The following is a 56,588-nucleotide window of genomic DNA, read 5'->3' as shown; positions in this document are numbered from 1 at the left end:
GGCCACGCCGTCCCGGCCGGGCGCCTGCCGGTCGGGCCGGGCGCCGCTGCTCGCGGGCGTTCGCCCGGGCCGGGGGAGAACCCGCCGTGACCGAGGGCGTCCTGCGCCGGTCACGCGCCGGGCGCCGCCGGGGCCGGAGTCCACGCCACGCCATGCCGTCCCCGGCTGCACCCGTGCCGTCCGGGCGGGTCGGGCCGGGCGCCGGCGGCGGGTGGCCGGCCTCGCCGGCCCGACGGCGCCTGCAGCCCAGGTCCGGCCGCTCCTGGCGCGGCGCCCGTCCGGCATCTGCGCTCGAGTCCGCCTCGAGTCCGCCTCGCGTCCGCCTCGAAGGCCGCTCGAGGCGCCGCACAGCCCGGCCGCGCAGACGGCCCCGCACCGCATGATGCAACCACAACGCACAGGGGAGGCGGCCGAGTTGAGTATGGACGCACGTGTTGTCGACGGGGGCGGCGGCCACGGCCACGCCGTGGTGATCGGCTCGAGCGTCGCCGGGCTCACCGCGGCGCGGGCCCTGGCCAACTTCATGGACCACGTCACCGTGATCGAGCGCGACCGGCTGCCCCGCGGACCCGGCCGCCGCCGAGGCGTACCCCAGGCACGTCACACCCACAGCCTCATGACCGCCGCCCACCAGGGCCTGGAGCGGCTGTTCCCCGGCATCCGCCGCGACCTCACCCGTGCCGGAGCCGTCCATGTCCGCCTCCCCGAGGACGCGCTGCTGCTCGGCCCGGCCGGCTGGCTGCCCCGCTTCGACTCGGGCCTGTCGATGCTCAGCGCCGGCCGAGACCTCCTCGACTCGGTGATACGCGACCGGCTGCGCGCCGACCCCAGGGTGACCTTCCTGCCCGGACACGAGGTCGTCGCCCTGCAGCCGGGCCCCCAGGACACCGTCACCGGCGTATGGGCACGCGGCCGGGACCGCACGGCACCCGACGGCTTCACCCCCCGGCGGCTGATCCCGGCCGAGTTCGTCGTGGACGCCTCCGGACGCGGCTCCCGCGCCCCGAAGTGGCTCGCCGAACTCGGCTACGAACCACCCGCCGAAACCGTGGCCGACACCCGCACCGCGTACGCCACCACCCTGTACGCACCGCCCCTCGGCCATGTCGCCGACTGGAAGAGCCTCATGCTCATGGCCGCGCCCGGCGACCCCCGCCAGGGCATGCTCCACCCCGTCGAAGGCGGCCGCTGGTCGGTGTCGCTCAGCACCGGCGACGGCACACCGCCGCCCGCCGACCACGAGGAACTGCTGCGTGCCGCCGGCGCCCTGCGCAGCCCGCTGCTGCGCGACCTCATCGAGACCGCCACCCCGCTCGGCCCCGTCTACGGCGCCGGCCGCACCGAGAGCCGCTGGCGCCACTACGACAAGCTGCGCCGCTGGCCCGACCAGTTCCTCGTCGTCGGCGACGCCCTCGCCGCCCTCGACCCGGCCCACGGCCACGGCATGACACTCGCCGTGCAGTGCGCCCTCGTCCTGGACGACATGCTCACCGCCCACGGCACCGCGGTCGGCATCAGCCACCGCCTGCGCCGGGCCCTCGCCCACCGCCTCGCCCCCGCCTGGCGGCTGAGCACCCGCACCCCGCAGGCGGGCCCGGACCAGGACCCGCCGGCCGGGCTGCGCGCCCGGCTCGGCGGACGGTACGCCTCCCGGATCGCCGCCGCCGCGACCACCGACCGGCACGCGGCGACCCTGCTGCTCCAACTGCACCAGTCGGCCGACCCGCCCGCCGCGGCGCTGCGCACGCACGCGCTGCGGGCCGCACTGCGCCCCCGGCGCGACCCGGCCCCCACAACAGCGCCGCCCAGCCTCACCCACGGCCCCCACGCCCGCCGGCGCCGTCCCGTCACCCCGTCTCCGCCGGCCATCGGCGTCTCCGCCGGCTCCACCCGGCCGCGGCCCGGCGGCTCCTCGGCCCACTGGCCGGCCGCGGCACCGGCCGGCGAGCGAAAGCGACCGTGAACACCCCGCTTTCCGGCCACCTGGCCCGTTGCACACCGTCGCGGGCCGAAAAACGCTGCCCTACGCTCCGGGCATGACGGGAGTGACACAACTACCGCAAAACAAAACCTACTTGGCTGACGAACAGCCCCCGCACGCCGCCAACCAGCCACAAAAACACGGCCTGTTGCACCCGAGGAACGGCATCACGCAACCGGGCCGCTCACAACTCACTCAAGAATCACTTGAGTTCACACTTGAGTCTGGCTTGAGCGCGGTTGTTCTGTTTGGTTCCGCGTGGATAGCGTTTCATCCGCTCCAGGGCACGGGCCCGCTTGCGCCGCGGCAGGCCGCCCTCACCACCGACCGCTCACCGGCCGGACCGGGTGTGCCTGTGACAGCCGAGCGGCGAGGGGAGGGTGCGCGGGTATGAGCACGACCGAGGAGAGGGCGCCGCACAGTGCGCGCACCACGGCGCCGAAGGGCGAACGCGTCGCCGACTGGGCGGACGAACGGCTCGGGATCTACAACTTCCGGTTCCTGATCCGCAAGGTCTTTCCCGACCACTGGACCTTCATGTTCGGTGAGATAGCGCTCTACAGCTTCATCGTGCTGCTGCTCACCGGTGTCTGGCTCACCATGTTCTTCGACCCGGGCATGACGGAGACCGTCTACCAGGGATCACACGTCCCGCTGCAGGGCATCCCGATGTCCCAGGCCTACGCCTCCACCCTCGACATCACCTTCGACGTACGCGGCGGCCTGCTCATCCGGCAACTGCATCACTGGTCGGCCCTGGTCATGATCGCCGCGCTCTGCATCCACACCCTGCGCCACTTCCTCACCGGCTCGTTCCGCAGGCCGCGCGAGGTCAACTGGCTGATCGGCTTCACCCTGCTCGTCCTGGTCACCCTGGAAGGCTTCGTCGGCTACTCACTCCCCGACGACCTGCTCTCCGGCACCGGCCTGCGCATCGCCGAAGGCGTCACCCTCGCCATCCCGGTGGTCGGCACCTACCTGACGATGTTCCTGTTCGGCGGCGAATACCCGAGCCACGAGATCATCCCCCGGTTCTACAGCATCCACATCCTGCTGCTCCCGGGCATCATCCTGGCCCTGGTCACCGTCCACCTGATCTACGTCTTCTACCACAAGCACACCCAGTTCCCCGGCCCCGGCCGCACCGAGAACAACGTCGTCGGCCAGCCCCTGATGCCGGTGTACACGGCCAAGGCCGGCGGGTTCTTCTTCCTCGTCTCCGGCCTGCTCACCCTGCTGGCCGGCACCGCCCAGATCAACCCCGTGTGGACCTACGGCCCCTACCGCGCCGACCAGATCTCCCAGGGCTCCCAGCCCGACTGGTACATGGGCTTCCTCGAAGGCGCCCTGCGCGCCATGCCCGCCTGGGAGTTCGTCCTGCCCGGCGGCTACACCGTCAACATGGGCGTCCTGATCCCGGCCGTCATCCTGCCCACCCTGATGATGGCGGTGATCGCCCTGTGGCCGTTCCTGGAAGCCTGGGTCACCGGCGACAAACGCGAACACCACCTCCTGGACCGCCCCCGCGACCACCCCACACGCACCTCGTTCGGCATCGCCTTCGTCTCGCTCTACCTGGTGCTGTTCTTCGGCGGCGCCAACGACGTCCTGGCCGAACGCTTCCACCTGTCCCTGAACCAGATCACCTGGGCGGTACGGATCGGGATCTTCCTCGTCCCGGCGCTGACCTACATCGTGACCCGGCGGATCTGCCTCGGCCTGCAACTGCGCGACCGCGACAAGCTCCTGCACGGCCGCGAGACCGGAAAGATCAAGCGCCTGCCGCACGGCGAGTTCGTCGAGGTCCACGCACGCCTCGACCGCGACCAGGAGTACACCCTGCTGTCCAGGACGATCCCCGAGGTGCTCCCCGCGCCCGCGGCCGGACAGGACGGCGTGCCCAACCCGCGGATCCGCAAGGAGGTGCTGCGCCACCGGCTCAGCCGCTGGCTGTACGGCGGGCAGATCGCCAAGCCCACGCCGCGCGAGATGCGGCAGGCTCTGGAACACCTCGGACACTCCTCCGACGGGCACGCCCCGTCCGACGGACACGCCTCTCCCAACGGACACGCCTCGTCCAACGGACACGTCTCGTCCAACGGGCACGCCCCGTCCGACGGACACCTGGAAACCGGCAGGCGGCCCGCCGCCGAGGAACGGGAGCCGGACCAGGAACTGCACTGACCCGAGGCACCACGCACAGGACCGGGCCGGCACGGCGGCGCGGGTGATCAGGGGACGGTCACCCGCGCCGCCGCCGTCGCACCGGGGCGGCGGTGCGCACGCCACCCGGCCGCCGGCCGCCGTCACTCCGCGCACCGTCACTCCGCGCACCGGCAGTGCGTGACCCGGCAGTGCGTGACCCGGCCCCGTGACGCGGACCGGGCCGCCACGGAGCGTGCGCGGGTGCGCGGCCGCAGCACCGACGAACGTCCGCACAGCGCGCGAGGCCCGCCCGACCGGGCGGGCCGAACTCACTTTCCGGCGCTGATGCCGCAGCGCCGACGGAGGCCCCCATGAGCCGAACCCCATGGCACCGGGCTGGACCCCGGGCCGAGTCCATCACCCGGGCGCGCACCGGCCTGTCGGAGGATCTGCGCGGGCGCCAGCGCCGCTACATCGTGGCCATGCTGGTGCGCAGCGCCTGTGTGGTCCTGATGGCGGTCACCTGGAACCGCTGGCCCGCCGTCGCCGTCTGCGCCCTCGTCGCCGGGGTGGTCATCCCCTACGTCGCCGTGGTCGCCGCCCAGGCGGGATGGCGCCAACAGCGCGGCACCCGGATCGCGCTGGTCGAGGTCCCCGAAGAGCCCGAAGAGCACGTCACCCGCGTGCCCCTCGAACCCACCCTCATCCTGCCGCCGGAACGCAACACGGCCGCCTGAGCGGGCACCTGCTCCGGCTGCGCCCGCTTCCCGCCCGGCGCACCGACCGCCCCCCGCCGCCCGCGCCCCCGCCCCCGCCGCCGGCCCCGCGGACGGCCCTGCCGTGCGGGATCTGACCCGCGGCCGCGGGCGGTAAGGCGCGAGCCGGCCCGCAAGCCGGCGTCCACGGCGGGTACGCAGACCGTGCCCCACGTGGTGAGGCGGACGAGTCGCCGGTGGGGGAGCGGCCGGTGCGGGGAGCGGCGCCGGAGCAGTGGCCGGCATCCGGCGGCCGGGCCCGGCCCGGTGCGCATCGACGGCCACGGCCGCCCGTTCCGTACCACCAGCATCAAGGCTCTGCCGCACCACTGGTACCGCAGCCCCGCCGGCTGGGTCCCCCTGCCCACCGGCGGCTGACGGGCCGTCGGCCGCAGCCGAGGGCCGCCCGGCCGGGCGCGAGTGGTCCCCCGCATCCCAGGAAGGCGTCCCAGGGCTCCCTGTTTCCGCAGCTCAACAGGGGTGGGACGGTCCCGCTGTCCCGCGTGTGGGGGCAGCTGTTGCCGGGGGTCCGCGGCGTCCTGGAATCTGTGGATGTCGCACCGGCCGAGGCGGCACGACCACCCTGACGGCCGGCACGACGACCACCACCCTGCGCTTGTGCACCGGGACACCTCTGTGTCCGGGCGGCGTGCGGCGCCTGGCACCACCCGCCGTCCCACGACGCAGAGAACACCCGCGTTCGGACCAGAGAAGGAAGCCATCACATGAACAGGAACACCTCCGCACGCCGTCGTCCGGGCCGCCGCGCGGCGGTCGCCGCCGGCCTCGTCCTGGCCCTCGGGCTCGGTGCGGCGGCGCAGGCCTCCGCCGCTCCGCGGACCGCCGGCGCCCCGGTCAGCGCTTCCGCCCCGTCGACCGCGCTCTCCGACTCGGGCGCGCCGCTGTCCGGCCGCCAGATGATCCGGGTGCTGAAGTCCATGCTGCCCAAGGGCGCGAAGGTCTCCGACGAGCAGGGCCAGGAAGGCTACGCCGCCCTGGTCTGGGACGACGGCCGCGGAAAGAGCATGATCGGGGTGAACGCCCAGCACGACATGGGCGACGTCCTCGAGGGGCTCATGGGCTGCGAGGGCGAGTACATCGCCTGCCAGGCCCTGACCCTGGCCGACGGCACCCAGGTCAAGCGGGCCAAGCGGGCATCGGAGAAGGGCGGCTCCGCCGTGGTGTGGCTGGTCGACACCCTCCACCCCGACGGCCGCCGGGTCCTCGTCCAGGAGGTGAACTCCTACGCCGAGGGCGGCCCGGTGACGCGGCCGAAGCCCCCGCTCACGCTCGACCGCCTGCAGACCATCGCGCTCGACTCTCGGTGGGCGCCCTGACCGGATCGCCGTCCGGACGCGGTGTGCTCACACGGCATCGCAGATACGGGCGCCCGACCGCTGCAGCCGCGCGGAGATCAAGTCCGGCCGCAAGGGCGGCGACGGCACGCGCACTGACGTGCCCCGCCGTGTGACCGCATCCTGCAAGGCCGCCGCCCGTCCCACATGGGACGGGCGGCGGCCTTGCAGGCACGTGTCGCAGCGTGCGTGACGAGCGGCCCTGCGCCGTGGCCGGCGGCCGGACAACGCGAAGGTCCCGGTTCCCGGCAGCCACATCACGTGCGGGGCGGAGTGCGAGCGCGTCCCGTCCCCCCTGCTCTGGCCGGGGGAGTCGCCGCCCCGGTCAGGGGAAGCCATCGGCGCCGCAGGTGAGTTGGCGGAGAACCCCGGGCAACCCTCGCGTCCAAGGCCCGTAAGCCCGTGGCCTGTTACCCGAAGCCCGAGGCCCGAAGCCCGAAGCCCGTGGTGGCGCCGCCGCCCCGCCGGCCCCCGGCGGTGTGTGCCGCGCCTGCACGCCGGACGGCGGTCACCCCGGCCGGCCGGGCCGGGGTGACCGCCGTGGGCGGGTGCGGGCCGCCGGCGGTGTGCTCAGTGCCCGGTCTTCTCCGCCGGCCGGTTCTGCCAGGGACGGCACACCCCCAGGAAGGAGGCGATCGCGGCGAGCGCGCTGCCGAGCTGGATCACGGCCATCGGCACCGCCGTCTCCTTGCCCGCGATGCTCACGAGCGAGGAGGCGACCGCCCCCATGACGAAGCAGGACGTGCCGACCAGCGCGGAGGCGGAACCCGCGGCGTGCGGGGTGCGCATCAGGGTGAGCGCGTTGGTGTTGGGCAGGATCAGCCCGAGCGCGGAGATCATGACGAAGAGACTGGCCGCGAGGGGAACCGTGCCCACGTCGCCGAAGGCGCCTGCCGTCACCAGCAGCAGCGACACCCCGGCCAGGGCGAGCACCGCCAGGCCGCATCCGAGGGCCTTGTCCAGGCGGACCCGGCCGACCAGGATCTTGCCGTTGATCTGGCCGACGATCATCAGCCCCAGCGAGTTGACGCCGAAGAGCAGCGAGAAGGTCTGCGGGGACGCCCCGTAGATGTCCTGGATCACGAACGGCGAGGCGGCGATGTACGAGAACAGCGCGCCGTAGGTGAAGCCGTTGGTCATCAGGTATCCGGTGAAGACCCGGTCGGCGAAGAGCCCGCGCATGATCCACAGCGCTCCGCGTACTCCGCCGCTCTGCCGCCGCTCGGGCGGCAGCGTCTCGGGCAGCCGGCGCCAGACGAGCAGGGTGAGCGCGACGCCGATCGCGGCGAGGAGGAGGAAGATGCCCCGCCAGTCGGTGAGGTGCAGGATCTGTCCGCCGATGACGGGCGCGACGATCGGGGCGATGCTGGAGATCAGCAGCAGGGTGGAGAAGAACCGGGCCATCGCCAGACCGTCGTAGAGGTCGCGCACGACGGCACGGGCGATGACGATCCCCGCCGACCCCGCCAGCCCCTGCAGCAGCCGGAAGCCGATCAGCACCTCGGCGTTCTGCGCGAGGGCGCACATCACGGCGGCGACGACGTAGGCGACCAGCCCGGCCAGCAGCGGTCTGCGCCGCCCCCACCGGTCGCTCATCGGACCCACCACGAGCTGCCCGATCGCCATGCCGGCCAGGCACGCGGTGAGCGTGAGCTGCACGGTCGTCGCGGTCGAGTCCAGGGTGCGGGTGACCTCCGGCAGGGCCGGGAGGTACATGTCCATCGACATCGGCGGCACCGCGGCGAGGGCACCGAGCAGGATGGTGACCAAAAGCCCCGTCCGCCGCACCGACCTGTCCGCGCCGGCCGCGTCCCCGCCGCCCTTCGCCGGGGACCGCCCCCTGGGGAACCGCCGGCCTCCGGCGGTGGCTTCCTCGGCTTTCTGAGACATGCGCCCTCCGCGTCAACTCGTTACGTGGCCAAGGCCGATGCTCGCAGCAGACCGCTACAGAACCGGCAGCGCGCGGGTGGCGCCCGAGGCCGGGTGATACTCCGGCCAGGCCCTTCGTCCGCCGAGGTCGAGACTCGTCAGTGCGCTGCTCGAGTTTTGCTCGGAACGCCTCGGATCCCTTCAAAACGGCCTTGGCGCAAGGAGTTCGGCCGTGTCACTATTTCCGCACGCCTTCCCTGCCCGAAAACATTCACGGGGCGGGGGATTGAGCATCTGTACACCGGTTCTGTACTGGTGAGGCCGCGTCCGTTACCGGCACGGCACAGGTTTCCTCTCGCATCGAATCCCCGCGCGCCGCGGTGTTTTCCCGTGTGCTGCGCTCTCTCCGGAAGCTGTGCGCAGATTCGTCACGTACAGAAGGCAGACTCTAGAGAAAGTAGAGCCCAAATATGCCCAGGTTGTGCAAGCCCGCGGTGAGCGCGCCGGAACACGTCATCACGATCGACGAGACTCTCGAGTTCGCAGCGAAAGCCCATGCCGGAAAGCCGCAGCTTCCCCTGGCGCTCCGGCTCATCCGCAACACCGGAGTGCTGAAGCGGCACATCGTCCAGCCCATCGAGCAGACGCTCAAGCACCCGGGCCTGACGGAACGCAACCGCATCTACGAGGCCGAGTCCCGGAAGCTGACCCCGCCGGTCATCGAAGAGGCCCTGCAGAACGCCGGCCTGGCGGCCCGTGACATCGACGCGATCATCTACGTGTCGTGCACCGGCTTCAGCATGCCCTCGCTGACCGCCTGGCTGATCAACACGCTCGGCTTCCGCTCCGACACCCGCCAGATACCCATCGCCCAGCTCGGCTGCGCGGCGGGCGGCGCGGCGGTCAACCGGGCCCACGACTTCTGCCTGGCCCACCCCGGCACCAACGTCCTGATCGTCTCCTGCGAGCTGTGCTCGCTGTGCTACCAGCCCGACGCCGACGACATCGGCTCGCTGCTGTCCGACGGGCTGTTCGGCGACGCGGTCGCGGCCGCCGTGGTGCGCGGCAACGGCGGTGTCGGCATCGAGCTGGAGCGCAACGCCTCCTACCTCATCCCGCACACCGAGGACTGGATCTCCTACGCGGTCAAGGACACCGGCTTCCACTTCCAGCTGGACCGCCGCGTGCCCGGCACGATGGAGCCGCTCGCCCCGGTGCTGCGCGAGTTCGCCAAGGACCACAGCTGGGACGCCGGCAGCCTCGACTTCTACATCGTCCACGCCGGCGGCCCGCGCATCCTGGACGACCTCGCCAAGTTCCTCGAGGTCGACCGGTCGGTGTTCCGCCACAGCTGGTCGACGCTGACCGAGTACGGCAACATCGCCAGCGCCGTCGTCTTCGACGCGGCCCGCCGCCTGTTCGAGGAGGACACCCCCGTCCAGGACGCCACCGGTCTGATCGCGGGATTCGGCCCCGGCATCACCGCCGAGATGGCGCTGGGCCGCTGGAGCGTCGACGGCCCCCGAGAGCTGGACTGAGTCCGACGCGGGCGCGACCGAACGTCACTCGAGTGAAACTCCGCGCGGACAAAGGAAGCTGACCACATGACTGGCCTCATCCTCCCGCCCGGTCAGGGGCGAAAGCTGATCACCAAGGCGCAGGAAGTGACCTTCAAGGCCACACAGGAGCACGGCTCCTCCATATCGATCTTCGAGGTGGTCGTACCTCCCGGATTCGATGTCGGGGCGCACGTCCACAGCGATGCCCAGGAGTTCTTCTACGTCCTGGAGGGGGAGCTGCAGCTCCTGGCCTTCGAGCCGGCCCGGCGCACCGCACAGGACTGGCACGAATGGGAGTCGCCCGGCGGGGACAAGGCCGTCCGTGCCACCGAGGGCGCCTCCATGTTCGTGCCACCCGGAACTCCGCATGCCTTCAGGAACGCCTCCGACAAACCGGCGCGGATGCTCTTCCAGTGCTATCCGTCGCCCGTTCACGAGCGGTACTTCGAGGAGATCGCGGAGATCTGGGCGGCCGGCGGGATCAACCCCGACGCCATCGACGAGATGCGCAAGCGCTACGACGTCAGCCAGATCACGCCGCAGCGCTACGAACCGCCTGTTCCTCTCGATCCCCAGTCCTCCGAATAGCGCGGAGCGTAAACAGAGATGAGTGACAACGAAAAGATCCCCCTGGTTTTCGCGAGCCTGGGGGAGAAGGAGCTGGCCGCCGTCGCCGAGGTGTTCGCCTCGGGATGGCCGGCCGGCCAGGGACCGAAGGGCAAGGCCCTCGAGGCCCAGCTGAGGCAACGGTACGCAGCCGGTGACGCGGTCGCGGTCAGCAACTGCGGCGCCGCCCTGCACCTGGCGATGCTCGCGTTCGGCGTACAGCCGGGCGACGAGGTCATCGTCGCCGACTACACCTTCCCCGCCCCCGCCCACGCGGTGCGCTACGTCGGCGGCACGCCCGTCTTCGCCGACGTGCGCGCCGACACCGGCACCGTGGACCCGCAGTCGGTGGCGGACCTCGTCACCCCCCGCACCGTCGGCATCATCGCCGTCGACACCGTCGGCCTGCCCGCGGACTACGCACCCCTGCAGGCCATCGCCGACCGGCACGGGCTGTTCCTCGTCGAGGACGCCGCCTGCGCGGTCGGCGCGACCTACCAGGGACGCGAAGCGGGCGCACTGGCCGAGGTGGCCTGTCTGTCCTTCCACGGACGCAAGGGAGCCACCAGCGGCGAGGGCGGCGCCCTCATCGCCACCGACCCGGCCGTCGGCGCGAAGGCACGCCAGCTGTCGTCGTTCGGCATCGGCAGCATCTTCGACATGGGCCAGGTCATCGGCCTGCCGATCCCCGAGTTCACCGAGATCGGCTACAACTTCAAACTCTCCGACATCGCCGCGGCGATCCTGCAGGTCCAGCTCGGCCGTATCGAGGAGCTCATGCAGCGCCGGCGCGCCGTCGCCGCCCGCTACGCCGAACTCCTCGCCGACGAGGAACTGCTGACGGTGCCGCACGTGCCGGCCGACCGCACCCACGCCTGGCAGTCCTACCTGGTCACCCTGGACCCGGGCGTCGACCGCGGGGCTGTCGCCACCGAACTGCGCGCCCAGGGCATCGGCACCCTGCACGGCACCTGGGCCAGCCATGTGCAGCCCGCGTTCGACGCCAAGCAGGTCTGCCCGGTCTCGGCGGACCTCTTCCAGCGCAACCTCGGCATCCCCATGCACGCCGAGCTGACCATGAGCCAGGTCGAGCGGGTCTGCGAGGTCCTGCGCAGCGCGCTGCGCACCCACGCCAAGCCCGCCCGGACCCTGAAGGGAGCGGCATGACGAACAACCAGCCTGCACCGGACGGTGTGATGAGGCTGATCAACGGCTACTGGAACACCGGCGTCATCGGCGCCGCGGCCACCCACGCCGTCTTCACCCACCTCGACAACGGCGCCGGCACGGCCGCCGAGGTCGCCGCCCGCGCCGGCATCTCCGAGCGCGGCGCACAGGGCCTGCTGGACGGCCTGGTCAGCGTGGAACTGGTGGTGCTCCAGGACGGCCGCTACCGCAACACGCCCGAGGCGTCCGCCTTCCTCGTCGAAGGCAGGCCCGCCTCCCTGGCCGGCTTCGCCAAGCTGAAGCTGCAGCACACCGGCAGCCTCATCGACCTGCCCGAGGTCGTCCGCCTCGGCGGGCCGCTGGCCGGCGGCGAGACCGAGGTCGCCGACAACCCGCACTGGGAGGGCATCGTCCCGGCCATCGCCGCGGTGTCGGTCCCGGCCGCGCAAGCCGGCGTCGAGGCGCTCGGCATCGCGGACGCGGGCGAGATCTCCATCCTCGACGTGGGCGGCGGCTCGGGCATCTACTCGTCGGTCTGGCTCAAGGCCAACCCGGCCGCCCGCGCGGTCCAGCTCGACTGGGAGCCGATCAACGCCATCGCCCACCGGCTGGTCGCCGAACACGGAGTGGCGGACCGCTTCACCACCCTCAACGGCGACTTCCACACCACCGACTTCGGCACCGGCGAGTACGACATCGCGGTCTACTCCCACATCGCCCACCAGGAGAACGCCGACAGCAACATCGAGGTCTTCACCCGGCTGCGCAAGGCCCTCAAGCCCGGCGGCGCCCTGGTGGTCGCCGACTACATCGTCGACGACGACCGCAGCGCCCCGGCGTTCCCGCTGCTGTTCGCCCTGGAAATGCTCCTCAAGAGCCAGGAGGGCGGCACCTGGCGGCGCTCGGACTACCACGACTGGCTGACCAAGGCAGGCTTCGAGGACGTCTCGTTCCACGCCGCGGCGCCCGCGACGATGGTCATCGCCCGCTAGGACGCCTCTTCTGGACCAGCCCGGGTCCACGGTGTCCGGCACGGCACCTCGCGGCGTTGTCGCACGGCCCGCGTACACCCGGTACGCGGATCATGCTCCGCCTTTGCGGTGCACCGCACCGGACACCGCGGCCTGATCCGACCCGATCCGACCCGATCCAAAAGAAACGCCCCAGCAGGCCGCCGGCCGGGCGGATCCCCCGGGCCGTGGGGGAGGTCTCCCGGCCCGGCGGCCCTGCCTTCCGGAGACGGCCAGGGCCCCGGCCGCGTACGGCGACCCGCCGGCCGGCCGTTCTCCGGGGCGGCGGCGGGGGAGCGCACCGGGCGGGACCGCGCCGGGCGGGACCGCACCCCTACAGACACGAACTCCTCTACACACCACGGCATGTGACCACACGTCACATCCCTCCGGGGCCCCGTCCCCGCATCCTGCACGCCGCATCCCGCACCGAGCCGTCGACCGCCTGAACCTCCACCGCCCACCGCCCACCGCCCACCGCAAAGGAGACAGCCCACGATGAAGGGCTCCGTGGCTTACCGCTCGATTCAGAAGCGCGGTCTTCACATCGGCCTGCTGCCGGAGATGGCGGCCGCCGTCAACCCCTCGACCCCGATCAGCCTCGACCACGACCTGGGCGTCCTGCCCGAGGCGGGACGGCGTCTGACGGTGGCCCAGTACGCCGATCACGTCGACGACCTCGCGGCCCGCCTGTGGGCGGCCGGGGTCCGGCCCGACGAGCGGGTCGTCATCTACAAGACGGCCAACGCCGACCACTGGATGCTCGCCGCGGCGATCTCCCGCATCGGCGGGATCGTCGTGAACCTCTCACCGGCCCTGGACGCCACGACCGTGGGCGTCCTGCTGCAGCGGGTCGACCAGCCGACCCTGCTCACCGACGGCGCCAAGCTCGACGTCCTGGCCGACGTGCCGCTGGCGGACCTCACCCGGCGGGTCATCACCTCGGCCGGCGACCGGCCCGGCGCCATCGGGCTCGCCCCACTCGCCGGCTCACCGCGCGTCAAGCCGGTCGTCCGGCCCATCGACGAGGCCGCCGTCATCACCCACACCTCCGGCACCACCGGCATACCCAAGCTCGTCGTGCACACCCCCCGCACCCAGGGCATCCGCCTCGTCCCCCAGTGGCGGCTGCTGTCGCTGATGCGGAAGAAGGAGACCGTCGCGATCAACGTGCCCTTCGTGCACTCGCGGATGGTCGCGGCGATGTCCCTGGCGCTGCTCAAGGAGTACCCGGTCCTGCTCATGCGGGAGACGGGCCCCGCCGAGGTCGCCGAGCAGTTCATCAAGCACCGGCCGGCCTTCGTCGAGGCACTGCCCAACTCGCTGATGGAGTGGGAGGAACTCGCCGAGGACCCACGGGCGCCGTTCGGGTCGGTGAAGGTCTTCAGCAGCACCTTCGACGCCATCCACCCCGGCACGATGAGCAAGCTGCTGCACGCCTCCGACCGGCGCGGCGCCCTGTTCTTCCAGATCTACGGCCAGAGCGAGGTCGGCCCGGCCGTCGGCCGCGCCTACTTCCGCCACTCCGCCCACAAGGCGAACGGCCGCTGCGTCGGCTGGGCCATGCCGAAGGGCGCCGCGAGGATCCGGGTGGTCAGCCGGGACGGCAATCCCCCCTCCGAGACCAACCCCGGCGCCATCGAGGTGGCCTGGGACGGCATCGCGAAGTCCTACTTCGGTGAACAGGAACGCTACGACGCCAACCGCGACGGCCAGTGGTGGGGCACCGGGGACGTCGGCTACCGCACCAGGTTCGGCTGCCTGCACATGCTCGACCGGGAGATCGACATGATCCCCGGGGTGAAGAGCTCCCTGGAGATCGAGGACGTCGTGCTGGGCCGGCTGCACGAGCTGACCGAGCTGGTCGTGGTGCAGGGCCCCAACTCCGAACCGGTGCCGGTGATCTGCACCGTCGACGACAAGCCCCTGGACCTCAACCGCTGGCGGGCGGCCGTCGCCGCCGCGTTCCCCCAGCTCGCCGACCCCGTACAGATCCCGCAGGCCGAGCTGCCCAGGACCGCCACGCTGAAGGTGCAGCGCCTGGCGCTGGCCCGGCGATTCCAGGAGCAGCTCCAGCAGCAGACGTGAAGCGCGAGCGGTGACCGGCACACCACCCCGGCGCTGCCGTCCCCTCACCCGCAGGGGGCACCCCCTTCCCCCCGCAGGCCGCGCCCGCCCGGTCCCGCCAGCCCATGGCGGGACCGCCGCGGTTCACGGCCCCGCTGCCCGCCGTCGGGCCGGGCGCCGCCGACACACCGCGCGACGACCCCGGCCCGAGGGCGGGCCGGCCGGGGGAGAAGGCCCGCGCCACGTCAGGCCTGGCCGCGCAACGCCCGTCCGCACAGGGGCTACTGCCGTGCCCACTGCTCCTTGGTGATCTCGTAGCGCACGCCCCCGTGCTCCGAGCCCTCGACCATCTCCATGTCGGGGGGAGTGGGAACGGTGTCCGCGAGCGTCATGGCGAGTTTCTCCATCACGTTGCGCGAACCGTGGTTCACGGCCATCGTCTCGGCCCAGACCACGCGCACATCGAGCCCGGTGAACGCCTTGGCCAGCAGAGCCCGCGAGGCTTCGGTGGCATAGCCCTTGCCCCAGGCCGCCTGCCGCAGCCGGTAGCCGAGTTCGGCCTCGTCCAGCGGGCCCTGCGGCTCGGGACGCAGGCAGAACCAGCCGATGAACGCGCCGCCGTCCTTCTCGTGCGCGGCGAACAGGCCGAGATCGCCGTGCCACTTCTCGTAGCCGGCGATGATGTTCGGCAGATGGCGCTCGCGCACAATCTCGGGGGCGGTCGGACGACCCCCGCTCAGATAGCGCATCACCGCGGCGTCGCTGTCCAACTCGATCAGCAGGTCCGCGTCGCCGGCAGTGAAGCGGCGCAGGGTCAGGCGTTCGGTCTCCAGATAGGTGTCCACACAACTGATCGTGCCCAAAGCAGGGCGGCCGGTTCAACGGCTTTACTCGGGGTGCTGTCGGCGAACCCCCAGGTGCCGGCACGGAATTCGCGCGGAGGCCGACACCGCGGTGGGGCGCCCGCGGAACTCAGGTCGTGGCGGACGCCCGACCGTCTTCCCGGCCCTCGGGGCCCGGCCTGGCGGCATGGCTTCCTCCTAGCCCCAACTGCCCTGCGGGCAGCGACTCGTTCGAGCGGGGACCGTTCCGCGCCGAACCCGTGATCGCCGCCGCGACCGCGCCACTGCCGGTCAGGCCCCGTTCACCCCACCGCACTTGTCGATCTCACAGCCCGAGAACGCATCAGCTCCGGCCGCCCCCGCTGCTTCCCGCGCCCCATCATCGGCCATGCGCCTTGAAGTTGGCTCGAGGTTCGATTGGCGCCGGCTGGGCGCGCCGGCCCTCGCCGCCCGAAGTCGCGCACAATGGCCGAGGAATTGCCTGCCCAGAATCCACGACAGGTGAAATGCGCCCGTGGAAATGGAGAGTTCACGAATGGCGAACGAGAGGGTAGACGCCGGTATCGCGAGTCCCGGCACTCCGGATGCTTGGCGCATCGCGGAGTTGGAACGCGAGATCCAAGAGCTTCGCCGCACCAACAAGGCGCTGCGGATATGCGTGGCCAGGCAGCTCGAACTCGATTCCGAAATTGCGGCGTCCGGCCAGACGGCCGCGGGAATCGGCGTCACGAACGGCGTCACGAACGGCGTCGGGAACGGCGTCGGGAACGGCGTCACGAACGGCGTCTTGACGGGCGTCGCGAACGCGGGCCGGGACCATGCGGCCGCGGCACCCGGGCGCGCGGAGGACGCCCGGCGGGCCGGCCGGCGGGCGCCGCAGATGCCCGCGGCGCGTCCCGCGGTCGCGTTGCGCGCCCTGGGTCCGATCGAGGCCGCCGTCGGCGGCCGCCTGGTCGACCTGGGCGCGCCCAAGCAGCGCGCCCTGCTGGCACTGCTGGTCAGCAAGGTGGGCCGGCCGACGACATTCGACGTGATCGTCGAGGAGCTGTGGACCGGGCACCCGCCGCCCGCGGCCGTCTCCTCGCTCCACGCGTATGTCGCCAATCTGCGGCGGGTGCTGGAGCCCGGCCGCGCGCCCCGCACCCGGCCGACGGTGCTGCGCACCTACGGACGCGGCTATCTGCTCGACAACCGGGCCGTCCAGGTCGACGTAGACCGCTTCGGCGAACGGGCCGTGGCCGGCTGGCAGGCCCTGGACCGGGGCGATCCGCACAGCGCGGTACACGAGTTCGAGGCAGCGCTGGCGCTGTGGCGCGGGCCCGCCTACGCCGAGGTCGCGGACACCGACTGTGTGCGGCCCGACGTGGCACGGCTGGAGGAACTGCGGCTGTCGGTGGCCGAGGGACGCTGCGCGGCCCTGCTCGCCGCCGGCGCCCACGAGATCGCGGCGGCCGAACTGGAGGCCTTCGTCCAGGACCACCCCTTGCGTGAATACGGCTGCGAACTGCTGAGCCTGGCCCTCTACCGGGCGGGCCGGCAGGTCGACGCGCTGGCGGTGCTGCGCACCAACCAGCGGTGGCTGGCACAGGAGTTGGGGATCGATCCGCGGCCGGCGCTGCAACGGCTGGAGGAGCAGATACTCAACCACGCGCCGTCCCTGGACTGGCGACCGCAGCCCCGGACGGACACCAGGCCGGCCCGGCGCCCCGCGACGCTGCCGGAGCAGCGCGCACCGCACTGGAGCGCCCGCCGCCAGCCCGCCCATCACGGGATACTGCCGCGGGGCGACTTCCTGCGCTCACCCCTGCCGGCGGAGCTGTAGCCGTACCCGGCGCACACCCGCGCCGGGCTGCCGATACGCCCCCGGCGGCAAGAGGCCCTGCCGGGGGGCCGGCAGGGCGGAAGCGGGCGATCGACGGCACCGGTGAGCGGCCGGCCACTGCTCTGCCCGCCCGAGCGGACGCCACGACGCACCAGGAGCGGCGCGCCCTCGCAGACCCCCGGTGACCTGAGTCAGCCGAAGAGGGCGACGAGTCCGTTCACCCAGATCGCGAGGAACACAAGGGCCGTCACCAGGCAGCCGACGCCCGCCAGCACACCGCCGGCCGTCCACGGCTCGCAGGGCGCCTCGCACTCCCCGCCGTGGTCGTCCCGCCAGGAGGCGGGGTCGTCCCAGTCCACCAGGTGCCCCAACTCCTCGGAGCGGGCGGTCCGCACCGCGACCAGCTGGCCCTGCGCGAAGGCGGTGGCGGCCCTCGCCTCGGGGCCGTGCCAGGCGAGGGCCTTCATCCGCCACCCGGGAGAGCCGTACCGCGCCTCGAAGGCTGCGGTCTCGTCGGCGTCGCGGTCCTCTTCGAGGTACATCCAGCGTCCGGCCTCGGCGGCGTCGCCGTAGAGCCGGTACACCTCGGCCAGACGACGGCGCAGCATCAGGTCGTGCGGGAAGGACGAGAGGAGACCGCGCAGGCGCTGGCGCGCGACGGGAACCCGGCCGGCGGCCAGGTCCTCATCGATGCGGGCAAGGGTCTCGGTCAGGGGCATGAACGCATGATCGGCCACCGCTCCGGCCTACGTCGACATGGTTTCGCCGCTCAGGACCCGCTTGCTCCCGACGGCGCCGGCCGTACCTCGCCGAGACGGGACACCGCCAGGTACGGCACGGCCCTCGACCGTGCCGAACAGCCTGTCCACCCGCCCGCGTGCGGCAGCGCGGCCGCTTCGGCCGAGCCGCGGGGAGGAAGCCGTCGTCCGGGGTGTCTGGAGTGTCCGGGGGCGTCGGCCGCGGAGCGGGCGCTGACGCAGGTGCCTGTGCGCGGTACTGCCCCGGCGGCCGTCACGCGGGCACCGAGCCCGCGGCGCGCGGGCGGCCGGGGCGGCCCGCCGGGCGCGGCGGACAGCACGACGCACCACCCCCGGACCGGAGATGGTGCGTCGACGTGCTGTGGGGTCAGGCCCCGCTCATGCCTTGGCGGTCTCGGGGGAGTGCGCTGCGGCAGGCGCCGGAGCGGGGACGGGCCCTTCCGCCAGTACTTCGGCGGCCTCGGCGTGCGCGTCCCGCTTCTCGGCGCTCACCTTCCCGAGCAGGAACAGCGCGATCACACCCGCGGCGGCGAGGACGCCCGCGGCGAAGTACAGCGCCAGTGCGTATCCGTCGGAGGCGACCGCCGGGAGGTTGCCCTCCGCCGCGTGGTCGGTGACGTAGCGCAGGGCGATGGGCACCAGGATGGCGAGGCCGAGTGCCGCGCCGATCTGCTGCATCGAGGTCTGCACGCCGGAGGCCAGACCCGCTTCCTGCCCGCTGACCTCGTGCAGTCCGCCGTTGATCAGGAGGGGGAAGCCCATGCCGTTGAAGAACGCGAAGAAGATCAGCCCGGGCATGACCCCGCCGGTGTAAGTGGCGTCGGGACCGAAGCCGCTTGCGGCGATGACCTGGCCCACGGCGGCACCGAAGAAGGCGATGACCACGAGGGGCTTGACGCCGACGCGGGGCGCCAGCGCGGTGGACAGGCCCATGCCGACACCCGTCGCGACGGTGAGCGGAATGTAGGCCAGGCCCGTCTCCATCGGCGAGTAGTTCAGCACGTGCTGGAGGTACAGGGTGGCCACGAAGGCATAGGTGTAGAACGACGCGAACGACATCATGCTGATGACGTTGCTCGTCACCCGCGTGCGGTTCTTGAAGAACTTGAGCGGGATCATCGGGTCGGGTACGCGCGCCTCCCACACGATCGTGAAGACCAGCGCGGCGATTCCGCCCAGCAGCGGCAGCAGCACCGTCGAGGAACCCCACGCGTGGTCGGTCGCCTTCAGCAGGCCGTACACGACACCCACCAGGCCGAGGGTGGTCCCGAACGCCCCGACCGCGTCCAGCCGCTGACCCTCGCGGCGGGCCATCCGGCTCTCCGGCATCAGGCGCGGAATCGCGATCAGCGCGAGCACCACGACCGGGATGTTGATGTAGAAGACCCAGCGCCAGTCGATGAAGTCGGTCACCAGACCGCCGGCGACCGAGCCGACGGCCCCGCCGAGTGCGGACAGCCCGCCCCAGATACCCAGGGCCTTCGCGCGCTCCTTGGCGTCGGTGAACAGCACGGCGATGAGACCGAGCGCGGCCGGTGCCGCGAGCGCCTCACCGAATCCCTGGAGGAACCGGCCGGCGACGAGCAGACCGGGGGTGTTCGCGGCACCGCACATGACCGAGGAAACGCCGAAGAGCAGGACGCCCGCCACGAAGATCTTGCGGCGGCCGAACAGGTCGGCCACCCGTCCGCCCAGCAGCAGGAATCCGGCGGCCATCAGCAGATAACCGTTGACGACCCAGGCGAGACCCTCGGTGGTGAAACCGAGGTCGTCCTGGATGTTGGGGAGCGCGATGTTCACGACGGTGACGTCCAGCATGAGCATGAACTGCACCGCGGTGAGTACAGCCAGCGCTTTCCAGCGCAGGGGACTGCCGCCGCTGGGGCCGCCCGCCTGCTCCTGTGAATTCGTGCTTACGGTACTCATGACGTTAGTTGTCTCCCATAATCCGAGGCCGGACGGTTTCTGCCGCTGGCCGGTGTTTCCGCTGGCCGATGATGTAGCGCTCGACGGTGGGCATGAGCTGCTCGGCGATCTCGTCCGATGCCGACGTGATCGGCTCCACGCCTCTCACCGCGAAGCCCTGGATGCCGGCCTGCCCCCGCCGGCAGACGGCGGGCAGGGGCAGGCATCCGGCGGGTCAGGCGAGCACAGGTGTGTAATAGCGCTGGATCGTGGGGCCGAAGAGGTCCAGGAGCTCCTCCTGCGACGCCGACGCGACCGGCTCTATCTTCAGGATGTACCGCAGGATGATCAGACCCCAGACCTGCGCCGCCGCCGCGTTGGCGTGCAGCGGCGGCACCTGGATCAGTTCCGTCGTCGCTTCGCTGAGGTTCGTCACCGACTTCCCCAGCGCCTCCCCGCCCAGGCGGGGGAGCTGGGACGACATCCACTGGCGCATCTGCGCCGCTCCCGCGTCGCTGCTGACGGCGACGCGGAAGGCCTCGAGGACCTGCGGCCCTGTCTGGGGGTCCTCGAAGGTCTTCAGGAGCGTACCGACGAGGCGCTCGCCCAGCTCCTCACGAGGCCCGGAGAGCGCCGCCGCCCCGGCCTGCGCAATGGCGCGCCCGTACGCGGCCAGGGCAGCCGCGCCCTCTACCTCGACCTCAACAGCTTCAGACATGTTTCCTCCAGATATCTGCAACGTCGGCCACGAGCCGGGCGCGGCCGGTCGGGTAAGCGCCCACACCGTTGCTCACCCTGCTCGGCGGCCGCTCGATCTCCACTTGATGCGCCGGCTCGGGGCCTGGTCTCACTGCTGCTTGGGGGCCGATCTCCCGGCCGCCCGCGCGACGGCGGTGACCCTGCCGGGCCCGATCGCCGGGATGGGCTAGGACGCGCTGTCGTCCCGGTCGGCCGCGAAAGCGGCGTTCGAGGCCTCGCGCGCCTTCTGGTAGTAGGCGGCGAGCTTGTAGTACGCCTCGCCGGACGGAGCCAGCGCGACGGCGGAAACGAACTCGCGGCCGCCTTCGTACGCGTGGGGCACGCCGTTCGCGAACGTCTCGATCTCCGGGTGGAAGGGAGCGGGAAGCTCCCCCGGGTTCTGCGTCTTGACGGAGAAGCAGATGCGCTCGACCGCCGAGGAGTCCCAGCCGAAGGTGGGGTACACGGAGAACGACCGCTTGACGAACTCGACGACCGAAGCGTCCGGCTCCGCGAACCCGAACGCGCGCAGCAGCGCGAGCTTGGTCTGCGTCGGAACCGCTGCCACGGCGAGGTACACGTTCAGCGTGCGCTTGGCGTAGTTGATGCCGATGGCCGACACCTTGTCGTCCAGGCCGAGGCTCGTCAGCGTGCCCACATGCTCGGCAAGACCGGGCGGCATGGACGGAATGCCGGCGAACTTCGCCAGCGGCGGGAAGTCGTCGAGCGGGAAGAACGCATAGGACTTCTTGAAGCCGCCGACGATGCCGTACTCGACGCCGTAACTGGCTATGGCGCAGCGCGCCTGGATCTCCGCCAGCAGTGAGCCGACGGGATGGTCCGTCTCCTCGATGAGACCGTTCGCCAGCGCGGTGGCATAGGGATCCAGACCCCTGGGAGTCAGCGAGAAGTCGAAGTCGAGCTCTCCGCGGTGCTGTTCGCCGGCCGCCATGCTGAAAACAATGTGGGCTCCGGGGAATTCGTCTCCGAATGCCTTCACGGCCGGGGACACCTGGTCGGGCGAACAAGGCACGCCCAGCAGCCTGGCCGTTTCCGCAACCGCCGAATAGACCTTATCCAATCCAGCGGGTTCTGGCATGAGCTCCTCCAAGGGTCAGCCTATAAGTGCGGCATGCGCCACCACCGTCGCTCACCCCGCTTGGCGATGACTTGGCGGCCGTCCGGGCCCGTACGACGGCCGAAGACCCCGTGACGGATCCGGTGTCCCTCGAGGGGACTGCCGGCGCAGCCGCCGAAGAGGAACGGCCGGCCGCTGCCGCGGCACACCCCGCCGACGCGCCAGGAACAGGCAACGCGACCGCGAGGCCGCCCGCTTCCCCGTCCACGCCCCCTGGGCACAGTCCCGAAAGGCCGCCGCCCGGACAGCAGGGCTGCCGCCCGGACAGCAGGGCTGCCGCCCGGACCGCAGGGCTGCCGGCCGGACCGCGGGCTGCCGGCCGGACCGCAGGCCGCCGGCCGATCGAGGAGGACGACGAGACCAGCGGACAGCTCGCCGGACCTTGCCCGCCACCAGGGCCGCAGGCGGCCCCCGGCCCGCCCCCGCCTGTCCTCTCTCCCTTCACCTGCCGCCGCCCCCCGGTCCGCTCCCTGCCGTTCCGCTCGGATTCCGCTCCAAGCAGGCTCCACCTCCGCTGCATCCGCACCACGCACGCTGACGCAAGCCACCCCCCCGCCGCGTCTGCGCCCAGCGCCCCAGCGCCCCAGCGCACCAGCCCCGTCCAAGGAGATGTGTCGTGACCACTGCAGTGACCCGCCGGGCCGCCACCGACCAGGAGCCCGCCGCCTCCGCACGGCGCACCGTCGAGGACCTGCTCCAGCGCGTCGAGGACCGGATGAGCTCCTTCCTCGCCGCCGAACGCGCCCGCTACGCCCAGGTCCACGAACACGCCGTCGTCGCCATCGACGCGCTGTCCGACCTCGCCACCGCCGGCGGCAAGCTCGTCCGCCCGGCCTTCTGCCTCACCGGCTACCTCGCCGCGGGCGGCGACCCCGACGACCCCGCCGTCATCGACGCGGCCGCCGCCCTGGAACTGCTGCACATCTCCGCCCTCGTCCACGACGACGTCCTGGACGACTCCCGCACCCGGCGCGGCAAGCCCGCCGTCCACCTCCTGCACTCCACGCTGCACCGCACCCGCGGCTGGCAGGGCGAGTCCCGCCGCTTCGGCGAGGGCGTCGCCCTCCTCGTCGGCGACCTCGCACTGGTCTACTCCGACGAGCTGATGTCCACCGCCCCCTCCGGCGCCTTCGCCGAATGGCACCGCCTGCGCTCCGAAGTGATGATCGGCCAGTACATGGACGTCGCCGCCGCCGCCGAGTTCAACATCGACCCCGACCTCTCCCGGCTCATCGCCCTGATCAAGTCCGGCCGCTACACCATCCACCGCCCCCTGGTCGTCGGCGCGAGCGCGGCGGGCCGCGCCGACCTCGCCCCCGCCCTCGCGGAGTACGGCGAGGCGGTCGGCGAGGCCTTCCAGCTCCGCGACGACCTGCTGGACGCGTTCGGCGACTCCGCCCGGACCGGCAAGACGGCCGGCCTCGACTTCAGCCAGCACAAGATGACCCTCCTGCTGGGCTGGGCCATGCAGCGCGACGCCCACATCCGCGACCTCATCACCGAACCGGGACACACCCCCGACGAGATACGCCGCCGCCTGCTGGACACCGGTGTCCCCGAGGACGTCGAACGGCACATCGCCTCCCTCGTCGAGCGGGGCCGCGCGGCCATCGCCGACGCCCCCCTGGACCCGCAGTGGCGCGGCGAACTGGCGAACATGGCCCTGCGCGTGGCCTACCGCGACAAGTGACCCGCCCCCGTACGGCAGTTGGAGGAAGAATGTCGGAAACCACGCAGCTGGCGGACCTCTTCGCCGGTGTCGAGGAATCGGCGGGACTCATCGACGTGGCCTGCTCACGAGAGAAGGTCTGGCCCGTCCTCGAGGCGTTCGAGGACGCCATCCCGCAGGCCATCATCGCCTTCCGGGTGGCGACCAACGCCCGCCACGAAGGGGAGTTCGACTGCCGCTTCACCATCCCGCGGCACATCGACCCCTACCTGCGCGCCCGCGACCACGGCTTCATCACCCAGACCGGCCGCCCCGCGGAGACCCTGCTCCACGACATCCAGCAACACTGCCCCATCGACAGCTACGGCATCGACTTCGGAATCGTCGGCGGCTTCCGCAAGATCTGGGTGTACTTCCCCGGCGGCCACAGCCAGAGCCTCGCCGAACTGCGCGACCTGCCCTCCATGCCGCCGAGCCTCGCCGAGAACTTCGCCTTCTTCGCCGACCGCGGCCTGGCCGACAAGATAGACGTCGTCGCGATCGACTACCGCAACAACACCGTCAACCTGTACTTCACCGGATTCCCCGACCACCTGCGCCGGCCCTCCGAGGTCCTGGCCATGCACCGCGCCACCGGCATGCCCGACCCCAGCGAGCAGATGCTCAGGTTCTGCGAGAAGGCCTTCGGCTTCTACGCCACCCTGAGCTGGAACTCGGCGACCGTCGAACGCATCGCCTTCAGCGTGAAGACCCGCGACCCGCTGGCGCTGCCCGCCCGGCTCGGCCCCAAGATCGAGCACTTCCTCAACAGCGTCGCCTACGGCGGCGACGACCCCAAGATGGTGTACGCGGCCATGACGTCGTCGGGCGAGGAGTACTACAAACTCCAGCAGTACTACCGCTTCCAGGCGCGCAGCCGGCTGGACCTGATGCCGTCGATCGACCATGCCGCCGACGCCGCGTAGCGCGAGCGGCCCCGCGCAGTTCCGGTTCCACCGGATGGAGCCTCTCCTGCGCGGCCGCCCGCTGCGCACCGTCTCGGTGGACGGCGCGAGGGCCGAGTTCGTCACCGACGCGGCCCTGGTGCGCCGCATCCTCGTCAAGGACGGCAAGCACTACGGCAAGGGCGAGCTCTTCCAGAAGGCCAGGATCCTCAGCAGGGCGGGGCTGCTCGCCCAGGACGACGCCCTGCACCGGCACTACCGGCGGCTGGCCCACCCCTACCTGCGCACCGCCGCGGTCGCCGGCCACGCCCCGGTCATGGAGGAGACCGCCCGGGACACGGCGGCCCTGTGGCGTCCCGGACAACTCGTCGACATCCAGGCCGAGATGTGCCGCGCGGCCAGCGGCATCGCGCTGAACACCCTCTTCGGCGCGCTGGCGCGCGAGACGTCGAACGCCCTCGGCGCACACCTCGCGGCCCTGTCCTGGGAAATGATCAGAAAACCGCTGTACGGCAGGGCGGCCCGCTCGCAGCAGTCCTCCCAGCGGCTGGCCAGGGCGTTCACCGGCTTCCGTACGCTGCTCGCCTCGTGCGTCACCGGCCGGCTCGGCTCCCCGGCCGCGACCGGCGACCACCTCTCGGCGCTGCTGGCGGACACCGGGCCCGGCGGCACCGCCGCCCTGAGCGCCGATCAGATCTGCGACGAGGCCGTCATGATGCTGACCGCGGCCACCGTCACCACCGCCTCGGTGATGTCCTGGGCCCTGTACCTGCTCGCCGAGGACCCCCTGATCGAGGAGAAGGTCCTCAAAGACCTGGCACACACCACAGCCACAGCCACAGCCACGGGCACAGCCACAGCCACAGCCACTGGCGCGGGCGTCCGCCCCGGCCACGGGCAGGGCCCGCCCGGCTACGCCCTGCGCTTCCTGATGGAGGTACTGCGGCTCTACCCGCCCGTCTGGATCACCTGCCGCAAGACCCTCTGCGACGTCACCCTCGGCGAGCACGCCCTCCCCGCGGGCACCCACGTGATGTTCAGCTCCTACCTGCTGCACAGAGACCCCGACCGCTATCCGGACCCCCACCGCCTCGACCCGGACCGCTGGCTCTCCCTCAGGCCGACCGCGCAGGACGCGTCCTACATCCCCTTCGGCGCCGGCGCCCGCGGATGCGTCGGAGAGGCCTTCGCCTGGAAGGAACTCGAGATCCTGCTCGGCGCGGTGGCCCGCGAATGGCAGCTGACCCTCCCACCCGGCACCCGGGTCCGCGCCGCGGCGCACACCACCCTGCACCCCCAACGCCTGCACATGGTCCCCCAGCCGCGCTAGGGCCCCTCTTCACCCACGTACACCCACTACGCGGATCATGCCCCGCCCTGCGATGCACCGCACCGGACACCACGGCCGCCTGATCCGGCCCGATCCGGAAGAAGCGCCCTGGTCCGCCCCCGACCGCGCACCCACGCCCCACATCCCTTTCCCGATCGCGCGCCCCGACAAGCCGAGGAGTGCCGCCATGGCGACCCCCACGACACACGAACGGACAGCCGAGATCACCTCCCGGGCCGGGGCCGAGGCCCGCTCCATGGCAGGCACCGGCCCCGGCCACGCCCACCGCCCGCGGCGCGACCCCCTGGCGGCCGCCGCGCTGCGCACCCACGGCAGGCTGTCGGCCGGACTGCGCCACAGCGCCCCGCTGCCCGCCCTCGGCCCGACCGGCGCAACGGTGCACGCACTCGCCGCCTTCCTCGCGGTGTACGCCGCCCAGGACCCCGACGCCCCGACGACCGGCCGGGACCGCCACCGACGCCCCGACGACCGGCCGGCGACCCACCGAGGCGAGGACGGCGTCGCGGACACCGCAGGCGCAGGCCCGCGGTGAACAGGTCGCCCGGTGCGGCGGGTCGGCCCGTCTCCACGGCGACACGGAAGCGTTCAGCAGGTGACGGCGGCCAGGTTGCCGGCCTCGGGCACCCCTGACCTCCCATCACCCAAGGATACGATTAGTCATTTTGTTGAGTATGATGAGTGGCGGACGAGGCGAAGAGGCCGCCGCAACTGCGCGGCGACGCGGACGAAGAGGCCACCGGGACCGGTGCCCGCGGATCGCAACCGTCCCGCGGGAAAGGCGGACGGCACATGCCGAGCGGTGAATACCTGCGCTACGTCGCCCTGGGCGACAGCCAGACCGAAGGGCTGGGCGACGGCGACGACACCGTCGGCCTGCGCGGCTTCGCCGACCGGTTCGCCGAGCACCTCGCCGCCCTCAACCCCGGGCTCAGGTACGCCAATCTGGCCGTACGCGGACATACCGCCGGACAGGTCCGCACGGAACAGCTGGGGCCTGCCCTGGCCCTGCGCCCCGACCTGGCCACCGTCGTCGCCGGAGTCAACGACCTGCTCCGGCCGCGGTACGGCGCCGCAGAGGTGGCCGGGCACCTGGAAGAGATGTTCGCCGCGCTCACGGATGCCGGGACCCACGTCGTGACACTGACCTTCCCCGACGTCGCGAAGATCGCGCCCCTTGCCCGGCCCGTCAGGTCCCGCGTGTTCGACCTCAACACCCGCATCCGCGCCGCGGCCGCCCGTCACGGGGTCACGGTCGCCGAAACCGGCCGGCAGGCCGTCACCACCGACCCCCGGCTGTGGACCGCGGACCGACTCCACGCAAGCGCCCTCGGCCACGAACGGATCGCCGCAGCCCTCGCCCAAGCCGTCCGCCTGCCCGGAAGCGACGACGCCTGGACACTTCCCCTCCCGCCACAGAGGGTTCCCGCGGGCCGGCAGGCCGCAGCAGCCGAACTGCGCTGGGCGGCCGCACACCTCGGCCCCTGGCTCGGACGCCGTCTGCGCGGCCGGTCCTCCGGCGACGGCCGCACCGCGAAACGCCCCCGGCTCCTGCCCGTGCATGCCACGCCCGACTCCGCGGCGGACACCGGGCAACGCCCATCCCCATAGGAACAGCGCGGGCGTCACACCGGCGCAGGCCTGGCACCCGACGGAACCTCGACACCATCGCGTGAGGGAACCTCAACACCATCGCGTGAGGGACCTCAACGCCGTGCGTGGCGGATCTTCAGCCGTCCGAACCCCATGGCCCCGGAGATCCGGAACCTCGGCCCGCCGGAGCGGGAACCACGCGGGGCCCTGTACCGCGTGTCCTTCCACCCGGTGTGCAGATCCTCGTACTCGACGATCGCGTCGCGCGGCACCGTGATCTTCGCCCCGCCGGTGCCGAGCTGCAGCTCGATGTCGACCACCGGATGCTCGACGACCGCCCGCGACAGGTCCAGACGCACCCGTGCGAACGCGGACTCGACCTTGAGGAACCGAGGTACCCGCCATGCCCCGCCGCGCTTGATCCGTCCGCCGGCCGCGGCGATCGTGGACGTCGTGCCCGCATCCTCCTCCGGCACCGAGGCCAGCGCCGCCACGAGCTCGCCGTGCGTGGTGACGGTGAGCACCCGGTGCAGGCGTTCGTCCAGCTCCTCGTGCGAGAGGTGACCTTCGGCGTACGCCTCCCGCAGGCGCCGCACGGCCGTGTCGCGGTCCTCTTCGCCGATCAGCGGCGGCCGGTCGTCCGGCAGAGCGGTCACCCTCGCACCCTACTGCCGGCCCGGCGACGCGCACACGGCCGGTGCGCCCCGCCGTACCCCCGGACACCGGCAGCCTCCGGCCGAACGGCCCGGCGCCCTCCGGCCACGACCCGCCGCACCTCGCGGACCGTACGGCGGCCCGCCGGCGGACACCGCGTCAGCCGACGACACGCCAGCCGACGACACGCCAGCCGACGACACGCCAGCCGACGAACACGCCAGCCGACGACGCGTCAGAGATGACGACACGCCGGAGGCGACGGCACATCAGCCGACGGCACATCAGCCGACGTTGCCTCAGCCGTACGCCGCGGCATCCGATCACGCGCACTGTTCAGCAGAGCACGCGCACTGTTCAGCAGCGGGGGCCACCGGGCAGCCAGGCCAGGCCCTCGTGCGGCCGCCGGTCCGCCGGCGGGTCATCGGCCGGCGAAATGCGCTTCGCGGTAGTCGTCGAGCCGGTCGAGGACCAGCAGCAGGATGCCGCGAAGCAGGCTGTCGTGCCGGCCGCTCCCGGCAGGCCCGCCCTGCTGTGCGCCGATCACCCGGGCCCGGGCGACCGGTTCCGCGGGATCGGCGCCGGCCAGCGCGCGGACCAGCGCGTGCCGCACGGCGTCCGGCAACGGGCCGGGGCCCTCGCAGGGATGACGGGAGCGGGCCGGTACACCCCGGAATCCTGCTGCCTTCAGTGAAGCTCCGGCTGGACCTCGGTCAGTCGATGCCTTCGACGATGCGGAAGTCGCGCTCGACGCCGTCGGAGAGGGCGACCAGCGCCTCCTGGTAGGCCGCACTCTCGTGCGCCGCGACGGCCTGCTCGAAGCTGTCGAACTCGATCAGGACGGTGCGCTCGGCGATTCCGGCGTCATGCGCCACGACCCGACCGCCACGGGCGAAGGTCCGACCGCCCCCGGCCTTGACGGCCGGAGCGGCCAGCTTGTTGTAGGCAGCCAGCTTCTCAGGGTCTGAAATGGTGCGGTAGGCGCTGACCCAGTAGCCCTTGGGCATGGAACCTCCAGTGTTGGGATGAGTGCATCTGACTTACGGGTTGGTCTCGCACGAGCGTCGGCGGGCGAGAGCGAGGCTTGCAAGCGTCGTGATCGCCATGGCGCCGATGCCGACCAGCGCCGCGGTGGTGTAGGCGCTGTCGTCGGGGAAGAGACGGCCGGGGCCGGTGCCCGCGGCGAGGATCAGACCGCCGATGGCGCTGCCCAGGGAGTACCCGACGCTGCGGACGACGTAGTGGAAGCTCATGGCGCTCGACGTCTCGCTCTTGGGGGTGACGGCCAGGATGACGCCGGGCATCGCGGCCGAGAAACCGCCGACGCCGAAGCCGAGCACGCCCATCGCCGCGAACAGTTCGGCCGGGTCCGACCGGGCCGCCGCGAACAGGGCGAACCCGCCGCCGACCACGACGGCGCTGCCGGCCAGGAGCAGGGGGTCGGCGATCCGCGTCCGGAGCCGCGGCGTGAGCTTGCCGGCGACGAACCCCAGCACCGAGAACGGGATGAGGACCAGCCCGGCGACGAAGGTCGTCAGCCCGAAGCCGTAGCCGGCGCCGTGCGGCGTCTGCGCGTACCGGGTGATGAGCGTGAGCAGGAGGTACATGCCGATCCCGCCCACGAACATGGCGAGGTTCGCCCCGGCGACCGCCGGGTGCCGCACCGCCCGCACGTCGACCAGGGGCGTCGTGCTGCGCAGCTCGATGAGGGCCCAGACGCAGAGCAGCACCACCGCGACGACGGCGAGGCCCGCCGCCACGGCGAGGTGCCGGCTCCACAGATTCCGTTCGCCGGCGAGGAACAGCACCAGGAGCAGCGCGGCGGCCAGGACGACCGCGCCTGCCACGTCCACGTGGGCCAGCCGGCCTTCGGGGGCTTCGGGCATGGAGCGCCACGCGGTCAGGAGGGCGGCGGCGGTGACGACCAGGCCGAGGCCGTAGGCGGCCCGTACCCCGCCGAGCTCGGCGAGCAGTGCGGCCAGCGGGTAGCCGACGCCGGCCCCGATGATCGAGACCACCGAGATCAGGGCGATCACGGCCGCGCTGCGCTCCTCGGGGAGGTGGTCCCGGGCCACGCCCATCATCAGCGCCGTCAGCCCGAGCCCGACGCCCTGGGCCGCCCTGCCGGCCAGCAGCCACGCGAACGGCAGCGGCAGCACGGTGAGCGCGCTGCCGGCGACGACGACCGCCAGCGTGGCGAGGATCGTGGCCCGCCGGTGCGGGCCGGCTCCGAGCCGGCCCAGGACCGGCGTGGCGACGGCGCCGCTGAGCAGCGCGACGGTCAGCGTCCACTGCGCGCTGCCGAGCGAGACGTGGAACGAGGTCGCCACGCTGGTGACGAGCGGCGTCCCGAGGCTGGCGACCGCCGCCACGACCAGAGCGATGAACATCAGGGCGGGGACCAGCAGCCGCGCCTCGGAACGCGCCACCGGCAACGCCTTCACCGCGACCCCGCCGACCGGCTGCCCGGTCACTGCTTCGGCCCTTCGCGGTCCTGGCTTTCGAGCTCTGCCAGATGCTTCAGCGCCGGAAGGGCCGCCACCAGCGCCTCGACCTCGTCGCCGGTGAGCTCGCCGATCAACCGCTCGAACGCGTGGACGCCCGCCTGGCGCCGCGTCCGGGCATAGGAGGCGCCGGCCTCGGTCAGGCACACCAGCGTGACCCGCTTGTCGGACGCGTCGCCCCGCCGCTCGACCAGGCCGGACTCCTCCATCACCCGGACCAGGGCGGTCATCGCGGGCTGGGTGACGCCCTCGACCGCGGCCAGATCGGTGATGCGCCGCGGGCCGGTCCGGTCCAGGGTGGCCAGGGTGGCGGCGGACGTCAGGCTCATGTCCCGGGGCAGGCGTCTCGCGGCCCTGGTGGCCAGGCCGTAGAGGGCTGCCCCGATGGCGGCGGACGCGCCAGGAGCGGTGTCTTGACGACTCATGCTCGAAGCATAGCGCTTTTATATTCATAGTTTATGGAAATGGTCCGACTGGCGCGGGCGGCGCGCCCCTTGGTCGGTGACCCGATGTGCGCGCGGCCGGGAACATGTCTGGCTGCTGCCATGACCGAATTCAGCGCGACCGAACGTGCGTACCTGATGTCGCAGCGGCTGGGGCGCCTCGCGACGGTCGACCCGTCGGGGCAGCCGCAGGCCAATCCCGTGGGGTTCTTCCTGCGAGAAGACGGCACGATCCCTGATCGGCGGATTCGCCATGGGACGGACGAAGAAGTGGCGCAACCTGCGCAAGAACCCGAAGGCCGCGCTCGTCGTGGACGACGTCGTGAGCCTGCGGCCCTGGACCGTGCGCGGCGTGGACATCCGAGGAGAGGCCGAACTCCTCATCGGCCCGCACGAGTTGGGCCCGCACTTCAGCGAGGAGGTGATCCGCGTCCACCCCGGGCGGATCCACAGCTGGGGCCTCGGGAGCTAGCCGCAGCACCCACCCCTCCCGAGGCACGGGCAGGGCTCGTGTGATGCTGGCGCAATGACCGATCGACACGGGGTTGTCATCGTCCGCTGGCCAGGTCAGAGCCCTGCGGCGGCCCGGCCGGCCGAGCTGCTGGCGGCCTACCACCTGCGGACGCAGGCCGAGAAGGGCCACCCGGTCGCCGACGCGGACGCGCTGCCGGACCGCTACCGGACGGAAATCCTCAACCCGCGGGCCGCGTTCGCCGACGACACCGTGCTGATGGCCCTGAGCGGTGACACGGCCGCGGGCTGCCTCGTCCTGACCGCCCCCGCGGGCGGACGCTCGGAGATCAAAAGACTCTGGACGGACCCGGCGTTCCGCGGCCGCGGCATCGCGTCCGCCCTGATCGGCGCCGCGCTCGCGCACGCCGCAAAGAACAGCGTCGGCACGGTACGGCTGTCGGTGTGGGAATGGCGGACGGGTGCCATCGCCCTGTACGAACGGTTCGGCTTCACCGTCGCCGAGCCGTGGGAGAGCCGGGACCGGCTGGTCTGCATGGAGCGCACCGTGTGAGAGACCACCGCCACAGGGCGCCCCGTGCCACCGGCAGACCGGACGCCGCCACCCGCGCCGAACGCGCAAGACCGCGCCGCCCGTCGTGCAGACCGCGCGGCGCCTGCCGCATCCGTACGCCCGCCCGGCAGGGAAGACGACAGCAGGGCTCCCGTTTCGTGCATCCCCCGAACCGGGACGGGAGCCCGCCCGGCCTTCCGTGCGGCCGGTTGAGGGGGGCGGGAATGCCGCTGTGGTGGCGGGTGTTGTGCAGGACGTGGTCGTGAGGGGGACAGTGTCCCCGGGCCTCACCTATTGCCTGCGGGGACGATCGTCCGGCTGAAGCCCCGCAGAGCCTTTCGCCGCGAAGGCGACCGCCCCTTCACGACCACACCCCCCCGCCCCCACCCCCGCCCCTGGCCCCGGCAACGAGCCGGAGGGCCCCGGCAAGTCGCCTTCCAACACAGGACATCGACCGGTGTGAGCAGGCTGCGCGTCTACTGCCACTCCCGCCCGGCGGACCAGCCGGACATCGTCCGGGAAGCCGACGTCGTGGTGGCGCCCGTGGGACGGCCCCGGCTGATCCGGGGCGAGGACATCAAGCCCGGCGCGGTGGTGATCGACGCCGGCTACAACCCGGGCAACATGGGCGACGTGGACTTCGACACCGCCCTCACCCGAGCCCGCCTGATCACCCCGGTGCCCGGCGGCGTCGGCCCGATGACCATCGCCGTCCTGCCCGCCCAGACCGTCGACGCCGCCGCGGGCCGACTCGGCATCGCGCACCACTGACCCTTCCCCCGGGGCACGCACCCGCCCGCTCTCCCGCCGTCTGCCAGAGCCGCCCGGATCCTCAACCGGCGGCCGCAGCAGCCACAAGCGGCCCCCGCGCGACGCCGGCACCGGCGTCGCGCGGGGGCCGTCCGTGCCTGGCGAACGAGACGCCGACGACCGCGAAGCCCGGAGCCGGTGTGAGGGAGGCCATAATTCCTGTCGGCCGATCTTGGAATGCGTGGGCATGCGCCACCGCTGCACTGCTTGTGGGCCTTCCCTGCCCTGGGGGGCGCACCGGGCAACGGTGGCCGGCGCGACTGGCCACAGGAGCAGGACACCCCGTGGTCCCGCCTGCTCCGCCACGATCCGGACCGCCGCCCGCGAAAGGTACCTCCGCTCCATGCCACTGGCCCTGCTGGCCCTTGCCCTCGTCGCGTTCGGTATCGGTACGACCGAGTTCGCCACGATGGGGCTGCTGCCCCAGATCGCCGACGGGGTCGGCGTGTCCGTTCCGCACGCCGGCAACATCGTCTCCGCCTACGCGCTCGGCGTCGTCGTCGGCGCCCCGCTCCTGACGGGCATCGGCGCGCGCATCGCCCACAAACGACTGCTGCTCCTGCTGTCCGCCCTGTTCGTCATCGGCAACGTCGCGTCCGCCCTCGCACCCGGCTTCGGCCTGCTGTTCGCCGCACGCTTCCTGGCGGGCCTGCCCCACGGAGCACTGTTCGGCGTGGGCGCCGTCGTGGCCTCCCGGCTGGTCGCCCCCGAACGCGCCGGGCGGGCCGTGTCGAGGATGTTCCTCGGACTCACCATCGCCAACATCATCGGCGTCCCGGCCGGCACGGCTCTCGGACAGCAACTGGGCTGGCGCTACGCCTACTGCGCCGTCGCCGTGATCGGCCTCGTCGCGCTGGCCGCGCTGGCCGCCTTCGTCCCCCACCAGCCCCGCAGCAACCAGGCCGGCATCCGGCACGAACTGCGCGCCATGGGCAACAGGCAGGTCGCCCTCGGCCTGGCCACCGCCGTCGTGGGATTCGGCGGTTTCTTCGCCGTCTACAGCTACCTGGTGCCGATCCTGACCCATCTGACGGGCCTCGCCGACTCCTCGACGACCTGGGTCCTCGCGCTCTACGGCGCCGGAATGACACTGGGCACGCTCATCGCGGGCCCGCTGACCGACCGTGCCCTGCGCCCGACGCTGTACGGAGGGCTGGCGCTGCTGGGCGCGTCGCTCGTGACGTTCTACTTCACGGTCCACAGCACCGTTCCCGCCCTGGTGACACTCGCCTTCATGGGCGCGATGGGCGCGCTGGTCACCACCCCGGTGCAGATGCTGCTCATGGCCAAGGCGAAGAACGCCCCGACGATGGCGGCGGCCTCCAACCACTCCGCCTTCAACCTGGCCAACGCCGGCGGCGCCTGGCTCGGCGGCCTGGCCATCTCGGCCGGCTGGGGCTGGGCCTCGCCCGCCCTGGTCGGCGCGACCCTTGCCGCGGCCGGCCTGGCCCTCGCCCTTCTCGCAGGCCTCACCGACCGCGGGAGCGGGCCCTCCGAACTGATCACGTCATCGGCAGCCGAAACCCCGGCCGAAACCCCGGCCGAGGCCCGGCAGATCCCGACGGCCTGACAACGCGTGCACGGTGGCGCGGTACCGGGCCACGAGGCCGCAGCGAGTCCTGGCCCACGAGTCCTGGCCCACGAGTCCTGGCCCACTGGGCCGTGGGGCAGGAGGTCCAGCCCCGGTTGCCCGTCACCGGGAGGAAGCGGACTCCTGCGGAGCAGGGCAGGGGAAGGGCGGTTCGCTGCCAGGGCGGACCGGTGTTCCCCCACAACGATCCGCGTGACGGGAAGCTGACCTTGGCCAAGATGTCCGAGCCCTGGACATCGTGTGGTCGCGTCCCCTGCCCCAGGACGTGGCGCCGTCGACGGTGACCGTGTCGCAGGGGCCGGCCGGGCGCTGGTTCGTGTCCCTGCTCGCCGAAGACGCGACTGTCCAGCCGCTGCCCGCCAACGCGAACGCGGTCGGTATCGACGTCGGCCTGACCCCGGATGCTTCGACGGCTCGGCCGATACCACCGCGGCCATCGGCCACGAGGCCGTGGCCGCCCTGGAAGCAGCCGGTCTCCGGGCCGACTGGGACCGTGACCCCGAGCCATCACCGTCACGCCCCTGGAGTGGCGCCGCCGCCTGGTCGGTTAGAGATCGTTCCCGGAGCGTCAGGGTCGCTGTGGCCGCGGCGCAGGCCCCCCGTGCGGCGGCTGCCGTCCTCGAAGCGCCACGTCGGGGGGCGGTGCGGCCGACGCGTGGCTGCTTGGTGTCGAGGCCGTAGTGGCGGAACGGTCCCCGTGCCTTTCGGTACACGTGAGTCGCCCGTCGAGGGTGCTCATCAGGGCGAAGAGCCGCCGGCGCGTCCCACGGAGGGGGCCGGATTCCGGTGGCCCGCCACCGCCTTGCGGAGCAGGGGAGTGCGCGCCGCCTGCGCGGTCTCGGCCCGCGGGCTCAGGTGAGAGCGGCGACCAGCAGGGCGAAGGCGGCGATGATGACGGCGACGCGGACGTAGTGGAAGCGGGCCCAGCGGTTCATCTGCTCCTTCCAGTCGGCGGGCCGGTTGTCCGGGGTCCACGTCTTGTTCCGGTTGTTGATCGGGACGAGCAGCAGGAGCGACATGATCACGCTGAGGGCCAGCAGCGCGCCGGCGGTGACGACGAGGCCGGTGCGGTGGTGGTGCCATCCGGCGATGGCCCAGAACGCGACGAGGACGAGCGAGCCGATGTACCAGAACGGCATCACGGCGCCGAGTATCCGGCCCCCGTGGGCGTGGCCGAGTTGGCCGCTGTCCCCGGGGAGTGCGTTGAGGATCGGATTGATGACGAAGGCGACGGAGAACTCCACCCCCACCATCACGCCGACGATCACGGTGGTGAAGACCTCGAGTGCGTTGAGCATGATGACCCCTCCCGGAATCTAGCGTTGCTAGGTGATGATGCAACGCTAGTACTGCTGCCGCTCGATTGTCTAGCGGTGCTAGGATCAATTCATGTCGGTACAGGAACGCAAGCAGCGCGAACGGGCGGAGCGCGAGCGCCTCATCGTGGCGACAGCCCGCGAACTCGCCGAGCGGCAGGGCTGGGACGCGGTCACCACGCGCCGGCTCGCCGAGCGCATCGAGTACAGCCAGCCCGTCCTCTACAGCCACTTCCGAGGCAAGCGGGAGATCATCGGCGCCGTCGCTCTGGAGGGTGCTGCCGAACTGGCCGCGGCGGTGCGGGCCGCGGCCTCCGCCGCGGACGGCCCGCGCGAGCGGGTCGCCGCGCTCGCCCGCGCCTACCTCGACTTCGCCGCAGGCAACCCGGCGGTCTACGACGCCCTGTTCCGGCTCGACGGCGGCCTGGCCTTCGCGCGGGAGGACACCCCGCAACCTCTCAAGGACGCCTTCGCCGCGCTGCTGGAGAGCCTGGGCGAGGTCGCCGGGGACGGCGTCCACCCGGGGCTGTTCACCGAGGTGTTCTGGGCGTCCCTGCACGGCCTTGCGACCCTGGCCCGGGCAGGACGGCTGCTGCCGGAGGACGCCACGCGGAGGGTGGAACTGCTGGTGGACCGGCTCGCCGTGGTCTGAATGGTCGGACGCACCGTCCGGGCAGCCGGGGCCCTCCGCCCCCGCTGCCCGCCCACGGCCATCGCTTCTGCTCGGCGCAGCAGGCGAGTTGACGGCCACGCCCAAGGGCGGCAGCCCGCAAGAACCGCCGCACCGTGGCACGCACAGATCTTCCGCGGATCGCGCATCAGCCCCATCGCGCCCCGCAACGAAACCTGCTCTGTCCGGTGTTGACGGCAGAGCACCCGTGCGGAAGCGCAAGGCCAGGCGTATTCTTGAGCAAGGCCGCGATTGCGAATGTGTGCGACGAACCCGACTTTGCAGCCGCAGGCTGGTTCGTGCGTCAACTTCTTGGTGCGGCCGACCGCAGAACCTCCGGTCGAGGTGCGGGAGAGAAGTGCAGCCATACCGGCATCCGTCCGCATCCATGCGTTTCTCGCGTCCGCGGGCGGCATCACAGTTCTTCCGGGAGCGGAAAGTGTCCGACGGAGACGGCGCAGGCGGACAACAGACGTGGGAAAGCCGACTGTTGGACAGGAATTCAGGGCTGCGCGAGTCCGTCGAGTCGCTGCCGGAATTCATTGCCTGGAACGAAGGCTTTCCTCTTGTCGAGGTGGATGCCGAGTCCTTCTGGATCGCGCGAGGTGACCAGCTCATGGACCGTGACCAGATGATAGTCGAGTGGATAAGGCTGTTCCGGCCAGGCTTGTTGAAAAGGGGAACGGAAAATGACGAGTGAATCCGGAGTGCGGCATCCCGAAATTATCATCGACGGCCAGCTGTTCTACCGGGCGGAAGGCGATCTGCTGCTCGACCCCGACGAACTGGACGTCTACACGGAGACACAGAAAGCGCTGCGTGTACAGCGCGACGCCGCCCGGCTTCTGGCCGAGAAGGGAGTCGGCAGCGTCGCCGGACGCACAGGCGTGAACGGGCAGCCGAGCAGCGCGCTCCTCGGCATCGTCCAGGACGGGAAGATCGTCCGCTGGGATCCGGGCACGGTGCTGAAGTACTGCGTCCTGCGGAAGACCTTCCCGCAGGCTGAGTGGTACACGGCAGTCGTGGAGAACATGCTGCGCGCCACCGACGACTGGGCCGCGACCTGCGGCGTGCAGTTCGAACATGTCGTGACCCTGGACGAAAGCGATTCGCTGCACCCGCCCGAAGTCGTCTTCCCCGTACGGCACCTCGACACAGGAGGCCAGTTCATCGCCGCGGCCTTCTTCCCCAACGACCCCGAAAACCGCAGGCGGGTGTTCATCGATCCGTCGTACCACAGCACGAGCTTCGACCGGGTGGGCGTGCTGCGGCACGAACTGGGCCACGCCATCGGCTTCCGCCACGAACACATCCGCTCCGGCGCGCCTGCCATCTGCCCCGACGAACCCACAGACGGCACAGTGGACCTCACGCAGTACGACCCGCAGTCGGTCATGCACTACTTCTGCGGCGGCGTCGGGTCACCTGAGCTCGCCATCTCCGAGCTCGACCGCGTGGGCGCCCAGAGCGTCTACGGGCCTCCGCTGTCCCGCTTCAACCTCCTCGCGGCCTGACGGGACGGGGCCGAGCTCAGCCGCTGCCGGGCGGGTCGGCCGGCAGCGGCTGGACAGGAGCCCCGACAGGCGAGCTGCCGAGCGGCTCGCCTGTCGGGGCTCTCGTCGCACCCCTGGCGGGCCCACCCCTCAGCCATCGTCCTTGACCTGAGCAAGGCGCTGAACGACTCCTCCGCGGCCTCGCGTGCGACGATCCGGCGTCGTCACTCAGGAACTGGCCGTCACCCCCCCGGCCCTGGCACACCCCCCCCGGGCCCCGGCAGACCTGCTCACCATCCGGTCGCCGGCCGAAGCGTCCGCCGCCTGGGAGGCATCGACGCATGCCGTTGCCTCCCAGGCGGCGAGTGTGTGATCAGGGGGGAGACCGTCCGGTCATCCGGTCAGGGACAGGCGGCGCTTCGGCGACGGATCTCGACCGGCTGATCCCGAGCTCAGTTCCCGCGGCGATGCTCCTGCGACTGCTGATGCCGGTCGGGCAAAGCTGTCTCAGCCGTCGTCGAACAGGACCGCGCTGACGATGTCCGCACGAATGTCGTTTCTGGTGCGCTCGGCAAGCCCGGAGTCGGTCGAGTACGCGCTCACCGTGATCCACAGATTCCCCGACTGCGGGACGCAGACCACCGTGGCGATCACGTCACCCGTCCCGCCCATCACTTGGTAGTCGCCGTCGCCGGACAGGTCCCAGAGCTCAAGGCCGTGTTTCCGCATCGCTTGCTCCGCGAAGCTCAGGCCAGTACCGAGAGACGCCGGCTTGGTGAACGTGCCCCAGTGCGCATACATGTGAATATCCCTTCGTGAAAGGCCGGGAGACAGCTCGTACGTCGGAATTCCGGGCCATCGGCTCACGCAGGCATGGGTCCACTGCGCAATCTCTGAGCATGGCCCCCAGCGCGCTCCGCCCGAGAGTGAGCGCCGTCTGAGCACCCGAGTGCTTCCAATGACCGAGCAGTTGGCCGAGCAGCCGCTGCGCCGCGCGTTCCACCGCTGAACGGCGAGCCTGCCTCGCCTCCAATTATAGGAACCCAACAGGCCGGTGTCTCTTCGTGTGACTCCCAAATGATGTCCTCGCCGAACAATGCTCATGACGTGTGGATCGGCCTCGGGCCGGACGCGAAGGGCGTACCCGAGTGGCCGACTTCTGGTCATCGCGTCGGCCGACGTTGCACCGTCGGCGCGGAAGGCACGCCCGTGTTCAGCGTGGTGAATGCCGACGGTTCCACCGAGACCGGCTCCCTGATGGACGACATCGTCCGCGACGGGGCGAGGGCGGATACTGACCGCCGCGCTGGATGCCGAAGCCGACGCCTGCACAGCTGAGTTGGCCGATCGGTGCGGCAAGGCAGGTCGGCGTCCGGTGGTCGGCAACGGCTACCGCCGCGAGCGACCGGCCGGCCCCTGGAGACACGCTGAAATAGCTCAACGAGCCCGGTCGGAATTTAAGTCCATTTGGGCTTATCCAGGCCTTGGTTTGACCTTCCTGATTGCCAGTCATGTGCGCGGAAATCTGGTTCAAAATGTAATCAGCCCAAAATTTGCAGACCATCCGCCCTGGTGTCAGGCTTGTGTCATAGGCACTTACTTCAGGCCTATGCCACTGGCGTATGGGGGCTTGCGCCCGGCAAGGGCGAAATTCCAACACACTCGGAGTGATTCCGATGGGTGAAAACTTGAACTACTCGGCGAAGCTGGGTGAGGAAATCAGGCGACTCGAGGAAGCAGGGATGCGCTGTTCGGCCGAACTGCTGGTCAAGGGGGTCGAGCCGACGCAGGGTTCGTCCTCCTCGGAAGCACCGCCGAAGGATTCCGTCACGGCGGCCGACGGGCACTGGATCGGTTCGCGGGGTGTGCTGACCGCCGAGAACGAGGCAGAGAGCCTGGCGCAGGAACTGAGGCAACGGGCAGCGGGGGCCCCGGACAGCGCTGATTCGAAAGCGGAGCTACTCCAGGCGTGGATCGCCACAGAGCCCTTCCTGTCGCAGGCGGAACTCGACGAACTGCGTCCTGCGGTCCTGGCGCAGATCTTCGGCGGCCAGGAGGACTACGTAACGCTCAGCCGCAACAGTGACGGCGCGCAAGGCGGAGGTTACTAGCATGTCCGTTGTATGCACACTGTGGGTGGACAGAGACTTCCAGGGGCTTTCGAAGACGTCGGACTCCGGGAACTTCAGGTACTACTGGAACAGGTGGGGCGCTACAAATGATGTGTTCTCCTCCATGCGTGCTTGGGGGCAGGGGAACCGTGGGAATGCGTGGGCATTCGAGCACATCAACTTCGACGGTCGGTTCGCCGCGCTCAACGTGGAGAACGGGGCCAGCTCGTGGTGGTCGTACTTCGGTGGCGCTTTCAATGATGTTGTGTCCAGCTCCCTGATCGTCGCGAGGGAACCGAACGACATCGTGGTACCGCTGGGGCAACAGGTGGGTTCCGCCTTCACCTCCCTGTTCGACGCACAGACGGCAGGAACCCGGCTTTCGCGGGTGGGTGGACCGCGGGTGTACGGGACGTTCTTTCCTGATTACGATCCATCGAGAGTCTTCATGACGATCGATCAGAACCTGACCGTATCGGTCCCGTCATGGCCGGACTATTCCGCCAACGTCAAGTACGATGTCGAGTTCTACCTGTCCGGCGGCAAACTGCACGGCTACGCCCGTTGGTCACACGTGTGGGTGGAATCAGGAGTATTCTCTGGTTCGGTCTACGACGGAATCGCACCCGGACTTCACGGGGCGAAGAGCAGTCTCACGTCCGCGATCGAGTCCCAACTGGCGCTGTTCTCCTCGCGGAACTTCGCGGATGTCTATCTCCTCCCCGGGCCTCCTCCCGACATGAGCCAGTTCGGCTTCTTCGCCAAGCACGACGACGACATCTGTCTGACGCTGGTCCCGAGCTGACCGCAGGCACAGCCGTCAACATCCGACCGGAATCGCTCTCCTCGGTAACGAGGAGAGCGGAGAAGACAGGAGACGTCGTGAACCAATACGTGAACCATGGGACCGAGGACAGGATCCTCAATTGCATTCCGTCCAAGGACACCGAACGCGACTGGCAAGCGCGACATGCCCAGGCGGCCGGACTCGCTGCGAGTCCCGACACGGCCCTGCCCGAGGAGATCGATCTCCGGGAACCCTGGTGGAACATCGGAGACCAGGGCACCACAGGCTCATGCGTTGGCTGGGCGACGGCGGACTCCGCGCTGCGCTGGCACTTCACCAAGGCCGACCGCCTGCGCAGGGACGACCCGCTATCGGTCCGCTATGTGTGGATGGCATCCAAGGAAACGGACGAATTCACCACGCAGCCGACGACGTTCATCGAGAGAGACGGCACCAGTCTCAAGGCGGCTCTCGCCATAGCCCGCAGGTTCGGTGTCGTGCGGGACGAGGAGCTCCCCTTCAAGCCGCCTCCGCTCAACTACCCCGGCTACACCGAGACCTTCTACGCCCTGGCGGCACAGATGCGCATCGCCGCCTACTTCAATCTCGGCCGCAACCTGGATGAATGGCGGCGGTGGCTCGGTTCCGGTGGCGGGCCCATCCTGGTCCGCCTCAGCGTGGACCGCACCTGGGACGAGGCCCGGGCCACGCACGGTGAACTGAACCATTACAAGCAGGAGACTGCACGCGGAGGGCACGCCGTCGCTCTCGTCGGCTACACCCGTCAGCGGCGCTTCATCGTGCGGAACAGCTGGGGCACGGACTGGGGCGACAACGGCTACGGCTACGCCTCGGAGGAGTACGCGCAGCAGGCGTTCACCGAGGCCTACGGGGTCTCGCTCGCCTAGGAAGCCATCTCAAGTGGTTCGGTAGGCTGCCGGCTGTGGTGGGGGTCATCTAGCGGCTGGTGCCAGACGAGTTGTGGGAGTTGTTCTGTTCCAGCGGGTCGTGCCGGAGGCTCCGTCGCGACCCCGGAGCGGCGGCCGGCGTCGGCACGCCGGCCGCGATCGTGTTCGTGGCGACATCGGGCTGCACGTGGCAGCAACTGCCCGCAGCATCCTTCGGACGTCCGGGGCAACGGCTCACCGCCGGTTCACCGAGTGGACGAAGGCGCGGGTGTGGGCCAGGCTGCACTGCCCGGCCCTCGATGCACTCGGCTCCCGCGGCGCGCGGCGCGTACTGCTGCTGGCGCAAGGGCTGAGTACACCCGCTCGCTGAGCGAGGAGGCCGCCCTCTCGAAGCCGGCGGCTGCCGCCGCCGCAGGAGAGGGAGCGCAAACGGCGCGGAGGTCTCCGGCCGCTTCTCCTGCTGAGGGATCGGCGGAGGGGCCAGGTCTTTGGCGATGGCCTCGAGCTGTGATGCGGTTCGGCCGCTTGAGGCCTTGCCCCTCGGCCAGGGTCAGCCCATGACTCATGACCGCCTGCGCAGCTTCCGGCCCCTGGGCGGTGATCACGTCCGCCGTCACCGGGCGAGCCGGCGCCCTCGTCAGGTGCTGAGCGAGATCGGGCCCCAGTTCGACGACGCCCGCCGGCGCGCCGTGAGGGCGCCGGGAGCAGGCATGGAACGAAGTTCGCGATCTCAGACCCCCATCCCGGGCCCAGGGTTGTACGAGGAGCAGGGGGCTGTTCCAGCGCGATCGGCCAACGTTCGCGGCACAGGTTCCGAATCCACAGGCGACCAGGGGACTGGGCCCTGCCGTGATCGCCTGACCGGCGCTGATGCCCTTCGATGGCAGACGAATGCGCAGCGCACCGGAGGCCGTGCCGACCTGGCGGCGGACAGCCGTGCTGAAGGGCCTGCGGCGCTGGGGCTTCGTGCCGGTCGGGAATGGGACGGCCGGAGGGGTTGTTGCACAGCATGAACCTGACATGCTCCGGTCAATCCGGGGGTGCGGGTGAAAGGAGGACCTCATGGCACGCAACAGCATGCGTCCCGTCGTCACGCTGAAGTCGACGGCCGGGACCGGCGTCACCTACGTGACGCGCAAGAACCGCAGCAACGACCCCGACCGGCTCGTCCTGCGCAAGTACGACGCACTCGCCGGGAAGCACGTCGCCTTCCGCGAGGAACGCTGAACCACGCTTCCGCCCCGGGCGGACAGCCATAAGGCAGACGGCCATAAGGCAGACGGCCATAAGGAAGGAAACCCCATGAGGCCCCGCATCCATCCCGAATCCCGGCTGGTCGCCTTCCGCGACCGCGCCGCGAACGCCCTCTTCCTCACCCGCTCCACAGCGGTCTCGGCCCGGACGATCGAGTGGGAGGACGGCAACACCTACCCGCTGATCGATGTCGACATCTCATCGGCGAGTCACCCGTTCTACACCGGGACCTCGAGGGTCGTGGACACCGCTGGGCGGGTGGAGCGGTTCGAGCGCCGCTACGGCCCGCGCTCGGCCCCGGCCAGGCCCTGACCACGGGCCGTCGTCCCGACAGGAGGAAGCAGACCATGAAGGTACGTAAGTCCCTGCGTTCGCTGAAGTCCAGACCGGGGGCCCAGGTGGTCCGCCGCCGGGGCGTGGTCTTCGTCGTCAACAAGAAGAACCCCCGCTTCAAGGCCCGCCAAGGCTGACAGCGCCTGCCCGTCCAGCCGGGCCGCACGTCGCGCAGCCGGGCCGCAGTACCCGAGCCTGCTCAGCCGGGCAGAACAACGGCCTGCCCGCCTGGCTGCCCACGTGCCGCCACCCCCGTCAGGAGAAGCCACCGGTGCACAAGCCGGTGTACAGGAGAGTCCCGTTCGTGAGGCCGGGGCTCTCCGCGGCCGCAGCTCGAGCAGCGGCAGCCCCCGGTGCCCTGCCGGGGGATCGGCGGCCGCGTCGGCGGCCGCGTGATCGTCCACAGGCGACTCGCGGCGTGCTTACGGATCCCGGGCCCGGGGAAGTGATGATCTCCATGACGAGCGCGATGCAGAACTACGGTCTCCTCTGGACCGACCCGGACGGCACCCCACAGGCGTCCGCCGGCAGGTACGACAAGCGGTCCGCAAAGCACCGCCGCACCGAACTGAAAGCCGTGGGCTGCACCCGCGTCGAGATCGTGCCGGTCAGGCCCGGCGAGGTTCCCGAGCCGGTTTCCTGAGCGGGGCGGAACAGGCCGGGGCGGGACGGCCTCGGCAAGGGACCCGCACGACGCCTGATCCCTACGAATCATCGATGAACCGGGGTCAGCCGGAGTCGCCTTGGCGGGGCCACCGAACACCGCCCCTGGCCTCACCCGCCCTGGGCCTCACCCGCCGTGTCCTCGCATGCGTTCGCCGCCCGCACCCGAGAACTCGTCGGCCCGGCCCCACCCCAGCAGATGATCCTTCCCGCGGCGCGAGCACGACCCCCGGCATCGGACTCTCACCGGCCGGCAGAGGGCCCCCGGCGCCGGAGCCCCCGGATGCGAAGAAGCCGGGATCAGCCACGGGCGTCGAGCCGGTCACCGGGATCCGGTCAGAGCACCGACAACAGGGTGGCCACCGTGGTGACAACCGCGCACACGGTAAGGGTCAGGCCCAGGCAACGGCGCCGCAGTTGCCGGTAGCGGTGTTCGTACTCGGCACGCAGGGCCAGGCTTCGGGCCGCGATGCGCTCGAGGTCCCGTCGGGCGCGGCGCAGCCTGTCGCCGACGTAATGGCATTCGATCTCCGTGCGCTGCGACGTCGTCAGCCACTCCATCGGCCTGACGAACTCCCGCGCACGCTGCTCCGCTTCCGCGACCTGCGCCTGCCACAGCAGGTATCCCTCCACCGTGTTGCCGAGTTCGCTCGCGGCTCTCCGCTTCGGCAGACCGTTCACCGGGTGCCTCGGCCGCTCATGCGCGGACGCCGTGGGCCTCGGCCTCGGCGATCGCGATATCGGGGTGGTGCAGGTCGAACGCCGGGGATTCACTGCGGACCCGCGGCAGGGTGAGGAAGTTGTGGCGCGGCGGCGGGCAGGAGGTGGCCCACTCCAGGGAGCGGCCGTAGCCCCACGGGTCGTCGACGCCGACCGGCCTGCCGTACTTGGCGGTCTTCCACACGTTGTAGAGGAAGGGCAGCATCGACAGGCCCAGGACGAAGGAGCTGATCGTCGAGATCGTGTTCAGGGCGGTGAAGCCGTCGGCCGCCAGGTAGTCGGCGTACCGGCGCGGCATGCCCTCGGCGCCCAGCCAGTGCTGGACCAGGAAGGTGCCGTGGAAGCCGGCGAACAGCGTCCAGAAGGTGATCTTGCCGAGGCGCTCGTCGAGCATCTTCCCGGTGAACTTCGGCCACCAGAAGTGGAAGCCGGCGAACATCGCGAAGACGACGGTGCCGAAGACGACGTAGTGGAAGTGCGCCACCACGAAGTACGAGTCGGACACATGGAAGTCCATCGGCGGCGAGGCCAGGATGACGCCGGTCAGACCACCGAAGAGGAACGTGACGAGGAAGCCCGCCGCCCACAGCATCGGCGTCTCGAAGGACAGCGAGCCCTTCCACATCGTTCCGATCCAGTTGAAGAACTTCACGCCCGTCGGCACGGCGATGAGGAACGTCATGAAGGAGAAGAACGGCAGCAGCACGCCACCCGTGACGTACATGTGGTGCGCCCACACCGTCACGGACAGACCGGCGATCGAGATGGTCGCGGCCACCAGGCCCATGTAGCCGAAGACCGGCTTGCGGGAGAACACCGGGATGATCTCGGTGACGATCCCGAAGAACGGCAAGGCGATGATGTACACCTCTGGATGGCCGAAGAACCAGAAGAGGTGCTGCCACAGCAGGGGCCCGCCGTTGGCCGCGTCGAAGACGTGGGCGCCGAACTTGCGGTCCGCCTCCAGGGCGAACAGCGCGGCCGCCAGGACCGGGAAGGCCAGCAGGACCAGGACACCGGTCAGCAGGACGTTCCAGGTGAAGATCGGCATCCGGAACATCGTCATGCCGGGCGCGCGCATGCAGATGATCGTGGTGACGAAGTTGACCGAGCCGAGGATGGTGCCGAAGCCGGAGAAGGCCAGACCCATGATCCACAGGTCGGCGCCGAGACTCGGGCTGCGGATCGCGTCCGACAGCGGGGAGTAGGCGAACCAGCCGAAGTCGGCCGCGCCCTGCGGGGTGAGGAAGCCGGCCACCGCGATCAGCGAGCCGAACAGGTAGAGCCAGTAGGCGAACATGTTCAGCCGCGGGAAGGCGACGTCCGGCGCGCCGATCTGGAGCGGCATGATCCAGTTCGTGAAGCCGGCGAACAGCGGCGTCGCGAACATCAGCAGCATGACCGTGCCGTGCATCGTGAACGCCTGGTTGTACTGCTCGTTCGACATGATCTGGATGCCCGGACGGGCGAGCTCGGCGCGCATGAGCAACGCCATCACGCCACCGATCAGGAAGAACGCGAACGACGTGATCAGATACAGGGTGCCGATGGTCTTGTGGTCGGTGGTCGTCAGCCACTTCACCACGACGTTGCCGGGCTGCCTGCCCCTGACCGGCAGTTCGTTCTGGTAAGAGTCCTCGGCTGCCTTGGCACCGTGGGGTTGGGGTTCGTCGAGGATGCTCACAGGTCGTCCGTCTCTCGATGCTCGCGGTCCGCTCACGCCATGCCGTCCGTCACGCGCCATCCTTGCGGGGCGAGGGGCAGCGTCCACGCCCGGAACGGTCGACGGGCGGCCGATCGCGTGACCGAGACACCCGGACGGAGCAACCGTCCCTCCACACGGCCGCCGGGAAACGCGCCGAGCCCGTCCCGACAGCCCCGTCCGGACAGCCCCGCAGGGGGACAGCGACACGGGGAGGCGCACGGCACTCGCCTTCTGCTCGAGCCTTTCGCCGGCGCTCAGCAGGCCTCACCCGGCCGCGTGAAGACCAGCCCCTCCCCACCGACCGGCGCCCCTGAGCGGCCACTCGCGCAGGAGGCTGTGGCTGGCGGTGGCGCAGTAGCCGTACTCGGCCCGTCCAGCCAGCTCAGAGCGTTTGACGGTCCCGCGGGAGCGGCCGCATTCCACCGGTGTGGAGCACACGATCCACACGTCGTCGCTCCACGCGGAGGTGCCGGTGGCCGGCAGCCGGGTGACCCGACCAGCAGCTCGGCGGCCTTGCGCAGCCGCTCTTGGAACGGGCGTGGCGAAGTCACGTGGCCCCGGAGGCGAAGCCGGGCACGGCCTGCACCAGGGTGAGCGTGACCAGCTCGGCATCGGTCAGTTGCGAAGCGGAGTCCAACTCCTTCTTCACACGGTGACGTCGGGCTCCCTGCCTTTATGTGCGCAGCCGGTCGGTCGTGTCTGTCCGCGTCTGCTCAGCAAGGCCAGCGCCGCCAACAGAACGCACCCTGCGGCTTCGACGGCGAGGGCCGGTTCGACCAGGTTCGCGTCGAGAGTCTCCTGGAATCCGAAGAGACCGGAGGTGAGGCTGATGATCAGGGCCACCAGTGTGCCGGCCGCGAAGAGCGCTCCCAGCGTGGCGAGGACGGGCAGGAGGCGGATGGGTGTGATCAGTAGCGACAATGCGAGCAGCCCGGCCCCGATCGCGTTGAGCAGGAACAGCGTGCCGATCGTGTCCAGATAGCGGTAGCCGTCGTACCAGAGGTGGAGATGGATCACGCCCATGGCCGCGACCGTTCCCGCCGCGGTCAGCCGGAGAGCGATGAGCGCGACCGTGCGTTCAGTAGCCATTACCGTCGGTCGTGTTGGTGCCGCTGCCCGTCGAGGCGGTGCCGCCCACGGTGAGTTCGGTCTTCATGCCCAGGTCCTTGTGGCCGTCGACAGGGCAGTAGACCTGGTACTTGCTGCCGTCCTTCAGTGAGACGGTGAGGTTCGCCGACTCTCCGGGTGCCAGCGTCCGCGTCTTGTGTTCCGTTCCGGAGCCCGCGATCTCCATGGCGTGGTCGTGATGGCCGTCGTTCTTGACGGCGAACGTGTAGGTCCCCGCCTTCAACGTCCTCTCGGACAGCTCCATCTTGAAGTCGACCAGTTTCACGTCCACCTGGGTGGTTCCCTGCTTGCCACCCTGCTCCGGGGCTGACGATGGCGAGCCTCCACCGTTGCCGTTTCCGCCTCCGCACGCCACGAGGATGCCCGCCAGTGCTCCGGCGGCCAGCCCGGGCCCGACGTTCCTGCGTACGAACGTCATGAGCGTCGTCGCCATGTCTCGGCCCTCCGTGAGAAATCGTTCCTGACCAGAGATACGGACGGACCGCGCCAGGGGATTTCCGGCAAACGGGAGCAAGCGGGACAATGGGGCCGTGATCCCGCGTGGAACCGGGGGAATCCGTTCGGCGAGGTTCGCCGTATCCACTGGTATGCGGAGATTGGGCCTACCCCTCGGGCGGCTCTCGGACGAGGCACTGCTGGCGGGAATGGCGACCGGCGCCCCGGAGACCGCCCTCGCATTCGTCCGCCGGTTCCAGCGCATGGTCTTCGGTATCGCCATCGCTGTCGTCGACGACCCCCAGCTCGCCGAGGACATCGCCCAGCAGACCTTCGAAAGGGCTTGGCGTCATGCGCAGGTCTACGACTCCCGGCGTGGATCGGTGAAGACCTGGCTGGGGACCATCACGCACAACCTGGCGATCGACGCCGTCCGCGCGCGCAAGGCGACCCCCGTCTCCCCCGAGGATCTCGACGCTCTGCTCGGCATCGTGACCCGGACGCCGGAACAGTGGGCACTGGCCGACGAGGCGGCATCCCGGATACGGGCCGCGGTGGCGGGCCTGCCGCGCCAGCAGGCGCGGGCCGTGGTCATGGCCGGGATCTACGGGATGACCGCACGGCAGATCTCCGAGTTCGAAGGGATCCCCCTGGGCACGGCGAAGACACGGATCAGGACGGCGATGGGGAAACTGCGGACGGTTCTGGAACCCGAGCGAGCCGATCATGACTGACAGGGACTGCGAGTGGCTGAGAGCCGTCGCCGACGAGCTGGCGCTGGGTATCCTCCCCGGTCAGGAGCGCGCCGAGGCCATCGCCCACCTGGACCGCTGTCCCACCTGCCGGAAGCACGTGGAGCACTTGACGTTCGTCGGAGACGGGCTGCTCTCTCTCCTGCCGGGCAGCGAGCCGCCCGCCGGCTTCGAGACACGGGTGACGGACAGGCTGGGCCTGAACCGGCCGGCGCGACGGCGGCGACCACGGGCCGGCGTGGCGGCCGCGGCCGCCGTCGCGATCGCCCTCGGGTTCGGCTTCGGTGGCTGGGCCGTCGGTACGGCCGTCGAGGGAGCGTCGGCTCCCCCCTCGCGGAGTTCGCAGCCCCCCGGCTCGGAGCACGGCCTGCTCGCAGCGTCCCTGCTGGCCCCCGACCACCGCCCGGTGGGCCGGATCTTCGCGTATACCGGATCTCCGGGCTGGGTCTACATGTCGGTCCACCTCGGCCGGGACGGGTCCGGATCCGACTCCCGGGCCGCAGACGCGTCCGAGGCCGCAGGCTCGCGCGACGGATACCCGCAGGCCGGAAAGGTCAGATGCCGACTGGAGCGTACGGACGGCACGGCGGTCCACATAGGGGAGTTCTCCCTCGACGACGCCGGCCGGGGTTACTGGGGAGCCCCCACGCGTGTCGACCCGGCCACGGTGTCCGGTGCCCGGCTGCTGGCAGCGGACGGCTCCGTCCTGGCCACGGCCCACTTCGACGCACGGCACAACCAGTGACCGCAGATCACCCCTCACGCCCGGTCCGGTTCCGCCGAGTCCCCGGACCCCCGCCCGCGCCCCTTTCGCCCGCCGTCGATCCTCGTACGGGTCACGGCGGACACCTGGCAGCGCCTCGCTCCGATGGCCGGCCCCGCCCCGCGGCCCCGCCCCGGAACCGCCGCCCCGGCGCGGTCGACGGGGCCGAGGCCGGGCACGGATGCCGTGCCCGGCCCGGCCCGGACCGGAGCGGTGCCTGCGCCTGGTGGGCGGTGCCGTGACGGACGACGTGGACGCGGCCCGTGCCTGGCGGTATGCGACGGCGCCGGCCGGAGCGGCTGCCCCCAGTTGCACGGGGGCATTCGTGCGCCTGTTCCCTTCACCGTTCGCGGGTGACTATCTCGCAGCCGAGTGCACGAAAATCTATGTTGGCTGGAGTAGACATTGGATGGCGGGCCGGTTATGGTTTCTCTCGTAGCCGAGATCAAGAAGGGCCCGGCAGACACGAACTGCCGGGCAGTGGTTGGCAGTTGTATTGCGCAGGACGGTACGGCGGTGGAGTTCCGAAGCCAGGGTTGTCGCAGGACGGCGACGGGACTGACGGTCGGACCGGGTGGCCCGCAGTGATCAGGGGCCGCCAGGAGCAGTACGGCAGTACCCGCAGTGCGGTTCTTCAGTGGTTCCCCGGTAAAGGCGTCGGCTGCGGGCGCGCGTGCCGGGAAGTTCGGCAGTGGGGTTCCAAGCCAGGGCAGATGCAGGACGGGCGACGGGGCCGGCTGCCGAAGTGCGGCGCTGTCCAAGGCCGCAGCAGTACGCGGTACCGGTAGTTCGCAGGACCAGCAGTATGCAGTGCAGTACCCGCTTGGTAAGTGATTGGCCAGAGGGAAGAACGGAGGAGCCCGCGCCATCAGGATCGCCCGGACGAGTAATGGGTCCGGGTACCGCAGGACATCGATAGTGAGGTGGTCTCCGGTCGAGCAACCGCGATCCCCGCACAGGCCCCCACCCCCCGTGGGCCGGTGCGGAAACAGAAGGCCGGCGCAGTACAAGGGCCGGCAGATGGTGTAGCTGTTCCTTCGGGGCCCTGGTGCCATACGGCACCAGGGCCCCTCAACCGGTTTCACAGAGAGGTGCAATGACAGCAGACGACTCGTTCGACCGGCTCGATGACGACGACTACCCCGCCTACACCATGGGCCGCGCCGCCGACATGCTCGGCACCACCCAGGGCTTCCTGCGCGCCATCGGCGACGCCCGCCTCATCACCCCGCTGCGCTCCGCAGGCGGACACCGCCGCTACTCCCGCTACCAGCTGCGCATCGCCGCCCGAGCCCGCGAACTCGTCGACCAGGGCACCCCCGTCGAGGCCGCCTGCCGCATCATCATCCTCGAAGACCAGCTCGAAGAAGCCCAGCGCATCAACGCCGAATACCGCCGCGCCGCCGAGAACTCAACGGCTGCGGCCTGAACGGGGCGCACCGGCACGCTCGTACGTGGTGACGGCCGTGAGCCGCTCGTGCTCGACAGCGCGATCACCATGATGTCCCGCCCTGTTCGTCTCCGCCCCGGCCCCGCGCCGTGCGGTCCCGGCCGTGCAGTCCCGGGGGAACAGGGGGGCCGTCTCCACGAGCGTGCCTGTCCCGTCTCGAGCGTGAACTGCCGGCCGGCTCACCGAGGCTGCCACGGCCTTGCGCTGCTGACCCGGCACGGGGCCGACCGGCCGGCGTGGGGGTCGTCGGCCGCGACGAGGACGGCAGGCGGGGCCTTCACTGCGATGACGGCGCTCACCCTGGTCTCACCGGCGCGACTCAAGCAGGCAACACCGCGGAATGAGGCCAACAGGTCCTACTCAGGCGGAGGTTGAGTACGTGCACTCATACCCGGTACCCGATGCGCGGCCAGTATGGGTGCAACGGCGCAGTGGAGAGCGCCGGTTGATCCAGCCGAGTCCGTAAGGGGAATTTCCCATGTCGCGTCGTGCCGCTTTGTCCGTGGCTGCCGGTGCCGTCGTCCTCGCAGGTGCCGGTGCTTTCGCCGTCGCCTACGCCGGGGACCAGCCTCCGGCGCTGGCGCACAGCACCGCCCGCTACGCTGCCCCGGACGGCGACCGCAGTGGTTCGTTGACCTTCACCACTGACGTCACGGCGTCTCCCGGCGTCAAGAATGTGAAGGTGCTGGCGTGGCCGGAGAAGTCGTCCTTTGCGAAGAAGGGGCTGACCGCCCAGGACATGGCCGCCGCGGAGCCGGCCGTCTGCAAGCCCTCTGGTGAGGACACCGTGCGCTGCACCTACACCGTCAAGGTCACCGGTTCCGATGCCGAGTCCTCCCCGCGCGGTGTCTGGCACGTCGCGGTCCTGGCCACGGCCAAGGGCGGCGAGACGACGCTGGAGACCAAGGCGGCCAACTTCACCGTTGCGTGATCCGCACGCGCCTGTGATCGTGGCGCGCGTGCAGTCGAGGCCACGGGCCGGGGCTGAAGGGAAGCAGGTCGTGATGCCGGCGAACGAGCCGTGGCGGATGTCGGTCGACGGTGAGGAGTTCGAGGTCGGCCAGCCGGACGGCAGGCCGGGCTCCTACGACTTGACCTGGCTGACGGGGCCCGATCCCCAGTACGGATTCGGGTTCAGCACCCACCCTCCGGTGCAGTGCGGCAGGGAGCAACTCGAGGAATCCATCCGGGAGTTCCTCTCGCAGGTGGATCCCGACACCGGACACATCGAGTGATCCGCCACTCCAGGCGGCGGGCGCAGGAGGCTCGCCGATGGCGAGGCGGTCGGCCATCCGAGCGCCGGCACCGGCATGCACTGTCCTTCCCTCCTGACGGACTGCCCAGACGTGCTCACGTTCTGGGCAGCGCTGCCGTCAGATAGATTTCGCGGATCCTGGCCGCGATGGCCGCCTGAGCGGCGCTCAGGAGAGGGACTGCTTCCGCGAAACGCGCTTCAGCTTCCTCGACGGGGGCCCTCATCAAGGTGCTGGGCAGGAGAATCGCGTCGCGCGCTCGGCCGACCAGGTTTCGCAGCTCTTCGTCGAGGACGAGGTCTTTGAGCATGCGGACTTCCCTATTGGCTTCGTCGAGCGCGTCCGAGTAGCCGTCCGGCAAAAGTGTGCCGGCGTAGTGCCCGGTCTGGCGAGCGCTCATGAGGTCAGCATGGTGAGCTCGTCCAGCGCCCCTGCCTAAAGTCTGCAGGGCCTCGTTGAGGCGCTCGAGGTGGTCGAGTTCGAAGGATTCCCGCCGTTCGATGAGAGCCTTCTCGCGGTCGTCCCGCAACGCTTGGGCCGCGCGGGCTCTCTGCCGCTTCTCGGTTATGTAGTCACGCAGGTAGGTAGAAGCGGGACCGGCACGAGTGCTTTGCTCATTCACTTGGGCCGTCGACCGGCAGCCGAGGCCTGACATCGACCCTGCACCACCGGCGACCGGGGGCTGCGCGGTGAGGGATGCCGCCTCAACTGTTGCCACGCGGCCCAAGCGCATAGAGGCACATCTGCCGGCTCTGCTCACCGCTACAGGCGGTGGCGGGAGTCCGAGCCACTACCCCGGCCCGGCTGTAGGACAGCAGGCCAGTTGTTCTTTGCGGGTTGGGATCGTCACACCTTCTCAATAGTTGTCGTATGGAAAGCTTTCGGTCAACTATCAACGGCGAATACCTCACCGATGACGCGCCGGCTGGGGAGACCCGTCACTCTTCTCACTTTCCGAGGGCTTTGTCCGACTGGAGGGGAAGGGCTGGATTCCGCCCGTATGGCGGACGGGATCACGGGAACAGTCCGATCTCTTGTGCGATTGCCGTGACAAGTTGTGGGCGCCTGGTGGCCGCCGGGGTTGCTGGGATCTGCTTTCTATGGGGGGAAGCCATGCACACGCGTGTCTTCGGCATGCCGTCACAGCGTGCCCGTAAGAGATCCACCCGCCTTCAGGCGCCGGCTTTCGTCACGATCGTCGCACTGTCCGCTTCGCTGCTTGCGGGCGCGAGCGCGGTGGCTGACGAGACCGAACCTGCCACGGTGTGGGGATCGGACAGCCCCGACTTCAGCATGCCGCCAGTGGAAGTCGGCTCGAACAGGCCGGTGGCATCCAAGGCGGCGACCAATCCGACGAGTGATGCTCTTGTGCCCTGGTCGCGTGGCCAGCGCGAGCGTGCCACGGGCGGCTCCGGAAAGGCGAATGCGTCCGTGGCCGCCGGTGACGCAGCGATCCTGAGCGTGGTGCCGGAGGGACAGGGTGACGTCCCCTGGCATCGCTACACCAGCTTCGCGATCACCGACGCACTGACCGCGCGGATCGACTATTCCACCGGCAACCTGATGCTGACGGCGACCGACTTCGATATCGCCGGCGCAGGACAGCGCCTCATGCTGGCGCGGACGTACAACTCGCTGGACGCCCCCTGGGGAAAGGTTGCCCAGCGCTGGTGGCAGCAGTACGAGCGATACCTGTCGATCTCCTCCACCGAGGCGGTGTTCTACGACGCCTCGGGAGCAACCGTCCACTTCACCAAGAACAGCAACGGCACCTTCACCACACCCAAGGGCTACTCGCAGGACCTGAAGAAGAAATCCGACGGCACCTACACGCTCACCAAATGGAAGTCTGGTGCTAAGGACACCTACGACGCGAACGGGACGCTGACCAAGGTCACTGACCGCAACAAGGGCACGATCACCATTGCCCAGCACGACGAAGGCAGCGAGCACAAGGGTTTCAAGCTGACCGACACCCGCTCGGGCCGCTGGATCGACCTCGTCAAGACGAACGCCTCACAGTGGCAGGCCAAGGACAACACCGGCCGCACCGCCGTGTTCAACCTCGACAGCGCGGGTGATCTGGCCGGCACCACCGATACCGAGGGCAAGACCGTCGCCTTCCGGTACGACACCTCCGGCCGCATGGACAAGATCACCACCGCTGAGGGCCGGGTCACCGTCTTCACCTACGACGACACCAACCGCGTCACGTCCATGCTGCGCGGCACTGGCTTCGACAGCGACGGCCACACAGGTCCCACGTGGACCTATGCCTACAGCGCTGGCTCTCCGACCGCGGCGGGTATCACCACGGCGACCGACCCTGAGCTCCACGCCACCAAGTACACCCACGATGGCGACGGCCAGGTCACCGAGGTCCTGGACGCTCTCCAGCACAAGCGTTCCACGAAGTTCGACGCGAACCACAACATCGACACCGCCGTCGACGCGATGGGCTCGGGCACCACCCCGGGCAACGTCACCGATTACGGCTTCGACGCCCGCAACAACCTGGAGACCGCTGTTGCACCGACGGGCGGCAAGGCGGTCCATACCTGGCAGACCATCGCCGGGGGCGACGTGCCCAAGGACTCCACCAACGCCGACGGGGAGAAGACCTCCTTCACCTACGACACGGCAGGCAACACCAAGTCCGTGGCGCAGACGGGAACCGGCGGCGGCAGCGTCTCCTACGACTACAACCCCGCCACCCCCACCTGCGGCGGCTTCGAAGGCCAGCGCTGTGCGCAGAAGACGAAGATGACGTCGACGAAGACGGTCACCACCGACTTCCACTACGACGCCAAGGGCAACCTGGACTGGGCCAAGCCCCCGGCGCCGCTGGACAAGACGACGTACACCTACGACGACCTGGGTCGAACCGAGACCGTCACCGATGCCCGCGGCATCAAGACCGTCTACGCCTACGACAGCCTCGACCGCATCAAGACGGTGTCCTCTACCAACGACACCGTCCGCTACTGGTACGACGGTGACGGCAACCTCACCCAGCGCTCGGACGGCACCGGCACCATCAAGTACGACTTCGACCCGCTCCAGCGGGAGACGGTCCGCCACCTGCAGGACGGCTCCCAGACCCTGCTCGCCTACACCCCGGCCGGAAACGTCGACTACTACCAGGACCCGGTCGGCAAGGTCGACTACACCTGGAACGAGGTCAACAAGCTCACCGAACTCAAGGACCCGCAGGGCCGGTCGACGACGTACAAGTACGACAACAACGATGTCCGCACCACCACCGCCTACCCCGGCGGCACGGTGCAGAAGATCACCCCTGACGCGTCCAGCCGCCCCAAGGCCATCAAGGTCACCTCCGGTCAGGGCACCCTGGTCGACCTGGCCTACACCTACGGCTACGGCACCGACGGGACCACCGACGGCGACAAGATCCGCACCAGCGCCGACGGCGTCACCGGGCTCAAGCGGACCTACAGCTATGACGGGGCCGGCCGCTTCTCCTACGCCAAGGAGGAGAAGGGCGGCACGATCGCCGACTCCTGGCAGTACTGCTACGACCTGGCCGGCAACCTCACCTCCCAGGGCACCGAGCAGGGCTGCCCGCGCGGCACCACCTACACCTACAACGACGCCCAGGAACTCACCGGCAAGTCCAGCACCACGGGCACCTGGTCCTACGACGCGATCGGCAACGAGACCGCCGCGGCCTCCACCGACGACTACATCCGTACGGGCGAGAAGTGGTCGGATCACTCGCAGATGACGTCGATCACGGTGAACGGCAAGACGTACGCGGGACAGTACGGCTCGACCGACCAGAGCGAACGCGTCAGCCTCGGCGACACGTTCTTCCACAACGGTCCGTTGGGGCTGTCCGCCAAGTCGACTGGCGGTGTGGACATGGGCTTCAACCGTGAACCCGGGGGCACGTTGAACTCCATGACGACCGGGGGCAAGACCTACTTCTACCTCACCGACGCGATCGGCAGCGTCATCGGTCTCGCGGACGAGGACGGCAACAAGGTCGACTCCTACACCTACAGCCCCCGCGGCGTGCGCATCCTGGCCCAGTCCACCGAACCGGTCGCCCAGCCCTACCGCTTCGCCGGCAACTACCAGGACCCCACCGGCCTGTACCACCTGCAGGCCCGCTACTACGACGCCAACATCGGCCGCTTCACCCAGCCCGACCCCTCCGGCCAGGAACAGAACCCCTACCTCTACGCCGAAGGCGACCCCGTCAACCGCATCGACCCCAATGGACTGGCATCCTGGGACTCGCTGGGTGTAGTCGGGGATGCAATCCAGGGCGGCTATCACCTCGCAACGGGTGACACCCAGGGGCTGTGGGCGGATGTGGCTGGGGTGGTTGCCGGGGCCGCCTTCGGACTCGTGTGTGAATCAGTCATGATCGGTGGAGCATTGCCTACGGCGGGTGCATTGAGGTTCCCCCGTCATGCGGGAGCCGCTGATCAGCTAGTCAGCAGGGGTTGACGGGTGTTCAGATTCGTTGGTTCGGCCGTCGCCTGCTCGGCGTAGTGCTTCTCCTCGAACTCGATCGGGCTGAG

52 protein-coding genes and 7 pseudogenes are annotated in these 56,588 nt (G+C 70.4%); 39 read left to right on the top strand and 20 right to left on the bottom strand.

Going from position 1 to position 56,588, the window contains the following annotated elements:
- The first annotated feature begins 421 nt into the window (after positions 1-421).
- The 4 genes from QQM72_RS36645 to QQM72_RS36630 all read left to right on the top strand — a co-directional run bounded on the left by QQM72_RS36645 (position 422) and on the right by QQM72_RS36630 (position 6,218).
- The gene (locus QQM72_RS36645) at positions 422-1,963 is read left to right on the top strand and encodes an FAD-dependent oxidoreductase (protein ID WP_314225113.1); all 1,542 of its coding nucleotides are present in this window, start codon (positions 422-424) and stop codon (positions 1,961-1,963) included.
- Positions 1,964-2,371: 408 nt separating this feature from the next.
- Complete coding sequence (gene qcrB / locus QQM72_RS36640) at positions 2,372-4,165, top strand: cytochrome bc1 complex cytochrome b subunit (RefSeq protein WP_314225112.1); 1,794 nt, start codon at positions 2,372-2,374, stop codon at positions 4,163-4,165.
- 332 nt (positions 4,166-4,497) lie between these two features.
- Positions 4,498-4,863 carry a DUF3099 domain-containing protein gene (locus QQM72_RS36635; protein WP_314225111.1) on the top strand — a complete coding sequence of 122 codons (366 nt, stop codon included), beginning with the start codon at positions 4,498-4,500 and terminating at the stop codon, positions 4,861-4,863.
- A gap of 743 nt (positions 4,864-5,606) precedes the next feature.
- Positions 5,607-6,218 (top strand): hypothetical protein, encoded by a 612-nt coding sequence (locus QQM72_RS36630; protein WP_314225110.1) that lies wholly within the window; start codon positions 5,607-5,609, stop codon positions 6,216-6,218.
- 588 nt (positions 6,219-6,806) lie between these two features.
- Here QQM72_RS36630 and QQM72_RS36625 read toward each other — a convergent pair.
- Positions 6,807-8,126, bottom strand: a complete 1,320-nt coding sequence (locus tag QQM72_RS36625; protein ID WP_314225109.1) for a multidrug effflux MFS transporter — start codon at positions 8,124-8,126, stop codon at positions 6,807-6,809.
- A 449-nt stretch (positions 8,127-8,575) separates the two neighbouring features.
- Between QQM72_RS36625 and QQM72_RS36620 the strand changes: the two genes are divergently transcribed.
- From QQM72_RS36620 to QQM72_RS36600, 5 genes are all read left to right on the top strand, one after another.
- Positions 8,576-9,643: a type III polyketide synthase gene (locus QQM72_RS36620; RefSeq protein WP_314225108.1), complete on the top strand. Its 1,068-nt coding sequence runs from the start codon at positions 8,576-8,578 to the stop codon at positions 9,641-9,643.
- A gap of 66 nt (positions 9,644-9,709) precedes the next feature.
- On the top strand, positions 9,710-10,252 hold the full coding sequence (locus QQM72_RS36615) for a cupin domain-containing protein (protein ID WP_314225107.1): 543 nt from the start codon (positions 9,710-9,712) through the stop codon (positions 10,250-10,252).
- Between the two features lie 18 nt (positions 10,253-10,270).
- On the top strand, positions 10,271-11,437 hold the full coding sequence (locus QQM72_RS36610) for a DegT/DnrJ/EryC1/StrS family aminotransferase (protein ID WP_314225106.1): 1,167 nt from the start codon (positions 10,271-10,273) through the stop codon (positions 11,435-11,437).
- Positions 11,434-12,429 (top strand): class I SAM-dependent methyltransferase, encoded by a 996-nt coding sequence (locus QQM72_RS36605; RefSeq protein ID WP_314225105.1) that lies wholly within the window; start codon positions 11,434-11,436, stop codon positions 12,427-12,429. Before QQM72_RS36610 ends, QQM72_RS36605 begins: the two co-directional genes overlap by 4 nt.
- 516 nt (positions 12,430-12,945) lie before the next feature.
- Positions 12,946-14,535, top strand: coding sequence for a class I adenylate-forming enzyme family protein (locus QQM72_RS36600; protein WP_314225104.1), 1,590 nt, complete (start codon positions 12,946-12,948; stop codon positions 14,533-14,535).
- 260 nt (positions 14,536-14,795) lie between these two features.
- Here the strand turns inward: QQM72_RS36600 and QQM72_RS36595 are convergent, their stop codons facing one another.
- Positions 14,796-15,359, bottom strand: a complete 564-nt coding sequence (locus QQM72_RS36595; RefSeq protein WP_314225103.1) for a GNAT family N-acetyltransferase — start codon at positions 15,357-15,359, stop codon at positions 14,796-14,798.
- A 532-nt stretch (positions 15,360-15,891) separates the two neighbouring features.
- On the opposite strand from QQM72_RS36595, the gene QQM72_RS36590 reads away from it, so the two are divergent.
- Positions 15,892-17,178, top strand: a complete 1,287-nt coding sequence (locus tag QQM72_RS36590; RefSeq protein ID WP_314225102.1) for an AfsR/SARP family transcriptional regulator — start codon at positions 15,892-15,894, stop codon at positions 17,176-17,178.
- A gap of 191 nt (positions 17,179-17,369) precedes the next feature.
- Here QQM72_RS36590 and QQM72_RS36585 read toward each other — a convergent pair whose 3' ends face one another.
- The 4 genes from QQM72_RS36585 to QQM72_RS36570 form a co-directional block, all read right to left on the bottom strand.
- Positions 17,370-17,897 (bottom strand): DUF6584 family protein, encoded by a 528-nt coding sequence (locus QQM72_RS36585; RefSeq protein WP_314225101.1) that lies wholly within the window; start codon positions 17,895-17,897, stop codon positions 17,370-17,372.
- A gap of 417 nt (positions 17,898-18,314) precedes the next feature.
- Entirely contained in the window at positions 18,315-19,862 is a 1,548-nt protein-coding gene (locus QQM72_RS36580; protein WP_314225100.1) for a DHA2 family efflux MFS transporter permease subunit, read from the bottom strand.
- Positions 19,863-20,076: 214 nt separating this feature from the next.
- On the bottom strand, positions 20,077-20,559 hold the full coding sequence (locus QQM72_RS36575) for a TetR/AcrR family transcriptional regulator (protein WP_314225099.1): 483 nt from the start codon (positions 20,557-20,559) through the stop codon (positions 20,077-20,079).
- A gap of 207 nt (positions 20,560-20,766) precedes the next feature.
- Positions 20,767-21,678: an aromatic prenyltransferase gene (locus tag QQM72_RS36570; RefSeq protein WP_314225134.1), complete on the bottom strand. Its 912-nt coding sequence runs from the start codon at positions 21,676-21,678 to the stop codon at positions 20,767-20,769.
- Between the two features lie 655 nt (positions 21,679-22,333).
- On the opposite strand from QQM72_RS36570, the gene QQM72_RS36565 reads away from it, so the two are divergent.
- From QQM72_RS36565 to QQM72_RS36545, 5 genes are all read left to right on the top strand, one after another.
- Entirely contained in the window at positions 22,334-23,407 is a 1,074-nt protein-coding gene (locus QQM72_RS36565; RefSeq protein WP_314225098.1) for a polyprenyl synthetase family protein, read from the top strand.
- Positions 23,408-23,436: 29 nt separating this feature from the next.
- Positions 23,437-24,351, top strand: coding sequence for an aromatic prenyltransferase (locus QQM72_RS36560; RefSeq protein WP_314225097.1), 915 nt, complete (start codon positions 23,437-23,439; stop codon positions 24,349-24,351).
- 34 nt (positions 24,352-24,385) lie between these two features.
- Complete coding sequence (locus QQM72_RS36555) at positions 24,386-25,660, top strand: cytochrome P450 (RefSeq protein WP_314225096.1); 1,275 nt, start codon at positions 24,386-24,388, stop codon at positions 25,658-25,660.
- A 187-nt stretch (positions 25,661-25,847) separates the two neighbouring features.
- A complete protein-coding gene (locus tag QQM72_RS36550) occupies positions 25,848-26,213 on the top strand; it encodes a hypothetical protein (protein WP_314225095.1) in 366 nt (121 codons plus the stop codon).
- 257 nt (positions 26,214-26,470) lie between these two features.
- Complete coding sequence (locus tag QQM72_RS36545) at positions 26,471-27,289, top strand: SGNH/GDSL hydrolase family protein (protein ID WP_314225094.1); 819 nt, start codon at positions 26,471-26,473, stop codon at positions 27,287-27,289.
- Between the two features lie 95 nt (positions 27,290-27,384).
- Here the strand turns inward: QQM72_RS36545 and QQM72_RS36540 are convergent, their stop codons facing one another.
- From QQM72_RS36540 to QQM72_RS36520, 5 genes are all read right to left on the bottom strand, one after another.
- The gene (locus QQM72_RS36540) at positions 27,385-27,927 is read right to left on the bottom strand and encodes a DUF1707 SHOCT-like domain-containing protein (protein ID WP_314225093.1); all 543 of its coding nucleotides are present in this window, start codon (positions 27,925-27,927) and stop codon (positions 27,385-27,387) included.
- Between the two features lie 419 nt (positions 27,928-28,346).
- A complete protein-coding gene (locus QQM72_RS36535) occupies positions 28,347-28,550 on the bottom strand; it encodes a hypothetical protein (protein ID WP_314225092.1) in 204 nt (67 codons plus the stop codon).
- 88 nt (positions 28,551-28,638) lie between these two features.
- Complete coding sequence (locus QQM72_RS36530; protein ID WP_314225091.1) at positions 28,639-28,932, bottom strand: DUF1330 domain-containing protein; 294 nt, start codon at positions 28,930-28,932, stop codon at positions 28,639-28,641.
- A gap of 33 nt (positions 28,933-28,965) precedes the next feature.
- On the bottom strand, positions 28,966-30,399 hold the full coding sequence (locus QQM72_RS36525) for an MFS transporter (protein ID WP_314225090.1): 1,434 nt from the start codon (positions 30,397-30,399) through the stop codon (positions 28,966-28,968).
- Entirely contained in the window at positions 30,396-30,758 is a 363-nt protein-coding gene (locus QQM72_RS36520; RefSeq protein ID WP_100599479.1) for a MarR family winged helix-turn-helix transcriptional regulator, read from the bottom strand. Before QQM72_RS36520 ends, QQM72_RS36525 begins: the two co-directional genes overlap by 4 nt.
- 216 nt (positions 30,759-30,974) lie before the next feature.
- Between QQM72_RS36520 and QQM72_RS36515 the strand changes: the two are divergent.
- From QQM72_RS36515 to QQM72_RS40995, 6 genes and pseudogenes are all read left to right on the top strand, one after another.
- Positions 30,975-31,344, top strand: a pseudogene (locus tag QQM72_RS36515) (PPOX class F420-dependent oxidoreductase).
- A gap of 54 nt (positions 31,345-31,398) precedes the next feature.
- Positions 31,399-31,896 carry a GNAT family N-acetyltransferase gene (locus tag QQM72_RS36510; protein WP_314225089.1) on the top strand — a complete coding sequence of 166 codons (498 nt, stop codon included), beginning with the start codon at positions 31,399-31,401 and terminating at the stop codon, positions 31,894-31,896.
- A gap of 477 nt (positions 31,897-32,373) precedes the next feature.
- Positions 32,374-32,667: pseudogene (locus QQM72_RS36505) on the top strand (bifunctional 5,10-methylene-tetrahydrofolate dehydrogenase/5,10-methylene-tetrahydrofolate cyclohydrolase); the annotation flags it as partial.
- Between the two features lie 382 nt (positions 32,668-33,049).
- A complete protein-coding gene (locus tag QQM72_RS36500) occupies positions 33,050-34,276 on the top strand; it encodes an MFS transporter (RefSeq protein ID WP_314225088.1) in 1,227 nt (408 codons plus the stop codon).
- A gap of 212 nt (positions 34,277-34,488) precedes the next feature.
- Positions 34,489-34,691 (top strand): annotated as a pseudogene (locus QQM72_RS36495) (RNA-guided endonuclease TnpB family protein); the annotation flags it as partial.
- A gap of 5 nt (positions 34,692-34,696) precedes the next feature.
- Positions 34,697-34,848 (top strand): annotated as a pseudogene (locus tag QQM72_RS40995) (DUF6891 domain-containing protein); the annotation flags it as partial.
- Positions 34,849-35,148: 300 nt separating this feature from the next.
- On the opposite strand, the gene QQM72_RS36490 reads toward QQM72_RS40995, so the two are convergent.
- Entirely contained in the window at positions 35,149-35,595 is a 447-nt protein-coding gene (locus QQM72_RS36490) for a DUF1772 domain-containing protein (protein ID WP_314225087.1), read from the bottom strand.
- 91 nt (positions 35,596-35,686) lie between these two features.
- Here QQM72_RS36490 and QQM72_RS36485 point away from each other — a divergent pair, with 91 nt between their 5' ends.
- The 3 genes from QQM72_RS36485 to QQM72_RS36475 all read left to right on the top strand — a co-directional run bounded on the left by QQM72_RS36485 (position 35,687) and on the right by QQM72_RS36475 (position 37,797).
- Positions 35,687-36,265 carry a TetR/AcrR family transcriptional regulator gene (locus tag QQM72_RS36485; protein WP_314225086.1) on the top strand — a complete coding sequence of 193 codons (579 nt, stop codon included), beginning with the start codon at positions 35,687-35,689 and terminating at the stop codon, positions 36,263-36,265.
- A gap of 457 nt (positions 36,266-36,722) precedes the next feature.
- Positions 36,723-36,983 (top strand): hypothetical protein, encoded by a 261-nt coding sequence (locus tag QQM72_RS36480; protein WP_314225085.1) that lies wholly within the window; start codon positions 36,723-36,725, stop codon positions 36,981-36,983.
- On the top strand, positions 36,973-37,797 hold the full coding sequence (locus QQM72_RS36475; RefSeq protein WP_314225084.1) for a zinc metalloprotease: 825 nt from the start codon (positions 36,973-36,975) through the stop codon (positions 37,795-37,797). The genes QQM72_RS36480 and QQM72_RS36475 overlap by 11 nt, the downstream gene beginning before the upstream one ends.
- A gap of 486 nt (positions 37,798-38,283) precedes the next feature.
- Here the strand turns inward: QQM72_RS36475 and QQM72_RS36470 are convergent, their stop codons facing one another.
- Positions 38,284-38,577 carry a hypothetical protein gene (locus QQM72_RS36470; RefSeq protein WP_314225083.1) on the bottom strand — a complete coding sequence of 98 codons (294 nt, stop codon included), beginning with the start codon at positions 38,575-38,577 and terminating at the stop codon, positions 38,284-38,286.
- 408 nt (positions 38,578-38,985) lie between these two features.
- Between QQM72_RS36470 and QQM72_RS41060 the strand changes: the two are divergent.
- The 9 genes and pseudogenes from QQM72_RS41060 to QQM72_RS36430 form a co-directional block, all read left to right on the top strand.
- Positions 38,986-39,181: pseudogene (locus QQM72_RS41060) on the top strand (IS256 family transposase); the annotation flags it as partial.
- A 271-nt stretch (positions 39,182-39,452) separates the two neighbouring features.
- Entirely contained in the window at positions 39,453-39,887 is a 435-nt protein-coding gene (locus tag QQM72_RS36465) for a hypothetical protein (RefSeq protein WP_314225082.1), read from the top strand.
- Between the two features lie 25 nt (positions 39,888-39,912).
- Positions 39,913-40,692: a hypothetical protein gene (locus tag QQM72_RS36460; protein WP_314225081.1), complete on the top strand. Its 780-nt coding sequence runs from the start codon at positions 39,913-39,915 to the stop codon at positions 40,690-40,692.
- Between the two features lie 77 nt (positions 40,693-40,769).
- Positions 40,770-41,582 carry a C1 family peptidase gene (locus tag QQM72_RS36455; protein WP_314225080.1) on the top strand — a complete coding sequence of 271 codons (813 nt, stop codon included), beginning with the start codon at positions 40,770-40,772 and terminating at the stop codon, positions 41,580-41,582.
- Positions 41,583-41,655: 73 nt separating this feature from the next.
- Positions 41,656-41,901, top strand: a pseudogene (locus QQM72_RS36450) (transposase); the annotation flags it as partial.
- Between the two features lie 743 nt (positions 41,902-42,644).
- Entirely contained in the window at positions 42,645-42,809 is a 165-nt protein-coding gene (gene rpmG, locus QQM72_RS36445) for a 50S ribosomal protein L33 (protein ID WP_314225079.1), read from the top strand.
- A 75-nt stretch (positions 42,810-42,884) separates the two neighbouring features.
- Positions 42,885-43,148: a type B 50S ribosomal protein L31 gene (locus QQM72_RS36440; protein ID WP_314225078.1), complete on the top strand. Its 264-nt coding sequence runs from the start codon at positions 42,885-42,887 to the stop codon at positions 43,146-43,148.
- Between the two features lie 35 nt (positions 43,149-43,183).
- Positions 43,184-43,306, top strand: a complete 123-nt coding sequence (gene ykgO, locus QQM72_RS36435) for a type B 50S ribosomal protein L36 (RefSeq protein WP_020132570.1) — start codon at positions 43,184-43,186, stop codon at positions 43,304-43,306.
- A gap of 311 nt (positions 43,307-43,617) precedes the next feature.
- On the top strand, positions 43,618-43,812 hold the full coding sequence (locus tag QQM72_RS36430; RefSeq protein ID WP_314225077.1) for a hypothetical protein: 195 nt from the start codon (positions 43,618-43,620) through the stop codon (positions 43,810-43,812).
- A gap of 356 nt (positions 43,813-44,168) precedes the next feature.
- On the opposite strand, the gene QQM72_RS36425 is transcribed toward QQM72_RS36430, so the two are convergent.
- The 5 genes and pseudogenes from QQM72_RS36425 to QQM72_RS36410 form a co-directional block, all read right to left on the bottom strand.
- Positions 44,169-44,513 (bottom strand): cytochrome C oxidase subunit I, encoded by a 345-nt coding sequence (locus QQM72_RS36425; protein WP_314225076.1) that lies wholly within the window; start codon positions 44,511-44,513, stop codon positions 44,169-44,171.
- A 16-nt stretch (positions 44,514-44,529) separates the two neighbouring features.
- Positions 44,530-46,236, bottom strand: coding sequence for an aa3-type cytochrome oxidase subunit I (gene ctaD, locus QQM72_RS36420; RefSeq protein ID WP_399079939.1), 1,707 nt, complete (start codon positions 46,234-46,236; stop codon positions 44,530-44,532).
- 330 nt (positions 46,237-46,566) lie between these two features.
- A pseudogene (locus QQM72_RS41055) lies at positions 46,567-46,879 on the bottom strand (IS982 family transposase); the annotation flags it as partial.
- Positions 46,880-46,902: 23 nt separating this feature from the next.
- The gene (locus QQM72_RS36415) at positions 46,903-47,346 is read right to left on the bottom strand and encodes a hypothetical protein (protein ID WP_314225075.1); all 444 of its coding nucleotides are present in this window, start codon (positions 47,344-47,346) and stop codon (positions 46,903-46,905) included.
- Positions 47,336-47,818, bottom strand: coding sequence for a cupredoxin domain-containing protein (locus QQM72_RS36410; protein WP_314225074.1), 483 nt, complete (start codon positions 47,816-47,818; stop codon positions 47,336-47,338). Before QQM72_RS36410 ends, QQM72_RS36415 begins: the two co-directional genes overlap by 11 nt.
- 154 nt (positions 47,819-47,972) lie before the next feature.
- On the opposite strand from QQM72_RS36410, the gene QQM72_RS36405 reads away from it, so the two are divergent.
- The 5 genes from QQM72_RS36405 to QQM72_RS36385 all read left to right on the top strand — a co-directional run bounded on the left by QQM72_RS36405 (position 47,973) and on the right by QQM72_RS36385 (position 52,020).
- Complete coding sequence (locus QQM72_RS36405; protein ID WP_266564146.1) at positions 47,973-48,554, top strand: RNA polymerase sigma factor; 582 nt, start codon at positions 47,973-47,975, stop codon at positions 48,552-48,554.
- Complete coding sequence (locus QQM72_RS36400; protein ID WP_314225073.1) at positions 48,547-49,317, top strand: hypothetical protein; 771 nt, start codon at positions 48,547-48,549, stop codon at positions 49,315-49,317. Before QQM72_RS36405 ends, QQM72_RS36400 begins: the two co-directional genes overlap by 8 nt.
- 1,114 nt (positions 49,318-50,431) lie before the next feature.
- Positions 50,432-50,764, top strand: a complete 333-nt coding sequence (locus QQM72_RS36395) for a MerR family transcriptional regulator (RefSeq protein ID WP_314225072.1) — start codon at positions 50,432-50,434, stop codon at positions 50,762-50,764.
- 499 nt (positions 50,765-51,263) lie between these two features.
- The gene (locus tag QQM72_RS36390) at positions 51,264-51,716 is read left to right on the top strand and encodes a DUF5707 domain-containing protein (RefSeq protein ID WP_314225071.1); all 453 of its coding nucleotides are present in this window, start codon (positions 51,264-51,266) and stop codon (positions 51,714-51,716) included.
- Between the two features lie 73 nt (positions 51,717-51,789).
- Positions 51,790-52,020, top strand: coding sequence for a hypothetical protein (locus QQM72_RS36385; protein WP_314225070.1), 231 nt, complete (start codon positions 51,790-51,792; stop codon positions 52,018-52,020).
- Between the two features lie 115 nt (positions 52,021-52,135).
- On the opposite strand, the gene QQM72_RS36380 is transcribed toward QQM72_RS36385, so the two are convergent.
- Together QQM72_RS36380 and QQM72_RS36375 are read right to left on the bottom strand one after the other, a co-directional pair.
- A complete protein-coding gene (locus QQM72_RS36380) occupies positions 52,136-52,438 on the bottom strand; it encodes a hypothetical protein (RefSeq protein WP_314225069.1) in 303 nt (100 codons plus the stop codon).
- 772 nt (positions 52,439-53,210) lie between these two features.
- Complete coding sequence (locus tag QQM72_RS36375; protein ID WP_314225136.1) at positions 53,211-53,441, bottom strand: hypothetical protein; 231 nt, start codon at positions 53,439-53,441, stop codon at positions 53,211-53,213.
- A 28-nt stretch (positions 53,442-53,469) separates the two neighbouring features.
- On the opposite strand from QQM72_RS36375, the gene QQM72_RS36370 reads away from it, so the two are divergent.
- Positions 53,470-56,514, top strand: coding sequence for an RHS repeat-associated core domain-containing protein (locus tag QQM72_RS36370; RefSeq protein ID WP_449657442.1), 3,045 nt, complete (start codon positions 53,470-53,472; stop codon positions 56,512-56,514).
- Positions 56,515-56,588: the final 74 nt, after the last annotated feature.

The sequence above is a fragment of the Streptomyces zaehneri genome (assembly GCF_032248645.1).
GTDB classification, from domain to species: domain Bacteria; phylum Actinomycetota; class Actinomycetes; order Streptomycetales; family Streptomycetaceae; genus Streptomyces; species Streptomyces coriariae.
This window is presented reverse-complemented; position numbering and strand designations above follow the sequence as displayed.

Coding starts and splice junctions, on each gene's coding strand:
- QQM72_RS36600 (WP_314225104.1), top strand. CDS start 12,946: ATGAAGGGCTCCGTGGCTTACCGCTCGATTCAGAAGCGCGGTCTTCAC.
- QQM72_RS36475 (WP_314225084.1), top strand. CDS start 36,973: ATGACGAGTGAATCCGGAGTGCGGCATCCCGAAATTATCATCGACGGC.
- QQM72_RS36440 (WP_314225078.1), top strand. CDS start 42,885: ATGAGGCCCCGCATCCATCCCGAATCCCGGCTGGTCGCCTTCCGCGAC.
- QQM72_RS36390 (WP_314225071.1), top strand. CDS start 51,264: ATGTCGCGTCGTGCCGCTTTGTCCGTGGCTGCCGGTGCCGTCGTCCTC.
- QQM72_RS36635 (WP_314225111.1), top strand. CDS start 4,498: ATGAGCCGAACCCCATGGCACCGGGCTGGACCCCGGGCCGAGTCCATC.
- QQM72_RS36510 (WP_314225089.1), top strand. CDS start 31,399: ATGACCGATCGACACGGGGTTGTCATCGTCCGCTGGCCAGGTCAGAGC.
- QQM72_RS36625 (WP_314225109.1), bottom strand. CDS start 8,126: ATGTCTCAGAAAGCCGAGGAAGCCACCGCCGGAGGCCGGCGGTTCCCC.
- QQM72_RS36395 (WP_314225072.1), top strand. CDS start 50,432: ATGACAGCAGACGACTCGTTCGACCGGCTCGATGACGACGACTACCCC.
- QQM72_RS36570 (WP_314225134.1), bottom strand. CDS start 21,678: ATGCCAGAACCCGCTGGATTGGATAAGGTCTATTCGGCGGTTGCGGAA.
- QQM72_RS36380 (WP_314225069.1), bottom strand. CDS start 52,438: ATGAGCGCTCGCCAGACCGGGCACTACGCCGGCACACTTTTGCCGGAC.
- QQM72_RS36400 (WP_314225073.1), top strand. CDS start 48,547: ATGACTGACAGGGACTGCGAGTGGCTGAGAGCCGTCGCCGACGAGCTG.
- QQM72_RS36550 (WP_314225095.1), top strand. CDS start 25,848: ATGGCGACCCCCACGACACACGAACGGACAGCCGAGATCACCTCCCGG.
- QQM72_RS36585 (WP_314225101.1), bottom strand. CDS start 17,897: ATGCCCCTGACCGAGACCCTTGCCCGCATCGATGAGGACCTGGCCGCC.
- QQM72_RS36485 (WP_314225086.1), top strand. CDS start 35,687: ATGTCGGTACAGGAACGCAAGCAGCGCGAACGGGCGGAGCGCGAGCGC.
- QQM72_RS36615 (WP_314225107.1), top strand. CDS start 9,710: ATGACTGGCCTCATCCTCCCGCCCGGTCAGGGGCGAAAGCTGATCACC.
- QQM72_RS36555 (WP_314225096.1), top strand. CDS start 24,386: ATGGAGCCTCTCCTGCGCGGCCGCCCGCTGCGCACCGTCTCGGTGGAC.
- QQM72_RS36620 (WP_314225108.1), top strand. CDS start 8,576: ATGCCCAGGTTGTGCAAGCCCGCGGTGAGCGCGCCGGAACACGTCATC.
- QQM72_RS36490 (WP_314225087.1), bottom strand. CDS start 35,595: ATGCTCAACGCACTCGAGGTCTTCACCACCGTGATCGTCGGCGTGATG.
- qcrB (WP_314225112.1), top strand. CDS start 2,372: ATGAGCACGACCGAGGAGAGGGCGCCGCACAGTGCGCGCACCACGGCG.
- QQM72_RS36405 (WP_266564146.1), top strand. CDS start 47,973: ATGCGGAGATTGGGCCTACCCCTCGGGCGGCTCTCGGACGAGGCACTG.
- QQM72_RS36575 (WP_314225099.1), bottom strand. CDS start 20,559: ATGTCTGAAGCTGTTGAGGTCGAGGTAGAGGGCGCGGCTGCCCTGGCC.
- QQM72_RS36500 (WP_314225088.1), top strand. CDS start 33,050: ATGCCACTGGCCCTGCTGGCCCTTGCCCTCGTCGCGTTCGGTATCGGT.
- QQM72_RS36560 (WP_314225097.1), top strand. CDS start 23,437: ATGTCGGAAACCACGCAGCTGGCGGACCTCTTCGCCGGTGTCGAGGAA.
- QQM72_RS36410 (WP_314225074.1), bottom strand. CDS start 47,818: ATGGCGACGACGCTCATGACGTTCGTACGCAGGAACGTCGGGCCCGGG.
- QQM72_RS36645 (WP_314225113.1), top strand. CDS start 422: ATGGACGCACGTGTTGTCGACGGGGGCGGCGGCCACGGCCACGCCGTG.
- QQM72_RS36545 (WP_314225094.1), top strand. CDS start 26,471: ATGCCGAGCGGTGAATACCTGCGCTACGTCGCCCTGGGCGACAGCCAG.
- QQM72_RS36465 (WP_314225082.1), top strand. CDS start 39,453: ATGGGTGAAAACTTGAACTACTCGGCGAAGCTGGGTGAGGAAATCAGG.
- QQM72_RS36430 (WP_314225077.1), top strand. CDS start 43,618: ATGATCTCCATGACGAGCGCGATGCAGAACTACGGTCTCCTCTGGACC.
- QQM72_RS36385 (WP_314225070.1), top strand. CDS start 51,790: ATGCCGGCGAACGAGCCGTGGCGGATGTCGGTCGACGGTGAGGAGTTC.
- QQM72_RS36610 (WP_314225106.1), top strand. CDS start 10,271: ATGAGTGACAACGAAAAGATCCCCCTGGTTTTCGCGAGCCTGGGGGAG.
- ykgO (WP_020132570.1), top strand. CDS start 43,184: ATGAAGGTACGTAAGTCCCTGCGTTCGCTGAAGTCCAGACCGGGGGCC.
- QQM72_RS36470 (WP_314225083.1), bottom strand. CDS start 38,577: ATGTATGCGCACTGGGGCACGTTCACCAAGCCGGCGTCTCTCGGTACT.
- QQM72_RS36415 (WP_314225075.1), bottom strand. CDS start 47,346: ATGGCTACTGAACGCACGGTCGCGCTCATCGCTCTCCGGCTGACCGCG.
- QQM72_RS36605 (WP_314225105.1), top strand. CDS start 11,434: ATGACGAACAACCAGCCTGCACCGGACGGTGTGATGAGGCTGATCAAC.
- QQM72_RS36580 (WP_314225100.1), bottom strand. CDS start 19,862: ATGAGTACCGTAAGCACGAATTCACAGGAGCAGGCGGGCGGCCCCAGC.
- QQM72_RS36520 (WP_100599479.1), bottom strand. CDS start 30,758: ATGAGCCTGACGTCCGCCGCCACCCTGGCCACCCTGGACCGGACCGGC.
- QQM72_RS36530 (WP_314225091.1), bottom strand. CDS start 28,932: ATGCCCAAGGGCTACTGGGTCAGCGCCTACCGCACCATTTCAGACCCT.
- QQM72_RS36590 (WP_314225102.1), top strand. CDS start 15,892: ATGGCGAACGAGAGGGTAGACGCCGGTATCGCGAGTCCCGGCACTCCG.
- rpmG (WP_314225079.1), top strand. CDS start 42,645: ATGGCACGCAACAGCATGCGTCCCGTCGTCACGCTGAAGTCGACGGCC.
- QQM72_RS36630 (WP_314225110.1), top strand. CDS start 5,607: ATGAACAGGAACACCTCCGCACGCCGTCGTCCGGGCCGCCGCGCGGCG.